Origin of the sequence: Pseudonocardia sp. DR1-2 (assembly GCF_023717215.1) — a bacterium.
Classification (GTDB): domain Bacteria; phylum Actinomycetota; class Actinomycetes; order Mycobacteriales; family Pseudonocardiaceae; genus Pseudonocardia; species Pseudonocardia alni.
This window is the reverse complement of the sequence record NZ_JAMQOF010000004.1, coordinates 115,344-171,863: the sequence shown is the minus strand read 5'-3', so window position 1 is coordinate 171,863 and position 56,520 is coordinate 115,344. Positions and strand designations below refer to the sequence as shown.

52 protein-coding genes (2 of these 52 running past the window's edge) are annotated in these 56,520 nt (G+C 77.1%); 30 read left to right on the top strand and 22 right to left on the bottom strand.

The features are described 5' to 3' along the window. Window positions 1–104, bottom strand: the 5' portion of a protein-coding gene (locus tag ND486_RS12995) for a hypothetical protein (RefSeq protein ID WP_251784566.1). The gene continues 85 nt to the left of window position 1, outside the view; 104 of the gene's 189 nt are visible here — the first part of the coding sequence; the start codon lies at window positions 102–104; its stop codon lies off the left edge, out of view. Between the two features lie 288 nt (window positions 105–392). Here ND486_RS12995 and ND486_RS12990 point away from each other — a divergent pair, with 288 nt between their 5' ends. Next, entirely contained in the window at window positions 393–1,283 is an 891-nt protein-coding gene (locus ND486_RS12990; RefSeq protein WP_251784565.1) for a universal stress protein, read from the top strand. Then, window positions 1,280–2,203 (top strand): universal stress protein, encoded by a 924-nt coding sequence (locus ND486_RS12985; protein ID WP_251784564.1) that lies wholly within the window; start codon window positions 1,280–1,282, stop codon window positions 2,201–2,203. The genes ND486_RS12990 and ND486_RS12985 overlap by 4 nt, the downstream gene beginning before the upstream one ends. Window positions 2,204–2,254: 51 nt before the next feature. On the opposite strand, the gene ND486_RS12980 is transcribed toward ND486_RS12985, so the two are convergent. Next, window positions 2,255–3,244, bottom strand: a complete 990-nt coding sequence (locus tag ND486_RS12980) for a nitroreductase family protein (protein WP_251784563.1) — start codon at window positions 3,242–3,244, stop codon at window positions 2,255–2,257. A gap of 191 nt (window positions 3,245–3,435) precedes the next feature. Here ND486_RS12980 and ND486_RS12975 point away from each other — a divergent pair, with 191 nt between their 5' ends. From ND486_RS12975 to ND486_RS12965, 3 genes are read left to right on the top strand one after another with little or no spacing between them, the layout of a single operon-like run. Further along, window positions 3,436–4,497, top strand: a complete 1,062-nt coding sequence (locus tag ND486_RS12975) for a DUF4389 domain-containing protein (protein ID WP_308215843.1) — start codon at window positions 3,436–3,438, stop codon at window positions 4,495–4,497. Beyond that, a complete protein-coding gene (locus ND486_RS12970; RefSeq protein WP_251784562.1) occupies window positions 4,494–5,423 on the top strand; it encodes a universal stress protein in 930 nt (309 codons plus the stop codon). The genes ND486_RS12975 and ND486_RS12970 overlap by 4 nt, the downstream gene beginning before the upstream one ends. A gap of 8 nt (window positions 5,424–5,431) precedes the next feature. After that, window positions 5,432–7,762 carry a phosphoketolase gene (locus ND486_RS12965; protein WP_251784561.1) on the top strand — a complete coding sequence of 777 codons (2,331 nt, stop codon included), beginning with the start codon at window positions 5,432–5,434 and terminating at the stop codon, window positions 7,760–7,762. Here ND486_RS12965 and ND486_RS12960 read toward each other — a convergent pair. From ND486_RS12960 to ND486_RS12935, 6 genes are all read right to left on the bottom strand, one after another. Beyond that, on the bottom strand, window positions 7,702–10,236 hold the full coding sequence (locus ND486_RS12960; RefSeq protein WP_251784560.1) for a cation-transporting P-type ATPase: 2,535 nt from the start codon (window positions 10,234–10,236) through the stop codon (window positions 7,702–7,704). The genes ND486_RS12965 and ND486_RS12960 overlap by 61 nt on opposite strands. After that, window positions 10,233–10,619 carry an STAS/SEC14 domain-containing protein gene (locus ND486_RS12955; protein ID WP_251784559.1) on the bottom strand — a complete coding sequence of 129 codons (387 nt, stop codon included), beginning with the start codon at window positions 10,617–10,619 and terminating at the stop codon, window positions 10,233–10,235. Before ND486_RS12955 ends, ND486_RS12960 begins: the two co-directional genes overlap by 4 nt. Window positions 10,620–10,716: 97 nt before the next feature. Further along, a complete protein-coding gene (locus tag ND486_RS12950) occupies window positions 10,717–12,222 on the bottom strand; it encodes a multicopper oxidase family protein (RefSeq protein ID WP_251784558.1) in 1,506 nt (501 codons plus the stop codon). Beyond that, the gene (locus ND486_RS12945; protein ID WP_251784557.1) at window positions 12,219–12,596 is read right to left on the bottom strand and encodes an STAS domain-containing protein; all 378 of its coding nucleotides are present in this window, start codon (window positions 12,594–12,596) and stop codon (window positions 12,219–12,221) included. Before ND486_RS12945 ends, ND486_RS12950 begins: the two co-directional genes overlap by 4 nt. Window positions 12,597–12,788: 192 nt before the next feature. Continuing rightward, window positions 12,789–13,106 (bottom strand): DUF3040 domain-containing protein, encoded by a 318-nt coding sequence (locus tag ND486_RS12940; protein ID WP_251784556.1) that lies wholly within the window; start codon window positions 13,104–13,106, stop codon window positions 12,789–12,791. A gap of 202 nt (window positions 13,107–13,308) precedes the next feature. Then, window positions 13,309–13,518, bottom strand: coding sequence for a hypothetical protein (locus tag ND486_RS12935; protein WP_251784555.1), 210 nt, complete (start codon window positions 13,516–13,518; stop codon window positions 13,309–13,311). A gap of 204 nt (window positions 13,519–13,722) precedes the next feature. On the opposite strand from ND486_RS12935, the gene ND486_RS12930 reads away from it, so the two are divergent. From ND486_RS12930 to ND486_RS12910, 5 genes are read left to right on the top strand one after another with little or no spacing between them, the layout of a single operon-like run. Then, the gene (locus tag ND486_RS12930) at window positions 13,723–14,172 is read left to right on the top strand and encodes an HPP family protein (protein ID WP_251784554.1); all 450 of its coding nucleotides are present in this window, start codon (window positions 13,723–13,725) and stop codon (window positions 14,170–14,172) included. Continuing rightward, window positions 14,159–16,528: a phosphoenolpyruvate synthase gene (ppsA, locus tag ND486_RS12925; protein WP_251784553.1), complete on the top strand. Its 2,370-nt coding sequence runs from the start codon at window positions 14,159–14,161 to the stop codon at window positions 16,526–16,528. Before ND486_RS12930 ends, ppsA begins: the two co-directional genes overlap by 14 nt. Window positions 16,529–16,535: 7 nt before the next feature. Next, window positions 16,536–19,106, top strand: coding sequence for a glycoside hydrolase family 65 protein (locus ND486_RS12920; RefSeq protein WP_251784552.1), 2,571 nt, complete (start codon window positions 16,536–16,538; stop codon window positions 19,104–19,106). Further along, on the top strand, window positions 19,103–19,372 hold the full coding sequence (locus ND486_RS12915) for a DUF1876 domain-containing protein (RefSeq protein WP_251784551.1): 270 nt from the start codon (window positions 19,103–19,105) through the stop codon (window positions 19,370–19,372). The genes ND486_RS12920 and ND486_RS12915 overlap by 4 nt, the downstream gene beginning before the upstream one ends. A gap of 10 nt (window positions 19,373–19,382) precedes the next feature. Continuing rightward, the gene (locus tag ND486_RS12910; RefSeq protein ID WP_251784550.1) at window positions 19,383–20,369 is read left to right on the top strand and encodes a nitroreductase family protein; all 987 of its coding nucleotides are present in this window, start codon (window positions 19,383–19,385) and stop codon (window positions 20,367–20,369) included. Here ND486_RS12910 and ND486_RS12905 read toward each other — a convergent pair. Together ND486_RS12905 and ND486_RS12900 are read right to left on the bottom strand one after the other, a co-directional pair. Continuing rightward, a complete protein-coding gene (locus ND486_RS12905) occupies window positions 20,300–21,175 on the bottom strand; it encodes a universal stress protein (protein ID WP_251784549.1) in 876 nt (291 codons plus the stop codon). The genes ND486_RS12910 and ND486_RS12905 overlap by 70 nt on opposite strands. Further along, a complete protein-coding gene (locus tag ND486_RS12900) occupies window positions 21,172–21,684 on the bottom strand; it encodes a flavodoxin (RefSeq protein ID WP_251784548.1) in 513 nt (170 codons plus the stop codon). The genes ND486_RS12905 and ND486_RS12900 overlap by 4 nt, the downstream gene beginning before the upstream one ends. Window positions 21,685–21,957: 273 nt before the next feature. Here ND486_RS12900 and ND486_RS12895 point away from each other — a divergent pair, with 273 nt between their 5' ends. The 3 genes from ND486_RS12895 (at window position 21,958) to ND486_RS12885 (ending at window position 25,750) form a co-directional block, all read left to right on the top strand. After that, entirely contained in the window at window positions 21,958–22,458 is a 501-nt protein-coding gene (locus ND486_RS12895; RefSeq protein WP_251784547.1) for a universal stress protein, read from the top strand. A 104-nt stretch (window positions 22,459–22,562) separates the two neighbouring features. Further along, window positions 22,563–25,184 (top strand): cation-transporting P-type ATPase, encoded by a 2,622-nt coding sequence (locus ND486_RS12890; RefSeq protein ID WP_251784900.1) that lies wholly within the window; start codon window positions 22,563–22,565, stop codon window positions 25,182–25,184. A gap of 80 nt (window positions 25,185–25,264) precedes the next feature. Next, a complete protein-coding gene (locus tag ND486_RS12885; RefSeq protein WP_251784546.1) occupies window positions 25,265–25,750 on the top strand; it encodes a hypothetical protein in 486 nt (161 codons plus the stop codon). Window positions 25,751–25,810: 60 nt separating this feature from the next. Here ND486_RS12885 and ND486_RS12880 read toward each other — a convergent pair whose 3' ends face one another. Continuing rightward, window positions 25,811–26,281, bottom strand: a complete 471-nt coding sequence (locus ND486_RS12880) for an Hsp20/alpha crystallin family protein (RefSeq protein ID WP_251784545.1) — start codon at window positions 26,279–26,281, stop codon at window positions 25,811–25,813. Between the two features lie 264 nt (window positions 26,282–26,545). Here ND486_RS12880 and ND486_RS12875 point away from each other — a divergent pair, with 264 nt between their 5' ends. Beyond that, complete coding sequence (locus ND486_RS12875; RefSeq protein WP_251784899.1) at window positions 26,546–27,556, top strand: zinc-dependent alcohol dehydrogenase; 1,011 nt, start codon at window positions 26,546–26,548, stop codon at window positions 27,554–27,556. Continuing rightward, window positions 27,556–30,171 (top strand): GNAT family N-acetyltransferase, encoded by a 2,616-nt coding sequence (locus ND486_RS12870; protein ID WP_251784544.1) that lies wholly within the window; start codon window positions 27,556–27,558, stop codon window positions 30,169–30,171. Before ND486_RS12875 ends, ND486_RS12870 begins: the two co-directional genes overlap by 1 nt. A 42-nt stretch (window positions 30,172–30,213) precedes the next feature. Here the strand turns inward: ND486_RS12870 and ND486_RS29735 are convergent, their stop codons facing one another. Beyond that, window positions 30,214–31,749, bottom strand: coding sequence for an AAA family ATPase (locus ND486_RS29735; protein WP_251784543.1), 1,536 nt, complete (start codon window positions 31,747–31,749; stop codon window positions 30,214–30,216). 6 nt (window positions 31,750–31,755) lie between these two features. Then, complete coding sequence (locus ND486_RS12860) at window positions 31,756–32,514, bottom strand: STAS/SEC14 domain-containing protein (RefSeq protein WP_251784542.1); 759 nt, start codon at window positions 32,512–32,514, stop codon at window positions 31,756–31,758. A gap of 190 nt (window positions 32,515–32,704) precedes the next feature. On the opposite strand from ND486_RS12860, the gene ND486_RS12855 reads away from it, so the two are divergent. The 5 genes from ND486_RS12855 (at window position 32,705) to ND486_RS12835 (ending at window position 35,329) form a co-directional block, all read left to right on the top strand. After that, window positions 32,705–33,277 carry a hypothetical protein gene (locus ND486_RS12855; protein ID WP_251784541.1) on the top strand — a complete coding sequence of 191 codons (573 nt, stop codon included), beginning with the start codon at window positions 32,705–32,707 and terminating at the stop codon, window positions 33,275–33,277. Window positions 33,278–33,338: 61 nt separating this feature from the next. Next, window positions 33,339–34,175 carry a universal stress protein gene (locus ND486_RS12850; RefSeq protein ID WP_251784540.1) on the top strand — a complete coding sequence of 279 codons (837 nt, stop codon included), beginning with the start codon at window positions 33,339–33,341 and terminating at the stop codon, window positions 34,173–34,175. After that, on the top strand, window positions 34,172–34,639 hold the full coding sequence (locus tag ND486_RS29730; RefSeq protein WP_251784539.1) for a cyclic nucleotide-binding/CBS domain-containing protein: 468 nt from the start codon (window positions 34,172–34,174) through the stop codon (window positions 34,637–34,639). Before ND486_RS12850 ends, ND486_RS29730 begins: the two co-directional genes overlap by 4 nt. 118 nt (window positions 34,640–34,757) lie before the next feature. After that, on the top strand, window positions 34,758–34,952 hold the full coding sequence (locus ND486_RS12840) for a hypothetical protein (protein WP_251784538.1): 195 nt from the start codon (window positions 34,758–34,760) through the stop codon (window positions 34,950–34,952). Next, complete coding sequence (locus tag ND486_RS12835; RefSeq protein WP_251784537.1) at window positions 34,949–35,329, top strand: DUF2795 domain-containing protein; 381 nt, start codon at window positions 34,949–34,951, stop codon at window positions 35,327–35,329. The genes ND486_RS12840 and ND486_RS12835 overlap by 4 nt, the downstream gene beginning before the upstream one ends. A gap of 35 nt (window positions 35,330–35,364) precedes the next feature. Here the strand turns inward: ND486_RS12835 and ND486_RS12830 are convergent, their stop codons facing one another. Continuing rightward, window positions 35,365–36,225: a MarR family transcriptional regulator gene (locus tag ND486_RS12830; RefSeq protein ID WP_251784536.1), complete on the bottom strand. Its 861-nt coding sequence runs from the start codon at window positions 36,223–36,225 to the stop codon at window positions 35,365–35,367. Beyond that, window positions 36,222–36,635: a hypothetical protein gene (locus tag ND486_RS12825; RefSeq protein WP_251784535.1), complete on the bottom strand. Its 414-nt coding sequence runs from the start codon at window positions 36,633–36,635 to the stop codon at window positions 36,222–36,224. Before ND486_RS12825 ends, ND486_RS12830 begins: the two co-directional genes overlap by 4 nt. 319 nt (window positions 36,636–36,954) lie before the next feature. On the opposite strand from ND486_RS12825, the gene ND486_RS12820 reads away from it, so the two are divergent. Further along, window positions 36,955–37,206: a hypothetical protein gene (locus ND486_RS12820; RefSeq protein WP_251784534.1), complete on the top strand. Its 252-nt coding sequence runs from the start codon at window positions 36,955–36,957 to the stop codon at window positions 37,204–37,206. Window positions 37,207–37,228: 22 nt separating this feature from the next. On the opposite strand, the gene ND486_RS12815 is transcribed toward ND486_RS12820, so the two are convergent. The 3 genes from ND486_RS12815 to ND486_RS12805 form a co-directional block, all read right to left on the bottom strand. Then, a complete protein-coding gene (locus tag ND486_RS12815) occupies window positions 37,229–37,726 on the bottom strand; it encodes a MarR family winged helix-turn-helix transcriptional regulator (protein WP_251784533.1) in 498 nt (165 codons plus the stop codon). A gap of 216 nt (window positions 37,727–37,942) precedes the next feature. Then, window positions 37,943–39,295 (bottom strand): MFS transporter, encoded by a 1,353-nt coding sequence (locus ND486_RS12810; RefSeq protein ID WP_251784532.1) that lies wholly within the window; start codon window positions 39,293–39,295, stop codon window positions 37,943–37,945. Between the two features lie 154 nt (window positions 39,296–39,449). Next, a complete protein-coding gene (locus ND486_RS12805; protein ID WP_208824877.1) occupies window positions 39,450–40,067 on the bottom strand; it encodes a TetR/AcrR family transcriptional regulator in 618 nt (205 codons plus the stop codon). Window positions 40,068–40,217: 150 nt separating this feature from the next. Between ND486_RS12805 and ND486_RS12800 the strand changes: the two genes are divergently transcribed. From ND486_RS12800 to ND486_RS12775, 6 genes are read left to right on the top strand one after another with little or no spacing between them, the layout of a single operon-like run. Then, entirely contained in the window at window positions 40,218–41,114 is an 897-nt protein-coding gene (locus tag ND486_RS12800) for a MaoC/PaaZ C-terminal domain-containing protein (RefSeq protein WP_251784531.1), read from the top strand. Continuing rightward, window positions 41,111–41,932, top strand: a complete 822-nt coding sequence (locus ND486_RS12795) for an alpha/beta fold hydrolase (protein ID WP_251784530.1) — start codon at window positions 41,111–41,113, stop codon at window positions 41,930–41,932. The genes ND486_RS12800 and ND486_RS12795 overlap by 4 nt, the downstream gene beginning before the upstream one ends. Continuing rightward, entirely contained in the window at window positions 41,929–43,572 is a 1,644-nt protein-coding gene (locus tag ND486_RS12790) for an AMP-binding protein (protein ID WP_251784529.1), read from the top strand. Before ND486_RS12795 ends, ND486_RS12790 begins: the two co-directional genes overlap by 4 nt. Beyond that, window positions 43,569–44,789: an acetyl-CoA C-acetyltransferase gene (locus tag ND486_RS12785; RefSeq protein ID WP_251784528.1), complete on the top strand. Its 1,221-nt coding sequence runs from the start codon at window positions 43,569–43,571 to the stop codon at window positions 44,787–44,789. Before ND486_RS12790 ends, ND486_RS12785 begins: the two co-directional genes overlap by 4 nt. Next, entirely contained in the window at window positions 44,786–45,580 is a 795-nt protein-coding gene (locus ND486_RS12780) for an NAD(P)H-dependent oxidoreductase (protein WP_251784527.1), read from the top strand. The genes ND486_RS12785 and ND486_RS12780 overlap by 4 nt, the downstream gene beginning before the upstream one ends. Next, window positions 45,577–46,734, top strand: coding sequence for an acyl-CoA dehydrogenase family protein (locus ND486_RS12775; protein WP_251784526.1), 1,158 nt, complete (start codon window positions 45,577–45,579; stop codon window positions 46,732–46,734). Before ND486_RS12780 ends, ND486_RS12775 begins: the two co-directional genes overlap by 4 nt. Before the next feature lie 423 nt (window positions 46,735–47,157). On the opposite strand, the gene ND486_RS12770 is transcribed toward ND486_RS12775, so the two are convergent. Both ND486_RS12770 and ND486_RS12765 read right to left on the bottom strand, forming a co-directional pair. After that, a complete protein-coding gene (locus ND486_RS12770; protein WP_251784525.1) occupies window positions 47,158–47,394 on the bottom strand; it encodes a hypothetical protein in 237 nt (78 codons plus the stop codon). Between the two features lie 70 nt (window positions 47,395–47,464). Further along, a complete protein-coding gene (locus ND486_RS12765; RefSeq protein ID WP_251784524.1) occupies window positions 47,465–47,947 on the bottom strand; it encodes a CBS domain-containing protein in 483 nt (160 codons plus the stop codon). A 150-nt stretch (window positions 47,948–48,097) separates the two neighbouring features. Here ND486_RS12765 and ND486_RS12760 point away from each other — a divergent pair, with 150 nt between their 5' ends. After that, entirely contained in the window at window positions 48,098–49,114 is a 1,017-nt protein-coding gene (locus ND486_RS12760; protein ID WP_251784523.1) for an LLM class flavin-dependent oxidoreductase, read from the top strand. Further along, window positions 49,111–50,049: an NAD(P)/FAD-dependent oxidoreductase gene (locus tag ND486_RS12755; RefSeq protein ID WP_208824926.1), complete on the top strand. Its 939-nt coding sequence runs from the start codon at window positions 49,111–49,113 to the stop codon at window positions 50,047–50,049. Before ND486_RS12760 ends, ND486_RS12755 begins: the two co-directional genes overlap by 4 nt. A 39-nt stretch (window positions 50,050–50,088) precedes the next feature. Here ND486_RS12755 and ND486_RS12750 read toward each other — a convergent pair whose 3' ends face one another. Then, window positions 50,089–51,117: a saccharopine dehydrogenase NADP-binding domain-containing protein gene (locus ND486_RS12750; protein ID WP_251784522.1), complete on the bottom strand. Its 1,029-nt coding sequence runs from the start codon at window positions 51,115–51,117 to the stop codon at window positions 50,089–50,091. Beyond that, window positions 51,117–53,069 carry a phosphopantetheine-binding protein gene (locus tag ND486_RS12745; RefSeq protein ID WP_251784521.1) on the bottom strand — a complete coding sequence of 651 codons (1,953 nt, stop codon included), beginning with the start codon at window positions 53,067–53,069 and terminating at the stop codon, window positions 51,117–51,119. Before ND486_RS12745 ends, ND486_RS12750 begins: the two co-directional genes overlap by 1 nt. 131 nt (window positions 53,070–53,200) lie before the next feature. On the opposite strand from ND486_RS12745, the gene ND486_RS12740 reads away from it, so the two are divergent. Next, a protein-coding gene (locus ND486_RS12740) for an amino acid adenylation domain-containing protein (RefSeq protein ID WP_251784520.1) crosses the window boundary here: on the top strand, window positions 53,201–56,520 show its 5' portion. The gene runs 712 nt beyond the window's last position; only the first 3,320 of its 4,032 coding nucleotides appear in the window; it begins with the start codon at window positions 53,201–53,203; its stop codon lies beyond the right edge, outside the window.

Genomic DNA, 56,520 nt, shown 5'->3' with positions numbered 1-56,520 from the left:
CGCACCCGGCCGATGCGGACGCCGGCGTCGTCCAGGACGGCCCCGTCGGCACGCGCACGGCCGAGCCGCACACCCCCGACATCGACCACGGTTCGACCCTCCACCGTCCGCTCCCTCCTTCCGTACCCCGGACCGGGGCACCGCGGTGGTTCCGCGTCCGTCGACGATGACACCGGTGCCGACCCGTGCGGCAGGGTCGTTGGGCCCGGCCGCCCGGGCCCGTGGTGACCGGTGCGGTGACGTCGGCGGCGCCCCGGACCGCAGGCGTCCCGACGGCTCGGCCCGGCGCGACCGTCCGTCGGGCGCGACCTCCGGCCCGGCCGCGGGGGCCCTTCGGCCGGGGCGCGGACGGCGGGCAGCGGTCCAGCGTGGGGGACGAGGGAGGGAGCCCGATGAACGATGCGAACGAGTCCCCCGAGGTGGTCGGTGTCGACGGGTCGGAGTCCGCGCTGAGGGCGGTGCGGTGGGCGGCCCGGGACGCGGCCGCGGCCGGACGCCCCCTGCGCCTGGTCGCGGTGAGTACGGACCCGCCGCCGCTCGCCGACGCCGGACCCGAGGTGTGGGCCGAGCTGAGGGCGGCCACCGTCGCGGCGGCCGAGGACCACCTCCGGGCGGCGGCCGCGGCGGTGGCGCCGCTCCTGCCCCCCGAGCGGGTCGGGACCGTCGTCCGGGACGGGAGACCCGCCGCGGTGCTCGCCGACGAGTCACGGCACGCCGCGGTCGTCGTGGTCGGCAACCGCGGACGAGGTGGCTTCCGCGGTCTGCTGCTGGGGTCGACGGGTGTCGCACTGACCGCGTCGGCGCACTGCCCGCTCGTCGTCGTACGGGGGAACGAGGCCGCCGACGGCCCTGTCGTCGTCGGGGTGGACGGGTCGGACGGCTCCGAGGCGGCACTCGCCTACGCCGTCGAGACGGCCGCGCAGCGGCGGACCGCACTGGTCGCCGTACGGGCCTGGGGCGAGCCGGCCATGGACCCGGCGGTCGCGGTGCTGCTCGACACGGTGGAGCTGCGCCGCGCGCAGGCCGAGGAGCTGGAGCAGGCGGTGGCGGCGCTGCGCGAGAAGTACCCGGACGTACCGGTCACGACGCACGTGACCCACGGGTCGGCCGCGGCGGCCCTGAAGGGGGCCTCGGCCGAGGCGGGGATGGTCGTCGTCGGTGCGCGTGGACGGGGAGGTCTCGCCGGTCTCGTCCTGGGCTCGGTCGCCCAGTCCCTGGTGCACCACGCCGCCTGCCCGGTGGCCGTCGTCCGTCCCGAGGTCTCCCGGCGGGTGGCGGGATGACGGGCCCGGCGACGGCCGGCCCCCGCGTCCTGGTCGGGTTCGACGGGTCGCCTGCCGCGATCGCCGCACTGGGGGTGGCCGCCGACCTGCTGCCCGGCGCCGACGCGACCGTGCTGCACCTGTGGACGCCCCCCTTCGCCGGGGACGTCCTGCGACGCCGGCTCGCCGACCGGGCCCGCACCGTCGACGAGCTGATGGAGCTCGTCGAGCAGGAGGGTGCCGCCGAGGCCGAACGGGTGGCACGGCTCGGCTGCGTCGTCGCCCGGGCGGAGGGGTGGACGGCCACGGCACGGGTGGCGCGCAGCTACGGCGGCGACGGCCTACGCTTCGCGGCCGTGGCCCAGGAGAGCGGTGCGGACCTGGTGCTCGTCGGGGCCCGTGGCCTGAGCGGCGTCTCCGCGGTACTGGACAGCACGACCGACCTCGTCGTCCAGCACAGCCCCGTGCCGGTGCTCGTCGTGCCGTTCCCGATGCTCGTCGACGAACGTGAGCGGGCCCGGACGGGGCCGGTGGTCGTCGGGTGGGACGGGTCGCCGGGGGCGGCACAGGCGTGGCACGAGGCCGATGCGCTGCTCCCCGGACGGTCCCGGGTCGCCGTCGTCGTCGGCGACGACGATCGGGGCGCGGTGCCGCTCGACGACGACGGCCGCGGGGTGGCCCTGCGGCGGGTGCCGGCCCCGCACCCGGTGCCCGGCCCGGCGCGGGCGACCGCGCGCGCCCTGGCCGAGGCGGCCCGCCGGGAGGCGGCGTCGGTCGTCGTGGTGGGGTCCCGGGGGCGGTCCACCTGGCGGACGGAGCTGCTCGGAAGCACGGCGCTGGCCGTGCTGCGGCGTACCCACGTCCCGGTGCTGGTGGTTCCGGCGGCGGCCCGGGTCACCCGCGGTGCCGAGCCGGTCGGGTCGGGCGCGGAGAGCGGCTGAGCCGCCCGGCCCGGCCCGGCCCCGCCGTGGCCGGGCCGGGCGGGCGCGGGGTCAGGGCCGGGGCGTCCCCCGCCGGTCGACCTGGTCGACGAGTGCCCGGCGGGGGGTCGCCGGCGGGGGAGCGGCGACGCTCGGCCAGCCCACGCGCAGGACGACCTGCGGCGACAGCGAGCCGCCGAGCACGCGCTCGGCCACCGCCTCGGTGGTCCGCGCGACCTCCAGCGGCTCCGTGAGCGGGCACGTGGCGAGTCCGAGCTCCGTCGCCTGGAGCAGGACCGCGCTGAGCGCCTCACCGGCCCGCAGCCGCGCGAGCCGGTCGTCGGAGGACGTGCCGAGCACGAGCAGCGTCGCGCCGTCCTCCCCGTGCGGCGCCGGGGGGAGCTCGGCCCCGGCGAACCGGCGGTGCGGCAGACCCGCACCGGGCCCCGACGGCACCGGTACGTTCGCGGCCGGGACGCCGTCGTCGGTGACACGGCGGCCGGACCACAGCCCGAGCTCGAGGTCGTAGCCGGGCGTGGCGTCGTGCGTGGTCGCGGCCTCCCGGAAGGCGTCGGCCAGCGCCCGCCGCGCGCCGGGATCGTCGACCGGGCGCAGCACGGCGCCGCAGCCGGACGCCCGCCGGCACAGGAGGTCGAGCTGGGCGTCGGTGAGCGGCCAGTCGGTGAAGCGCCGCCGGTCGGTGCGCCGGGCCGGGATCGCCGCCGCGGTGTCGACCGCGGCGGGATCGGGGCTGCGCGTCCCGCCGGTGACGTGCACGGCGGCCACGACCTCAGGGCGCCCGGCGTACGGGAGACGGGTGACGGTGCACCGCAGGCCCAGGCCGGCGAGCGCCACCGTGAGGTGGTGCAGCGCGGCGCCGCAGCTCAGCAGCATGTCCCGGCCGTCGGCGTCGGCCGAGCCCAGCCGGCGTGTCGCGTCGGCCTCGAGCTCGATCCCCGTGTCGTCCCACCGCCAGCGCCAGGGCTGGGTGTTGTGCACGGACGGGGCACGGGCGGCCAGCGTGAGGGCGGCGCGCAACGTTCCGGGGTCGATGGGGGACATGGCAGGCCTTCCGTCGGTGCTCCCCTCCGGGAGCCGTACCCGCCATCCCCCCACCGCCCGGGGCCCGGCGGCAGGGCCACCCCGACCCGGGGACCGCCGCCGTCGGTCACCACGATCGCGGGACCGAGGACCCACCCGCGGCGGGTCGCGCTGCCCTGACCGGCGACCGGGCGGGAGCGGACCCTCACGCCATGACGACTTCGACGCCCGTTCCCGCCCGCGGTGAGGACTCCCCGGTGCGGATCCAGGCCCGCACCGACGAGCACCTGTCCCGCGGCCTGTGGTTGGTCAAGTGGTTGCTGCTGGTCCCGCACCTGGTGGTGCTCGGCGTGCTCGGCGTCGCGTTCTGGGTGCTGACCGTGGTGGCCCTGTTCGCGGTCCTGGTCACCGGCCGGTACCCGCGGACGATGTTCGCCTACAACGTCGGCGTCCTGCGCTGGGGGTGGCGGGTCACCTGGTACGGCTACGGCGGGCTCGGCACCGACCGGTACCCGCGGTTCGCGCTCGACGACCGTCCGGACGACGCGGCGCGGTTGGACATCGCCTATCCGGGGCGGCTGTCCCGCGGGCTGGTCCTGGTGAAGTGGTGGCTGCTGGCGCTGCCGCACTACCTCGTGCTGGCGCTGCTCGTCGGCGCCGGCGGCACGATCGTGGGCCGTGTCGGCGGGGGCGGGGCCTTCGGCACCGAGGGCGGCGGGCTGCTGTCGCTGCTGGTGCTGTTCGTCGGGGTCCTGCTGCTGTTCACCGGGCGCTACCCGGCCGGTCTGCTGGACCTGGTGACCGGCATCGACCGCTGGGTGCTGCGGGTCGTCGCCTACGCGGCGCTGATGACCGACAGCTACCCGCCGATGCGGCTCGACCAGGGCCCGCAGGACCCGGCCGGACCGTTGCCCGGTGACGGGCCGGACCGGACCACGGCCGCCCCGGCCGCCGGGGCCGCGGAGGGCAGGGGCGGACAGGCCCTGCTCACCCGCCACGAGGCGCCCCCGGCGCGGGTCGCGGCGGCGCCGCTCGCGCCGCCGCCGGCCGGGCGTGCGGTGCTGCTGACCGCCGGGGCCTGGGCCCTGCTGCTCGGGCTCGCGGGGGGTGTCGCCGGTGTCGTCGACACCACGGGCACCGGATCCGTGACCGGCGCGACCGGTCCGGGCGCGACGGCCGTCGCGCTGGTCGCGGGAGGTGTCCTGGCCCTGGCCGGGGCGGTCCTCATCGCCGTCGGCGCCCGCCCGGTCGGCGGGGAGGGCGGGCGACGATGACCGGTGCGGAGCCGGCGGGGTCCGGCCCGCCCCCGGCCCCCGGTGCCGCGGCCGGAGGGCCCGTCGTCGCCGCCGTCGACGGCTCGGACTCCTCCTACGCCGCCGCGGGGTGGGCCACCGGGGAGGCCGCGTGCCGGCAGGTCCCGCTGCTGCTGGTGGCCGCCGTGCCCTGGACGACGTTCCTGCCGGTCGGGCTCCCGCATCTCGGCGAGGAGTACGGCCGCGACGCCATGGTCCGGCACGCCGAACGGTGCCTGGAGCAGGCGGCCGGACCGGCCCGCCGGGCCCTCGGCCCCGAACGGGTCGGCTCCGAGGTGCGGGGCGGCTCCGCGGCGGAGGTGCTGTGGGAGGTGTCCGGCACCGCGGGCCTGCTGGTGCTCGGCAGCCGTGGTCGCGGCGGGTTCGCCACCCTGCTCGCCGGGTCGGTCGCGGTCGCCGCGGCCGCGACCGCGCAGTGCCCCGTCGTGGTGCACCGGGCACCGGGCGACCCGGGCGGCCCGGTCGTCGTCGGGGTGCACGACGTCACCGGCCCCGCGCTCGGCTTCGCCGTGGAGCACGCGCTGGCGCACCGGGCGCCGCTGGTCGCGGTGCACGCCTGGTTCGACCACGACATGGACCCCTACACCGCGGAGCTGCTCGCCCGCGACGGCAGGCAGGCCGCCGCCCTGGACGCGGCGGCCGACCGGGTCCGCACCGCGCTCGCGCCGTGGCGGTCCCGGTACCCGGAGCTCGACGCCCGGGAACGGGTCCTGCTGGACAACCCGGCCGGGGCGCTGGTCGGGGAGTCCCCGCGGGCCCGGCTGGTCGTCGTCGGGACGCACGGGCGGGGCCCGCTGTCCGGCGCCCTCCTCGGGTCCACCGGTCAGGCGGTCCTGCGGCACGCCGGGTGCCCGGTGGCGGTCGTCGGAGCGCCGGGGACCCGATGACCGGGTCCGTGGACGACGACCTCACGGCGGTGGACCGGTGGTGGCGGACGGCCAACTACCTGGTGGTCGCGCAGATGCACCTGCTGGACAACCCGCTGCCGGCCGAGCCGCTGCTGCCCGGGCACGTCCGGCCGGAACCCCGGGGCCACTGGTCCACGGCCCCGGGCCTCACGTTCTGCTGGGCCCACGTCGCCCGAGCAGCCGCCCGGCACGGCACACCGGCGCTGGTCGTCGCCGGACCGGTGCACGCCGGAGCCGCGGTGCGGGCCGCCGCCTGGCTGGAGGGCACCCTCGGCGCCCGCGACCACGGGCTGCGCCGCGACGGCGACGGCCTTCGGGCCCTGGTCCGCGGGTACGGCAGCCCCACCGGCGTCCGGGTCACCACCTCCGCCGCGACGCCCGGGGTGCTGCACCCCACCGACACCCCGGGGCAGGCGCTCGCCCACGCCCAGGGCGCCGCGGACGACAACCCCGGGCTGGTCGTGGCGTGCGTCGTGGGCGACGGCGAGGCCGAGAGCGACCCGTCGGACGCCGCATGGCAGGCCGGGACGCTGTCCGACCCGGCCACCGACGGCGCCGTGCTGCCGCTGCTGCACCTCGACGGCAGCCGGATCGAGGGCGCGCCGCCGGGGCTGCTCGCCCGGCTCCCGGCCGAGGACCTGCGCAGCCTGCTGCGCGGCCGCGGGTACACGCCCCTCGAGGTGACTGTCGACCCCGACGGTGCCGCCGCGGACGCGCACGCACCGATGGCCGCCGCGCTCGACGAGGCGTGGGACCGGATCGCCGACGCCCGGGCCCGGGCCGCCCGCGGCGCCGCCGTCGTCCGCGACGGGCGGCCGGTCGTCGTGCTGCGCAGCCCGCCGGGCTGGACCGGGCCGCCGACCGGGGACCCGGCCCCGGCGGGCCGGGCACCGTCCGGGACGCCCCTGCCTCGGGCCCGCACCGACCCGGAGCAGCGGACCGCCCTGGAGGAGTGGCTGCGCAGCTACCGCCCCGAGGAGCTGTTCGACGACCGCGGCGCGCCGCGGGTCGCTCCGGTCCCGGCCGCCGAGGGCCGGTGCGTGCCGCCGCCGAGTGCGTGCCCGCAGGCCGACGGCGGCGCCCTCGTACGGCCGTTGGACCTGCCGACGATCCGGACCCACCAGCGCCCGGTCCCGGTCCCCGGCGTGACCGTCGCGGGCGCGACCCGGATGCTCGGCGGCTGGGTCCGCGAGGTGCTCGCGGCCAACCCGGACCGCTTCCGGGTGGTCGCCCCCGGCGGGGTCGCCGACGCCCGCCTCGGCGGGGCGCTGGACGACGACCGCCCCGACGGGGCCGGGCCGCCCGAGCGGCACCGGGTCCTGGGCGTCGCCTCGGCCCGGGTCTGCCAGGGGCGCCTGGAGGGCTACGTGCTGTCCGGCCGCCACGGCCTGGCGGTCCTGCCCGAGGAGCAGGTCCGTGAGGTCGACGCGATGCTCGACGGCTACGCGAGCGTGCTGGCCGAGATCGACACCGTGCCCTGGCGGCGGTCCCCGGCGGCGCTGACGGTGCTGGTGGCCGACCGCGGCGGGGAACACGGCCCGGACGGGCACGCCGGGCCGGTCCCGGGGCTCGCCGACCACGTGGTGGGGGACGGTCCGTGGGGCGCGCGGCTGTTCCTTCCCCCGGACGGGAACACCCTGCTGTGCGTGACCCGCCGGTGCCTGGGCCCGGGCAGCGGGCTCAACGTCGTCGTCGCGGGGACCGCACCCGGCCCGCAGTGGCTCGACCCCGACGCGGCCGCGGCGCACGTGCGCCGCGGCGGCGGGGTCTGGGAGTGGGCGGGGACCGTCGATCCCGGTGCCCTGCCCGACGTCGTCCTCGCCGGGTGCGGGGCCGCCACCACCGTCGAGGTCGTGGCGGCGGCGTCGCTGCTGCGCGAGCACCTGCCCGGGCTCGCGGTGCGGGTCGTCGACGTCGTCGAGCCGGGCCGCCTCGCGACGCCCGCGCAACGGCCCGAGGGGTGGCCCGCCTGCGACCACGACGCGCTGTTCCCGCCCGGGGTCCCGGTCGTCCTGGCCTTCCACGGCCGCCCCGCCCTGATCCACCACCTGCTGGCCCGGCGCCCCGGGCGCGAGCTCTGGCACGTGGCGGGCCGCGGACGGCGGGGCGGCCCGGCGACCCCGTTCGGGGTGCTCGCCCGCGACGGGCTGGACCGCTTCCGGCTGGCGGTCGACGCGCTCGACCGGGTCCCCGGGCTCGCCGTGCGCCGGACGGGCCTGCGGCAGCGACTGCTGGACCTGCGTGCGGTCTGCCTCGCTCACGCCGACGAGACGGGGGAGGACGCCCCGCTGGTGCGGGACTGGTCCTGGCCGGGGTGAGCCCGCCGGCGGGAACGCCGCAGCTCCTCGGCCTCGACCAGCACCGACGGCACCGCCGCCGCGCCGACCGCGATCGCGAGCTCCGCCGGGCCGAGCGCGACGGTGTGGAACAGCAGGCCCGCACCGGGCAGGTAGACCACGGCGAGCGTCGCCAGCACGCTCGTGGCGGCGGCCACGTACAGGAACGGGTTGCTGCGCACCGGGAGCCGCCACAGCGGCGTGCTGTCCGACCGGGTGGTCAGGGCGAGCCCCAGCTGGCTCAGCGCGAGCGTCACGAACAGCATGGTCTGCCAGGGCCGTCCGGTCGCGGCCGCCGTCGTCGCCACCACCAGCGAGCAGCCGGCGACGACGCCGCCGAGCACCGCGGTCTCGACGACCGTGCGCCGGGTGAGGATGCCCTGCCGCGGCGGCTGCGGCGGGCGGGACAGCACGTCGGCCTCGGCCGCCTCGGACCCCATCGCGACCCCCGGCAGCCCGTGGGTCACCAGGTTCACCCACAGGATCTGCGCGGGCAGCAGCGGGAGACCGAGCGCCAGGAAGGGCCCCGCGACCATCACGAGCAGCTCGGCCAGGCCGCCCGCCAGGCCGTAGCGGACGAAGCGGCGCACGTTGTCGGCGACCCGGCGGCCCTCGGCGACGGCGGCCACGATCCGGCCCAGCCCGTCGTCGCCCAGCACGACGTCGGCGGCCTCCTTGGCCACCTCCGTGCCGCGCCCGCCCATGGCGACGCCGACGTCGGCGACCCGCAGCGCCGGGGCGTCGTTGACGCCGTCGCCGGTCATGGCGACGATCTCGCCGGCCGCGCGCAGCGACTCGACGAGCGCCAGCTTCGTGCCGGGGTCCGCACGGGCGTGCACGGCGGGCAGGCCGTCGCGCTCCCCGGTGTCCAGACCGACGGCGGCGGCCACCGCGGCGGCCGTCGCCGGATGGTCACCGGTGATCATCATGGTGCGGACGCCCGCGGTGCGGGCCGCGCCGACCGCGGCCGCGGCGTCGTCGCGGACCGGATCGTCGAGGCGCAGCAGCCCGGTCTCCCGCCGCCCCGCGCGCACCGCCAGGACCCGCGCCCCGGCCCGCGCCCAGGCCTCGACGACGGCCGCGGCGTCGGCACGTCCGGGCAGCACGACCTCGGGGGCCCCGACGACGACCTCCAGCGGGCCGTCCGGGCCGTCGTGGCGGCTGACGGTGCACCGCCGGTGCGCGTCGAACGGGCGCACCGCCGTGCGCGGCCGGCGGGACCGCACCGCACGCAGGTCCAGCCCGGCGCCGACCGCGGCCCGGGCCACCGCGCCCTCGGTCCCCGGCGTGCCCTCCTCTGCGTCGCCACCCAGCACCGCGGCCTCGAGCACCGCCCGCGCCGGTCCCGCGGGCAGCGGACCGGTCAGCTCCGTCGTACCGGTGTCCGGATGCCACACCGCGGTGCAGGTGATCCGTCCGGTGGTCAGCGTCCCGGTCTTGTCGACGGCCAGCACGGTCACCGAGCCCAGTGCCTCCACCGCGGGCAGCGTGCGCACGATGACGCCCAGCCGCGCCATCCGGCGGGTCGCCCCGGCCAGCGCCAGTGCCACGACGGCGGGCAGCGACTCGGGGATCGCCGCGACGGCCAGGCTCAGCGCGGTCAGCACCACCAGCGGCCACGGCTCGCCCCGGGCCAGCCCCGCCACGCCGACCAGCACGCAGGCCACGACCACCCCGAGCGAGATCGCCCGGCCGAGCCGGGCGAGCCGGCGCTGCAGCGGTGTCGGCGGCGGCCGGCGGCGCTGCAGCAGCACGTCCACCGTGCCGAGCTCGGTCCGCAGCCCGACGGCGGTGACCACCGCCCGCCCGCGCCCGCGCACGACGAGCGTGCCGGCGTGCACCACGGTGCTCCGGTCGGCCACCGGTGTGTCCTCCGCGCAGGCCGGGGCGGCCCGGCGGTCCGAGGGCTGCGACTCGCCGGTCAGCGCGGACTCGTCGACCTGCAGCTCGTGGGCCGTCAGCAGCCGGGCGTCGGCGGCCACCACGTCGCCCCGGCCCACGACGAGCAGGTCACCGACGACGACCTCGGCCGCGGGCACCTCGTGACGGCGCCCGTCGCGGACCACCGTCGCCCGCGGTGCGGCCCGTGCCCGCAGCGCCGCCACGGCCCCGGTGGCCCGACGTTCCTGCGCGACGCCGACCGTCGTGTTCAGGACGACGACCAGCACGATGACGGCCGCGTCGCCGGCGTCGCCGACGGCCACGCTCAGCGCCGCCGCGCCCAGCAGCACCAGGATCATGGTCTCCCGCAGCTGGGCGAGGACCGAGGCGGCGAGGCTGCGGTCCAGCCCGGGGGAGGGCCGGTCGGCGTCCGCGACCGCACGGTCGGCGACCGCCGACCCGCCGAGCCCCTCGTCGGGGTCGGTCCCCAGCTGCTCCGCGAGCGCGACCGCGTCCTGCGCCCACGGGTGGGGCGGTGGCGCGACCGGGGACACGTCACCCGCCACGGGGCTCACGCGCGCAGCAGCGCGGTCTCGCGGACCGGTCCGGCCGATCCGCCGGTCAGCCAGGTCAGGGCGGCGGCGCGCTCCTCCGGTGCGAACACCCGCACCCGCACGGGCCGCAGCGACGACGCGATCCGGCGGGCGGTCGCGTGGGTGTCCGGCGCGGCCAGCACGGCGCAGGACCCGACGCGGGCCAGCCGCGGGACCCGCCGCGGCGCGGACGCCCCGGGCACCGCCGTGTCGGTGGTGTCGGCGACCTGCAGCAGCAGCGGCACCGGACCGGCGACGGCGGTCAGCACCGGGGCCAGGCCGTCCACCAGGTCGGCGACGGTCACCACCCCGCTCGCGGCCACCCCCACCGTCCCCTCGGGCAGGTCGTCGATGAGCCGCAGCATGGGTGGTCCTCCTCGGGGCGCCGTCCCGGCGACCGTCGCAGGGGCGCGCGTCCGCGGGCAGATCCGGAAGACCGTCGGCGCCCGGCCGAAGGTCCCGCTACGGGGTCCCGGCGCCCCCGACGCGGACCGTCGCCATCATCCCGGCGTCCTCGTGGTCGAGGACGTGGCAGTGCAGGACGGTCCGGCCGGTCGCGCCGGTGAACGCCACCCGCAGCACCACCCGGCCGCCGGCGGGCACCGTCACGACGTCCCGCACGGCGCCGTCCGAGCCCGCGGCGTCGAGCACCGTCATCGGCCAGGTGTGCAGGTGCAGCGGGTGCAGCATGGTCCCCGGGTTCTCGACCACCCACTCCTCCACGGTCCCGGGGACGACGACGAGGTCGTCACGGGCCGGGTCGAACCCGCGACCGTCGATCCCGAAGCCCGTGCCGCCGCCACCCATCGGGGCGGTCAGGGTCAGTACCCGTGTCCGGTCCGGGGGCCCCGGTGGCACGACCGGCGCGGGCAGCACCGCCGGGGGCGGCGGGGTCGGGGCCGCGGCCCCCGTGACGCGCAGCGTGGCGAGCACGACGGGCCCGGTGCCGGTCGTGCCACCCGTGCCGCCCATGCCTCCCGTGCCCATGCCACCCATCCCTCCCGTGCCCGTGCCGCCCATCCCTCCCATGCCGCCCCGGTCGACGTCCGCGGCGAGCAGATCGACGTCGCCGGGGACGTCCGGGGGGCGCACGACGACGTCGGCACGGTTGCCCGGCGCGAGCCGCACCCGGTCGCGGACGACCGGACGGGGCAGGAACACCCCGTCGGTCGCGACGTGGACGAGGTCCTGCCCGTCGAGCGACACGTCGAACACCCGCGAGCAGGTCGCGTTGACCAGCCGCCACCGCTGGGAGCGCTGCGGCGCCCCGGCCAGTACCGGCCGCCGCAGCCCGTTGACCAGCACGAGCTCGCCCTCCCGGCCGGCGACCCGGTCCATGGGACCGGCCGCGGCGACCCGGCCGTCGTCGCCCACCGTCGTGTCGGTCACGACGAGGACGTGGTCCTCCGCCGTGCCCAGGTCCGGTCCGCCCTCGACCACGATCGCCCCGACGAGACCGGCGAACACCTGGTCGGCCACCGTCCCGTGGTGGTGCGGGTGGTACCAGAACGTGCCGGCGGGATGGTCGCGCGGCACCCGGATCCGGTAGTCCGCGGTCCCGCCGGGGCCGACCATCCGGAACGGGTCGTCACCGCCCGGGTCGGGCGGCACCCGCAGCCCGTGCAGGTGCAGGTTGGTCGGGGTGTCGAGCCCGTTCTCCAGGCGCAGCGCGAGCTCGTCGCCGGGCCGCAGCCGCAGGGTCGGGCCCGGGGAGGTCCCGTCGTAGCCGAGACCGGCACCGGCGGCACCGGCGAGGTCCACCCCCGGGGTCGCCCTCAGCGCACCGGACAGGCCCCCGGCGCGCGCGACCCGCTCCGGGGGATCGGCGAAGGGGAGCCCGGCCACCGGCCCGGCCCGGCCCGGTCCGGGCGCCGGCAGGCCCGTGCACGCGGCCACCCCGCCGACCACCCCCGCGGCCGCCGCGACACCCAGCAGGCGCCGCCGGGTGAGCGGCGTTCGCCCGGTCACGGCGCGCTCCCGGCGCCGGACGTCACCGGCTCGGCGAGCCGGACGGCCTCGGACGGCCGGAGCAACGGGCGGGCGGCGGGGGGCACGCGACCGAGTAGGTGCTCGGCGCCGACCACGGTGAAGGCGCACCCGCGCCGGCTCACGGTGCGCACGGCGTGCGGAATCGCCTTCAGCCCGGCGGCGGAGACGGCCGTGACCCCGGTGAGGTCGGCGACGACGGTCCGGGTCGTCCCCCCGACGGTGTCCCTGTCGCGGGCCCACGCGTCGAGCTGACGCAGCAGGTGCGCCCCGGCCGCGGTGTCGAAGACCCCCGACACCCGCACCCGGTAGGTACCGGTCCGGGGCGTGTCGGCGGTGAGCAGATGGTCGTTCATCGCGGATCCTCCGTCGTCGTGGGCGTCCCGTGCCGGTGGCGCGGGTTGCGAGTGTCGTCCCGCCCCGCTCCGGTGCCCCAGGGGCGGAGGGCACGCGATCGGGTCGCCCGCGGCCCGGCCGGTTCGCCGACGCCCACCGCGCCGTCCACGGGGGCCCGCCGGCCGCCCGCGGCACCGGTGGCTGGCGGGTCGTCAGGTACTCCGCGACGTGCTGCCCCCGCCGCCCGAGCGGTCCCGGAACCGGGTCCGCAGCCGGTGCCACACCCGTCGGCGCTCCAGCAGGCGGTACACCGGCCAGCAGCCCAGGACCCCGAGCACGAGGGCGTCGCCGGGCCGGCCGAGCGCCAGCAGACCCACCGCCGCGGCCAGCCCGAGCGCTGCCGTCGCCGCCGGGAGCAGCCACACCCGCAGGCGCGACGGGTTCCGGAACCGGCGGGCGAGCCGGGGGGCCTCCGCCGTCAGCTCGTGTTCGATCCGGACCAGCCGCCGTCGTTCGCCCTCGCTCAACATCGTCGTCCCCTCCGCTCGGCCCGGGTCCCGGGAACTGTGCCTCCCCGCCGCCGCGACCGGCGACGGTGCGACCCTGCCCAGCGCCGGCCCGGCGCCACCAGGCCCGTAGGTCCCGCGGCCGGGGTACCGGACGGCACCCGCCCGGGAGCCGTCCGGCACGACGGCGGACGTCGCCGGCGGACCGGCCGGGGCGCCCGGAGGGTCAGCCCTCCCCGTCGAGCAGGCGCTGCCGCGCGAGCCGCTCCACGAGCTCGGGCAGCGCCGGGACGGGCGCCCCGGCGAGGTCGGCCAGCGACCGGCGGACGACGGCGACGACCCTCCGTCCCGGGAACTCGGGCCGGAGGCGGGCGACGGCCGCGGGAACGACCGCGGCGGGTGCGTGCGGGAACAGGGTCGGACAGCTCGGGGCCACGGAGCTCCTCCGGTCGGCTCGGCGGATCGGAGGGCCCACCGCACCCCCGCCCGCCGCGTCCGGCCAGGGCCGTTGGTCCCGGACGCCGGTCGGGACGGTGGTGCCGTGCCCCGAGCACTCCGGCCCTGGCCGGACCGGGTGCCGCCGGAGACGCTCGGTGGGCCGCGGGCCGGTGCCCGCGTGCACCGAGACGAGGAGGCAGCCATGCACGTCCGAGACGTCATGCGGACCGGCGTGACCACGGTCCGGGCGGACACCCCGATCGCGGTCGCGGCACGCGTGCTCGTGGGCCGGGGGCACGCCTCGTCCCCGGTGGTCGACGCCGAGGACCAGGTGGTCGGAGTGGTCAGCGAGTCGGACCTGCTGGCCGGCCGGGTGCCGGTCGGCGGCGACCCGGGGGAGATCGACCCGGAGGAGGTCGTCGCCGCCGTGATGACCCACCACCCGTTCACCGCCGGTCCCGACGACGACCTGGCCTTCACCGTGGCCCGGATGCTGGAGAACGGCCTGCGGGCGCTCCCGGTCGAGTCCGGTGGGCGCTGCGTGGGGCTGCTGTCGCGCCACGACGTGCTGCGCGAGGTCGCGCGCGGTTCCCTGCAGTCCGAGGAGCGCTGGCGTGAGCACGCCGGGATGGCGAGCCGTGACCGCGGCTGAGGGCACCCGGGTCGCGCCCGGCGCGACCGGCGGGCCGGGCGTCCGGCCGCTCGCCGGGCTCGGCCGGGCCGACGCGGCCACCGTCGGCGGCAAGGCCGCCGGTCTCGGCGACCTGCTCGCGGCCGGGTTCGCGGTCCCGCCCGGATTCGTGGTGACGGCCCCCGCCTACCGCGAGGCGATGCGGGCGGGCGGGGTGCTGGACGCCCTGGACGAGCGCTTCGACCGGCTGCTGGCGCGGGTGGGGGCCGGCGAGTCCCGGGACGACCCGGGGCCGGACTGCGCGCGCCTGCAGGAGCTCGTCCGCGCCGCCGGTCCGCCGCCCGAGCTGGCCGAGGAGATCCACCGCGCCTACGCCGCACTGGCGGACGGGTCCGGCCCGGTGGCGGTCGCGGTCCGGTCGTCGGCGATCGGTGAGGACAGCGGGGCGCACTCCTTCGCCGGGATCCACTCCAGCTTCACCCACGTCCGGGGCGAGGACGAGCTCGACCGTCGCGTCGCCGACTGCTGGGCCTCGGCGTTCGCCCCGCGCGCGCTCGCCTACCGCGCCGGTCGCGGCCTGGCGGGCCCACCGGCGGTCGCGGTCGTCGTGCAGCGGATGGTCGAGTCCGACTGCGCCGGGGTGGCGTTCACCGCCGACCCGGTGACCGGCCGTACCGACCGGGTCGTCGTCGAGGCCGCGCTGGGGCTGGGCGAGGTCGTGGTCGGGGGTCTCGTCGAGCCCGACACCTCCGTGTTCTCGCTGCCCGGCCTGGAGCCGGTGTTCGAGCACATCGGGGTGCAGTCCCACGCCGTCGTACCCGGCCCCGACGGCCACGACCGCTCCGTCGCCCTCGACCCGGACCGGGCGTCGGCCCGCGTCCTGACCCCGGAACAGGCGGTCGCGGTCGCCCGGCTCGCCCAGCGGGTGCAGGAGCACTTCGGCGTCCCGCAGGACGTCGAGTGGGCACTGGAGGGCGACACCCTCTACCTGGTGCAGGCCCGCCCGGTGACCACCACGGCCGGGACCGGCACGGCCGGGACCGGCACGGACGGCGCCGGGGGCCGGGCGGCCTCCGGCGCGGTCCTCGTCACCGGCGTCGCGGCGGCACCGGGTCGCCGCAGCGGTCCCGCGCGGATCCTGTCCTCACCGGCGGACGGGGCGCAGCTGACGACCGGCGAGGTCCTCGTCGCCCCGCGGACCGACCCGGACTGGCTTCCGACGCTGCGCCGCGCGGCCGCGGTGGTGACCGACCACGGCGGCGTCACCTGCCACGCCGCCATCGTCGCCCGCGAGCTGGGCATCCCCTGCGTGGTCGGCAGCCGGACGGCCACCGCCGACATCACCCCGGGCCGCCTGGTCACCGTCGACGGGGGCACCGGCACGGTGTCGGCCGGCACGGTGTCGGCCGGCACGGCCCGGCCGGCCACGACCGCCGTCGCCCGCCACGCCGCTGCGGCCCCGCCGGAGCCGCTCGCCACCGAGGTGCACGTGAACGTGGCGACCCCGCAGGCGGCACGGCGCGCCGCCGCCCTCCCCGTCGACGGCGTCGGGCTGCTGCGCGCCGAGATCGCGCTGACCGACGCGCTGCGCGGCCGCCACCCGCTCGCGATGATCGCCGCGGGCGACGCCGAGGAGTTCGTCACCGCGATGGCCGGGGCCGTCGGGGAGGTCGGCGAGGCGTTCCGGCCACGGCCGGTCCTCTACCGGGCGGCCGACCTGCGCAGCAACGAGTTCCGCCTGCTCACCGGCGGCGCCGACCACGAGCCGGTCGAACGGAACCCGATGATCGGCTTCCGCGGCGCCTACCGCTATCTGCGGGAGCCGGAGCTGTTCCGGCTCGAGCTGCGGATGCTCGCCCGGGTCAGGGAGCGCTGCCCGAACGTCCACCTCATGCTGCCGTTCGTGCGGACCCGCTGGGAGCTCGCCGCGGTGCTCGACCTCGTCGACGGCGCCGAGACGGGCCGCGACCGGCTCCTGCAGCGGTGGCTGACCGCCGAGGTGCCGTCGGTCGTGCACTGGCTGCCCGAGTACGTCGCGGCCGGGATCGACGGCGTGTCGATCGGCAGCAACGACCTCACCCAGCTGGTCCTCGGCGTCGACCGGGACTCCGAGCGGCTCGCCGAGCTCTACGACGAGTCGGACCCGGCGGTGCTGGCCGCGATCACGGCGATCGTGGAGCTCGCGGCCCTGTCGGGCGTGCCCAGCTCGCTGTGCGGCCAGGCACCCAGCCGCGACCCCGCGTTCGTCCGGCACCTCGTCGAGGCAGGGATCACGGCGGTCTCGGTCGACCCGGACGCCGTCGGCGCGGTGCGGCGGGCGCTCGGCGCGGCCGAACGACGGCTGCTCCTCGACGCCGCGCGCCGCGGTGCGCACTGAGTCGCCGGTGGCGACCGACTGCCCCGCCTGCGCGCCGACGGGCGACGGCTGGTCGGTCTGCTTCCACGGCTTCGACCCGGCCGACGAGGGCCGGCGGGAGGCGCTGTGCACGCTCGGCAACGGCTACCAGGCGGTCCGCGGGGCGGCCGCCGCGGCCTCCGCCGGCGGACCGCACTACCCGGGCACCTACGCCGCGGGCGTCTACAACCGGCTCGTCGACACCCTCGGCGACCGGGTCGTGGAGAACGAGAGCATGGTCGCCCTGCCGGACTGGACGTGGCTGCGGGCCGGACCGGACGGGACCGACGTCGACCCGTTCGGCCCCGCCGCGCTGCTGGAGAACCGGGCCCTGCTCGACCTGCGCCACGGCGTGCTGACCCGGCTCGTCCGCTACGTCGACGCCGAGGGCAGGCGCACCGCGCTGCACGAGCGGCGCCTGGTCCACCGCACCCGCAGACACGTCGCCGCGACCGAGACCACCGTCGTCGCGGAGAACTGGTCGGGGCGGCTGCGCGTCCGCTCCCGGATCGACGGGGCGGTCGGCAACACCGGCGTCGCCCGGTACCGCGGCCTGGCCGCGCACCACCTGCACACCGAGCGGGTCGACGCACCCCGGCCCGGGACCGTGCTGCTGACGACGCGCACCTCCCGGTCCGACGTCCGCATCGCGGTCGCGGCCCGGACCCGGGTCCGGCCGGACAGCGCCGCCGCGTCCGTGGTGCGCACCGGCGACGCCGTCGGGTACGACCACGTGCTCGACGTGCCCCGCGGGTCCGCCGTCCGGGTCGACACCGTCGTGACGCTGGTGACCTCCCGCGACGTCGCCATCGCCGACCCGGCGACCACCGCGCTCGACCTGCTCGCCGACGCCCCCGACGTCCCCGCGCTGCTCGAGGAGCAGGCCGTGAGCTGGCGGCACGTGTGGCGGCGGTTCCGCTTCGACCTGGCGGGCACCGGTGTGCCCGACGCCCCGGACACCGCGCGCGACCTGCGGCTGGGGCTGTTCCACGTGCTCCAGGCCGTGTCCCTGCACGCCCTCGACGTCGACGCCGGTGTGCCCGCACGGGGCCTGCACGGCGAGGCCTACCGCGGCCACGTGTTCTGGGACGAGCTGTTCGTGCTGCCGGTGCTGACGCTGCGGATGCCCGAGGTGACCCGGGCCCTGCTGCACTACCGGGTCCGTCGGCTCGACGCCGCCCGCCGGGCCGCCCGGGCGACCGGCCGGCGGGGCGCCATGTTCCCGTGGCAGTCCGGCAGCGACGGCCGCGAGGAGAGCCAGAGCCTGCACCTCAACCCGCTGTCGGGCCGCTGGCTGCCCGACGTCAGCGCCCTGCAGAAGCACGTCGGCCTGGCCGTGGCCTACAACGTGTGGCACTACGTGCAGGCGACCGGTGACCGCGACTTCCTGGCCGCGCACGGCGCGGAGGTGATGCTGGAGGTGGCGCGCTACCTCGCGGAGCTGTCGGAGCTCGACCCGGAGCGGGGCCGCTACCGCATCCGCGGGGTGATGGGGCCCGACGAGTTCTCCACCCGCTACCCGGGTGCCGACCGCCCCGGCGTCGACGACAACACCTACACCACGGTGATGGCGGTGTGGCTCTGGCGGCGGGCCCGCGAGTGCCTCGACCTGATCCCGGTCCGGCGCCGCGACGAGCTGCTCGAACAGCTCGGCCTCACCGACCGGGAGCTGCGGTCCTGGGCGGACCGCACCCGGCGGTCCTACGTCCCGATCCGCCCCGACGGCGTGCTGGAGCAGTTCGAGGGCGCGAGCGCGCTGCCCGAGCTGGACTGGGAGCACTACCGCCGCCGCTACGGCGACCTGCAGCGGCTGGACCGCATCCTGGAGGCCGAGGGCCGGTCGGTGGACGACTACCAGGTCACCAAGCAGGCCGACGTGCTCATGCTGTTCTACCTGCTGTCCACCGACGAGCTGCGCGAGCTCCTGCACGGCCTGGGCTACCGGCTCCCGGCCGACGCCGTCCGGCGCACGATCGACCACCACCTCGCCCGCACCGTGCACGGGTCCACGCTCAGCTCCCTGGTGCACGCCTGGGTGCTGGCCCGCGCGCACCGCGAGGACGCCCTCGACCACTTCCGGCGCGCCGTGCGCAGCGACCTCGCCGACGTCCAGGGCGGCACCACCGCCGAGGGCGTGCACCTCGGCGCGATGGCCGGGTCGGTCGACCTGCTCCAGCGCTGCTTCGCCGGGGTCGAGGTGCGCGACGGCGCCCTGTGGTTCAACCCGCACTGGCCGCGCGACTCCGGCCGGCTGTCCTTCGAGATCCGCTACCGCGACCTCGTGGTCGACGTCCGGGTGCGCGGCCGCGAGGTGCTGGTCCGTGCGGCGTGCGGCCCCGGCGACCCGATCACCGTGCGGTGCGGCGCGACGCGGCGGGTCCTGCGTCCCGGGGGGTCGGTGCGGCTGCGCGCCCGGCCCGGGGCACCGGAGGGGGAACCGGGCCGGGGCCTGTGGCCCTCCGTGGGCGGGGCGCACGGCCCTGGGCCCGGGGGCCGCGTCCCGACACCGTGGTGGAGGCCGGTCCTCGAGTTCCGGCCGTGGAGGAGGAGACCCCGATGAGCTACGCCGAGCAGTGGACGGTCACGATCGACATCAGCGAGGAGCCGGGCCGGACGCGGGCGACCGCCCGGCTGACCACGCGCGACGACACCCGGCTGGTGGGCGCCGGCGAGGCCCACCGGCACCCGCGGGACCGCGAGGTCCCGGAGATCGGGGCGGAGCTGGCCGTCGCCCGGGCACTGGCCGACCTGCAGCACCGGCTGTTCGAGTCCACGGTGTTCGACATCGAGCAGTCCACCGGCACGCGGGCGCACCTCACGCGCTGACCCCGGCCCGATGGACGTCCCGGACCGCCCGGACGGGCCCGGCCCGACGATGCTCGACGCCGTCGGCTGGGCCCTGCGGGCCCCCTCGCTGCACAACAGCCAGCCCTGGCGCTGGCGGGTGGACGCGGCGCGGGCCGCCCTGTACGCCGACCCCCTGCGGCGGCTGTACGAGACCGACCCGGACCGCCGCGACCTGCTCGTCAGCTGCGGGGCCTGCCTGCACCACCTGCACGTCGCACTCGCCGCGGCCGGGACGGCGGTGCGCACGGTGCGCCTGCCCGACCCGGAGGACACGGACCTGCTCGCCGTGGTCACGGCCGTCGACGGTCCCGCCGACGCCGCCGAGGCGGACCTGTGGCCCGCGCTGCCGCGCCGGCGCACCGACCGGCGGCGCTACGACGACCGCCCGGTGCCCGGGTCCGTGCTGGAGGCGGTGACGGCGGCCGCGCGACGCCACGGGGCGCTGCTGCTGCCCGTGTCCGGGCAGGCCCGGCGGGCCGGGCTCGACGCCGTCCTGGCGCGCGCGGCCGACGAGCAGCGCTGCCGCCCCGGTTACCTGGCCGAGCTGATGACCTGGACGCACCGCTACGCCGGCGCGCACGACGGGATCCCCGCGTCGGCACGGCCGACCCGGCCCGCCCCACGGGGGACCGGCCCGAACCGGGCCTTCCCGGCCGGTCGGCTGACCGGGACGGCGGCGGCACCGACCGGCGGGGGCGTGCTCGCCGTGCTCTGCACCCGGCGCGACGGACCCGAGGACCGGCTGCGGGCGGGCGAGGCGACCAGCGCCGTGCTGCTCACCGCGGTGCGCGCGGGCCTGGCGACCACGCCGCTGAGCCAGGCGCTCGAGCTGTCCGCGACGCGGTCGGTGCTCGCCCGCGACGTCCTGCACGTCGACGCCCACCCACAGCTGATCGTGCGGCTCGGCTACCCGGCCGACGACCGCGAGCTGCCCGCCACCCCCCGGCGCGCGCTGTCCGCGGTGCTGGCCCCCTGAGCGTCGCGACCGGGTGCCGGCCCGACGGGGCGCACCAGGACCGGGCACGCGGCCAGACACGCCAGCTCCTCCGGGGTGGAACGCCGGAGCGGCCCGCCCACGTGCGGCCGTGCCCCGACGACCAGCAGGCCGGCGTGCTCGGCGGCCCGGAGCAGCGCCGGCAGCGGACGGTCGTCGACGACCTCGAGCTCGACGTCCACCGCGTCCGAGCGCTCGTCCCAGTGCCGGGCGAGCTCGGCGAACACCGCGGTGACGGCCGGAGCGGAGCCGTGCCCCGGGCGCAGCGCGTGCACGATCCGCAGCACGCCGCCGCCGCGGCGGGCGCAGGCGTGGGCGTCGTGCAGCAGCTCCGCGTCGGTGCGCGGGTACTCCAGACCGACCACGACCGGGCCGGCGCCCTCGGCCGTCGAGGCGTGGACGACGGCGACCGGCACCCGCACCCGGTCGAGGACCCGGTGCAGGACCGGATCGGCCGGTCCGTCCGCCGGGTGCCCCGAGCCGACCGCCCCGAGCACCAGCAGCTCGGCGCCGAGAGCCTCGGCCTCCAGCGCAGCGACGGGCGGCTGCTCGACGAGCACGGTCTCCAGCACCACCCCGGGGGCGGCACCGCGGGCGGTCGCCGCCGCACGCGACAGCACCAGGCGGGCGTGCCGGTGCCAGGCGGGGACGTCGCCGGTGTCGTAGTCCGCGGCGTGCACGATCCGCAGCACCCGGTGACGCGCGAGTGCCTCGCGCGCCGCCCACCGGGCCACCGCCTGCGACGACGGCGCCCCGGTGACGCCGACGACCACCGGCCGCCCGCTCACCGGGCGCCGTCCGCACGGGTCGTCGCCGGCAGCAGTCCGGCGCCCCACTCGCGGGCGCGCTCCAGCTCGCCGGGCCGCAGCGGTCCGTTGCCGCGCACCAGGAACGACCGGGGGGCGCCTGCGGAACGGTAGCCGCGGCGACCCAGCACCCGCGCCGCGGCGTGGGCCGCCGACCCCGGCACCCACCGCGAGACCCGGGTGTCCGCGCAGACGGTCGCCGGTGCGTCCGGGCCGGCGTCGGGCAACCGGTCGAGCCACTCACGGATCCCGTCCGACGGGGGAGCGGTGGCGCCCTGCCGGACGGCGTCCTCGCGCGTCGCGGGCCGGGTCATGCCGAACGCGTGCGTCGGACCGAGCACCACGAGCAGCTCACCCGGCCGCAGCGGTGTCGAGGGGTCGGGCGGGTCGACGTCGACGTCGCACCCCCGGGCGAGCAGGCCGTCGGCGACGGCCTCGGCCACGGCGCGCGTGGTGCCGAACAGCGACTCCACCACGATCTGTACGTGCACGGCTTCTCCTCGGGTCGTCGGTCACGGCCGCCGGGAGCACGGACCCGGCGGGCGTCGCCGGCGTGCCGGGAGGCTGCGGAAGTCCTCGGCGACCCTGCCGGGGGACGGCGGCCGGGCCCACCCGCGAAGGCCCCGCGACCGGCGGGCCGTTGGTCCCGCGTGGCCACGCCGGGCGCGGCGGGACCGGACGGCCCCGCTTCCGCGGGACGTTCGCCCGGCGCGGCGCCCGGCCCGGGGCGCGGACGCTGGGCCCCTCGTCACGAGGAGGGCGTCATGGAGCAGGAGAGGACGGTGCGGGACGACGAGATCGTCGTCGGCACCGACGGGTCGCAGGGCGGCCGGGCGGCGCTCGCCTGGGCGGTCGCCGAGGCCGCCCGCAGCGGCCGGTGGGTACGGGCGGTGCGGGTGTGGGACCCGGCGCCGCTGTTCGCGCCGCCGGCGCCGGTGTTCGTGGTGCGGTCGGTCGTCCGTGACGACGAGGAACGTGCGCTGGAGAACGACCTGGCGGAGATCCCGGTCCCCGAGGGGGTGCGGGTGGAGGGCGAGCTCATCGAGGGCGTCGTCGTCGGTGAGCTCGTGGCGCAGTCGGCGGAGGCGGCGATGCTCGTCGTGGGCAGCCACGGGCACGGACCGCTGGGCCGTGCCGTGCTGGGCTCGGTCAGCGCCGCGTGCGTCCGCCGGGCCGGCTGCCCGGTCGTCGTGGTCACCCCGCGCCGGGCGGCGGTCCTGCTCGGCGCGACGGGAGCGGGGGCGGCCTCGGACGCTCCCCGGTGACCGACACCCGACACCGGCCGGCCGGCCCCGTCCCCGGGACCGGCGGACCCGCCGACGACCCGCCCGCAGGGGGTGTCCCGGACCCCCGGGAGCCCGCGGCCCGGCTGCTGCGGGACCTGCGCTCCGGACCGGCCGGGCTCTCCGGGCGCGACGCGGCGCGGCGGCTCGCCCGGTTCGGGCCGAACACACCGGCCCGGGCGGGGAGCCGGTCGACCTGGCGGGCGCTGCGACGGCAGCTGACCCACCCGCTGGCGGTGCTGCTGCTGGTGGCGGCGGCCCTCGCCGTCGCCGCCGGCACCGCCCAGCTGGGCACGGCGATCCTGGTGGTGGTCGTGCTCAACGCCGGGTTCGCGTTCCTCCAGGAGCGCCACGCCGGCCGGGCCGTCGAGGCACTGGGCCGCTACCTGCCCCCGCACGCCCGGGTCCGCCGCGACGGGACGGTGCGCAGCGTCCCCGCCGCCGAGCTCGTTCCCGGTGACGTGCTGCTGCTGGCCGAGGGCGACCGGGTGCCCGCCGACGCCCGGCTGCTGTCGGGCGGCCTGCAGGTCGACGCGTCGGCGCTGACCGGGGAGTCGGTCCCCGTCGTCCGCGACGCCTCGGCACCCGACACCGCGGCGAGTGCGCTGGACTCGCCGGTCCTGGTGTTCAGCGGGACCGGGTGCGTCGCCGGTGCGGCCGAGGCCGTCGTGCACGCCACCGGGGCGCACACCGAGATCGGCCGCATCGCGGCGCTCGCCGGAACCCGGCCGACCGACGAGAGCCCGCTCGAACGGCAGGTCCGCCGTGTCGCCCGGCTGATCGCGGCGGTCGCCGTCGGGGTCGGTGTCGCGTTCGTCCCGCTCGGCGTGGTGGCCGGGCTCTCGCTCACCGAGGCCCTGGTGCTGGCCGTCGGCCTGATCGTGGCGAACGTGCCCGAGGGGCTGCTGCCGACGATCACCCTGGCGCTGGCCGTGGGGGTCCGCGCCATGGCAGACCGCGGTGCGCTGGTGAAACGACTCTCCGCGGTGGAGACCCTCGGCTCGACCACGGTGATCTGCACGGACAAGACCGGCACGCTCACGACCGGCACCATGCGGGTGGTCGACGTCCGCGGCCCGGGCCCCACGTCCGCGCCGCCCGGGCCCGCGTTCTGGACGACGCTGGCGCGCTGCAGCACGGCCGACCCGCGGACCGGCGCGGGGGACCCGACCGAGCTCGCCCTGCTGGAGGGGGCCGCGGCCGCCGGTGCCGGCGTGGACGCCGGGGTGCGCGACGCCGAACGGCTGGTCCTCCACGCCTTCGACCCGCACCGGATGCTGATGTCCACCCTGGACCCCGGCCCGGACGGGCCGGTGCTGCACGTCAAGGGCGCCCCCGGTCCGGTGCTGGCGCGCTGCGTGCTGCCCGCCGACCGGCGGGCCGCGGTCGAGGAGGCGGTCGCCGCCATGGCCGGGCGGGGTCTGCGGGTCCTCGCCGTGGCCCGCCGCGACCCCGCCGCCGCCTACCCCGCCGCCGACCCGCCCGCGCGTGACGTCGCGGAGAGCGGCCTGACCCTGCTCGGGCTCGTCGGCCTGCTGGACCCGCCCCGCCCGGAGGCGCCCGCCGCCGTCGCGTCGTGCCACCACGCGGGCATCCGGGTGCACGTCGTCAGCGGCGACGACGGGCGCACGGCCGCCGAGATCGCCCGCCGGGTGGGCATCGGCGCCGACCGGGTCGTGGACGGCCCGGTCCTGGACGCCATGACCGAGCCCGAGCTGGAGCGGTTCTTCGCCGCCTCCGGCGAGGTGGTGGTGGCGCGTGCCGCGCCGGAGGCCAAGCTGCGCATCGCCGACGCGCTGCGTGCCCGCGGCGAGGTGGTGGCGATGACCGGGGACGGGGTGAACGACGCGCCCGCACTGCGGCACGCCGACATCGGCGTCGCCATGGGCCGGTCCGGGACCGAGGTGGCCCGCGAGGCCGCGACGCTGGTGCTGACCGACGACGACTTCGCGACCGTCGTCGCCGGGGTCGAGGAGGGCAGGCGGGTCTATGACAACGTGCGCAAGTTCGTCGTCTACATCTTCGGCCACCTGCTGCCCGAGCTCGTGCCGTTCCTGGCGTTCGCGCTCTCCGGTGGGCTGGTCCCGCTGCCGATCGGCGTGCTGCAGATCCTCGCGATCGACCTCGGCACGGACCTGCTGCCCGCGCTGGCCCTGAGCCGCGAGCCCGCCGAGCCCGGACTGATGGACCGGCCACCGCGCCCGCGGCGCGAGAACGTCATCACCGGCGAGATGCTCCTGCGGGCGTGGGGCCTGATGGGCCCGGTGGCGGCCGTCCTCGCGACCGGGCTGTTCCTGGCCGTCCTCGTGCGGGGCGGGTGGACGCCCGGTGCCGCGACCGGTCCCGGATCGCCGCTGCACACCACCTACCGGCAGGCCACGACCGCGACCTTCGCGGCGATCGTCGCCTGCCAGGTCGGCACGGCGTTCGCCGCCCGCACCCGGCGCGCCTCGCTGCGCTCGGTGGGCATCACGACGAACCGGCTGCTGCTCGGTGCCCTCGCCGCCGAGCTCGCCTTCGCGGCGGCCGCGATCTTCCTGCCGGTGGCGAACTCCCTGCTCGGGACCACGCCGCCCCCGGCGTGGGTGTTCGCCTGCCTCCTGCCGATGCCCCTGCTCGTCTGGGGGACCGACGAGGCGTACCGGGCCGTGCGGCGGGCGCGGGGGCCCGCCGCACGGCACCCCGCACCACCGGTGGCCGGGCCGTGACCCGGCGACGACCCGGCGTCCGGCAGGGGCACAGGGGAGGGGGTGCGGTCGGTGGACCGGTGCGCGGCCGGGAGGACGTGATGACGGCGGCGGCGGGTCCGCGGCGGGGACCGGTCGTGGTCGTCGGCCGCGACGAGCTGGACCCGGACGACGTCCGCTGGGCCGCCGACGTCGCCCGCCGGTCGGGGCGGGACCTGCGGCTGGTCGTCGTGGTCCCGCCGCCACGCCGGACGGTCGGCGGTCCGCCGACCGGGGCCGCCCGGACGGAGATGGCGCGGCGGCTGCTCGACGCGGTCACCGACGAGGTCGCCGTCGAGACCGGCGAGGTGGACCTCGAGGCCGAGCTGCGCAGGGACGGCTGGGACCGGGTGCTGCGGGACGAGGCGAGGACCGCCGGGCTCGTCGTGCTGGCCCGGTACGCGGCGTGGCCCGCGCGCCCGCCCGCCGGGTGCCCGGTCGTGCGGGCCGGGCGGGCGTCGCGACGACGGGACCCGGCGCCGGAGCCGGCGACGTTCCACCGGCTGACCGCCGGCGACGCCGCCCCCGGTCCCCTCCCGCAGGCGTGACGGCGGCCGGGACCGGGTCGTGGACCCGGCCCCGGCCGCCGTGCCGTGACCGCTCCGGGGTCAGCCGGTACTGATCGGGATCATCGTCGCCTCGGCCGGTGCGGGCGGTTCGGGCATCGGCACCCTGATCTCCAGGATGCCGTCGGTGTAGCTCGCCGCGATGTCGTCGGCGATGACACCCTCGGGCAGCTGGAGCACGCGCGACATGGTGCCGCGCCACAGCTCGCGCCTCCGGTAGCCGTCCTCGGACCGCTCCTCCTCGCCGCCCCGCTCCGCCCGTACGGTCAGCAGGCCGTCGGCCACGGTGACCGAGACGTCGGCGGCGGGGTCGACCCCGGGCAGCTCGGCCCGGATGACCAGCGACCCGTCCTCGACGAACTCGTCGACGCGGATCGCCGCCTCCTCGCGCAGCCGGCCGGCGTACACCGGGCGCCGCACGGGGAACGCGCGGAACCAGTCGTCGACCATCCGTTCCATCTCGGTGAGTGCGCCGGGCAGTGCCCCGGCCCGGCGCGTGATCGTGCTGCTCATCGGACGTCCTCCCTCGTGTGTCCAGGACGCCCCCCACCGTGGCCCGCGGGCGCGGACACGACCAGGGACGGTCGGCCCGGTGCCCGCGGCCCGAGGACCCGTACGTCGCGGCGGTCACCGCCGTCGCCGAAGGTCCCGGCCGCCGGGCGCCCTCCGGCCCTGCTCCGCGGCCGGCGCCGTACCTAGCGTCGGCCGCGACCTCAGTTCCCTCCGCCGCAGCCCCACCGGCCCGCCGCCGGTGACCGAGGAGCAGCCGTGAACACGATGCGTGCCGCCGTCGTCCCCGCACTGGGAGCGCCCCTGGAGATCCGGGAGATCCCGGTGCCGGTCCCCGGCCCCGGGCAGGTCCTGGTCCGGATGGAGGCCAGCGGCATCTGCCACACCGACGTCCACGCCGCGCGCGGGGACTGGCCGGTGAAGCCCCGCCCGCCGTTCGTCCCCGGGCACGAGGGGATCGGCACCGTCGTGGAGTCGGTGCACGGTCCCCACCACCGGGCGATCGGGCGACGGGTCGCGATCCCGTGGCTCGGGTCGGCCTGCGGCCGGTGCCGCTACTGCGTCAGCGGCCGGGAGACGCTGTGCGAGAGCCAGACCAACAGCGGCTACTCGGTGGACGGCGCGTGGGCCGAGTACGCGGTGGTCGACGAGCGCTTCGCCGTGCCGGTGCCCGACGACATCCCCCCGGTCGAAGCCGCTCCGCTGACCTGCGCCGGGGTCACCACCTACGCGGCGATCCGCAACGCGCGGGTCGCCCCCGACGAACGGGTCGGGGTGTTCGGCATCGGCGGCCTGGGCCACCTGGCCGTCCAGTACGCCCGGCTGGTCGGCGCCTCGGTCGTCGGCGTCGACGTCGAGGACGCCAAGCTCGCACTGGCGACCGGGCTGGGCGCCGACGCCGTGGTGGACGCCCGCACGACCGACCCCGTCGAGGCGATCCACGACCTGGGCGGGCTCGACGTCGCCGTCGCGCTGGCCCCCTCGCCGGACTCCTTCGGGCAGGCGCTGCGCTCGCTGCGGCGCGGCGGCAGGCTCGTGTGCGTCGCGCTGCCCGCCGACGGCACGCTGGCCGTGCCGATCTTCGACCTCGTGCTGGGCGGGCTGACCGTGCTCGGGTCGATCGTGGGCACCCGCGAGGAGCTGGCCGAGGTGTTCGACCTGCACGCCCGCGGCCGCACCCGGGTGGTCACCGAGACCCGCAAGCTCGACGACGTCAACGCCGCCGTCGACGACCTCCTCGCCGGGCGGGTCCCGGCCCGGCTCGTGATGGAGTTCTGATGGGCGTCCCCGCGTCGGCGACGACCCGGTCGGGGGATCCGTCGGAGCCCGTCGCCGGCCGCGGTCACGACGTCCTGCTGGGTGACGGCCGCCGGGCCGTCGTCCGGCCGCTGGACCGGTCCGACCTGCCTGCGGTGACCGCCCTGCACACCGGTCTCGACACGACCGACCGGCACTTCCGCTACCTGTCCGCCTCGGCCCCCGACCCGCGGCGGACCGCCCGCTCGGTGCTCGCCCCGACCGGTCACGCGGTGGGCGTGTTCGAGGCGGGGGAGCTGCTCGGCGTCGCGCACTACGTGCCCGTCCCGGACGGCTCCACCGCCGAGTTCGCCGTCCTGGTCGCCCCCGCGGCGCGCCACCGCGGTGCCGGAACCCTGCTGATGGAGGCACTCGCCGGGGCCGCGACCGCGGCCGGTCTCGCCACGCTGACCGGGGAGGTGGCCTCCGACAACGCCCCCATGATGCGGGTGCTGACCGACCTCGGGCGCCCGCTGCGGACCCGTCCGGACGGGCCCGTCACCCACGTCCGGCTGGAGACGGGCGACCCCACCCCGCTGTCGGACGACCCGCACTGGTCCCGGGTCTCCGCGGCGTCGGCGATCTCGCTGACCCCGGTGCTCGCCCCGGCCTCGGTCGCGGTCGTCGGGGCCTCGCGCCGGCCGGGCACGGTCGGCCGGGCCGTGCTGGACCGGATCCGGCGCGGCGGGTTCAGCGGGCCGCTCGCGGTGGTGAACCCGCGCGGGACGCCGGCCCCGGACCTGCCGTGGGCGGGCACCGTCGGCGAGCTCGGCACCGTGCCGGACCTGGCCGTCCTCTGCGTCCCGGCCGACGCCGTCGTGCCGGTCGCCGAGGACTGCGGCCGGGCCGGGGTCGGCGCGCTGCTCGTGCTCACCTCCGGCGTCACCGGCGCCGACGCCGGCCGGCTCGCCGCGGTCTGCGCACACCACCGGATGCGCCTCGTGGGCCCCAACTGCCTGGGCCTGGTCGACACCGCCCCCGGGGTCGCCCTCGACGCCACGTTCGCCACCACCGCCCCGGCGGGGGAGATCGGCGTGGCCGCCCAGTCCGGCGGGATCGCCGTCGCGCTGGGCCACGAGCTGGCCGCCGCGGGACTCGGGATCAGCTCGCTGGTCAGCACCGGCGACGCCCTGGACGTCGCGGCCGACGACCTGCTCGCCTGGTGGGCGCACGACGGCCGCACCCGGGGCGCCGTGCTCTACCTGGAGTCCGCCCGGCGTCCGCACGAGTTCGCCGCCGTCGCGCGGCGGGCCGCGCGCACGATGCCGGTCGTGGTGATCCCGTCGGGGAGCAGCGACGCCGGGCGGCGGGCCGCGGCGTCGCACACCGCGTCCACGGCGACCCCGCGCACCGCCCGCGACGCGCTGTACCGGCAGGCCGGGCTGCTGCTCGCCCGCGACCCGCGCGAGGCCGTCCAGATGCTCGCCACCCTGCAGAGCGCGCCGCTGCCCGCGGGGCCCCGGGTCGGGATCGTCAGCAACGCCGGCGGCCTGGGCGTGCTCGCCGCCGACGCGTGCACCGACGCCGGGCTGCAGGTGGCCCGGATGGAGGCCGGCACCCGGTTCGCGCTGGCCGGCATCCTGCCGGCGACCGCGGCCGTCGGCGGCCCGGTCGACACGACCGCCGTGGTCGGGGCCCGGGCCTTCGCCCGCGCCGTCACCGTCGTCGCGCACGACCCGGGGGTGGACGCCGTGGTCGTCACCGGGGTGCCCACGGACCTGGGGGACCCGCTCGCGGAGATCGGCGACGCCGCGGGGGAGCCCGTGCCGGTCGTGGTCGTGGCGCCGGGCGGCTCCCGCCCGCGTGACCGGGTCCCGGTGCACGACGACGTGACCTCCGCCGCCGCGGCGGTCGCTGCCGGGGTGCGCCGCGGACACTGGCTCCGGCACGCCGCGGACCCGGTCCCGGCCCTGCTCCGGACCGACACCACCCGGGCCCACGCCGCCGTCGCGGGGGCCGGCGAGGGCTGGCTCGACCCGCTCGGGGTCCTGGAGCTGCTCGGCGCCGCGGGGATCCCCGCGGCGCCGGTGGCGCGGGTGCGCACCGCGGACGGGGCGGTGCAGCGGTGGCGGGCCGCCGGGGGACCGGTCGCGCTCAAGGCCGAGGCCACCGGTCTGCTGCACAAGGCCGCGGCGGGCGGTGTCGTGCTGGACGTGGACTCCGAGGACGGGGTCCGCGCGGCGGTCGGGCGGTTCGCGGCCCGGTTCGGCGACACCCTGCGCGGTGTCCTGGTCCAGCCCATGGTGTCCGGCGGCGACGAGGTCCTGGTCGGGGCGACCGTCGACGCCGTCGTCGGACCGGTGCTCACGGTGGGCCCCGGGGGGAGCGCCACCGACGCGGTCGGCGGACGGAGCCACCTGCTCGCCGTCGCCTCCCCCGACGACGCCGACGGCGCCGTCGCCGACTCCGCGCTCGGGCCGCGGCTGGCCGTGCAGGGCCGCGCCGCGGTCCGCGACGTGCTGCTGCGGTGGGGCTGGCTGGTGCGGACCGTGCCGCGGATGGTGGAGGCGGAGATCAACCCGCTGGTCCTGCGACCCGACGGCCGGGGCGGGGTGGGGGCGACGGCGGTCGACGCCCGGATACGGCTGCGCGGCTGAGCGCCCCGGCCACCGGGCCGAGGTGTCCCGCCCCGCGGCCCCTCAGCACCCGACGCCCGCGGACCATGCCGACAGGGCTGCCGACAGGGCCGCTCCGGACGCGGCGCCGGGGCCGCCCGCGGTGTCGATCCGGACCGCCTCCGGCCACGGGGCGGCGGCGGCCCGCATCCGGGCGGCGACCGCGGCGTCGGCGTCCGACGGCGACGGCCCGCGGGCCGCGATCCGGGCGTCGGCGGTGCGGGGGTCCACCGCGCACCGCAGCTCCACGCACACGGCGTGGTGCCGCGCGGCGAGCGCCCGGGCGGCGAGCCGGCGCTCCGCGGTGGTCCACGACGCGTCGAGGACCACCGACTCGCCCCGCCCCAGCAGCGGACCGGCCGCGTCGAGCAGGGCGGTGTAGACCGCTGCGACCCGCTCGGGGGTGTACCGGCCGGTGCCGTAGCCCCCGGTGCCGCGGCGGACGGTGCCGCCCCCGGTGCCGTTGCCCCCGGTGCCGTTGCCGCCGGTGCCGCTGCCCGGGCGGGCACCGTCGCCGGGACGGCCGCGGTCGAGGTCGTCGCGGATCAGGTCGCTCGACAGCAGCCGGGCGCCGGTCGTCGCGGCCAGCGCCCCGGCGAGGGTGGTCTTGCCGCTGCCGGGCGGCCCACCGACCAGGGCCAGCCGCACCGCACCCGCCTGCAGCCCGCGCAGCCCGAGCGCCGACAGCGCGTCGACCTCGGCGGCCGCGCCGGCGGCGCCCTGGCGGCCCCGCAGCGCGGCGACCTTGGCGCGGACGACCGCCCGGTAGGCCACGAAGTGGTGGAGCAGCGAGTCCGGTGCGTCGTCGCCGGTGAACCGCCGGTACCCGTCGACGAGTGCCCGGGCCGCCCCGGGCATGCCGTGGTGGTCGAGGTCCATCGCCAGGGTCGCCACGTCGTCGAGCACGTCGACCTGGCGCAGGTCGTCGTCGAAGTCGAGGCAGTCCAGCAGCCGCGGGCCGTCGTCGAGGCAGTACACGTCGTCGGCGAGCAGGTCCCCGTGCCCGTCGACCACCCGGGTCTCGCGGAGCCCGAACAGCTCGGTGCGCCCGGCCAGGTAGTCCCGGGCCAGCGTCCGCATCGGGGCCAGCCGGTCCTGCACCGCCCGGTCGGCGGTGAGCTCGCCGAGCTCGGTGAGGTTGGCCGACCAGCGCGCCGCGAGCGCCGCCGGCCCGGCCCGGCCGGGATCGCCGCGCGGTGCGCGCCGGTGGGCGTCGGCCACCGCGCGGGCCACCGAGCGGACCAGCTCGTCGCGCTCGTCCGGGCCGGCGCACGACAGCGCCGCGGTCAGGCTCCGGTCCGCCGGCATCCGCCGCATGACCAGGACGGGCTCCGCGGTGGCGCCGTCCGGTGACCGGAAGCTCCCGAGACCCAGGTAGACGTCGGGTGCGAAGCGCCGGTTGAGCTCCAGCTCGCGGGCCAGCGCCCGCCGCCGGAGCGCGGCGCTGCCGAAGTCGCAGTACGGCGTCCGCACCGCCTTCTTGACCTTGTACGCCCGGTCCCCGGCGAGGACGACCAGACCGGTGTGGGTCTCCCGGATCCCGGCCGGCTCCGTGCTCACCGGGTGTCAGGACTCCACCGCGGCCGGCTTCCCGGCAGCCGCCCAGGCGATCGCGGCCTCGACGTCGCGGTGGGCGAAGTGCTTCACGGCCGGGTGCAGCACCGCTCCGGCCAGGGCCGGGGCCACGGTGGGGAGCAGTCCGTCGACGGCGAGCGCGATCCGGTGCACGCGCCGGTGCTCCTCGAGCAGGAACGTGACGTGCCGGACCATGCCCTCGACGTTCTCCCAGCCCGGGAACGACGGCGCCACCAGCACCAGCCCGCCGAGCTCGCCGTGGGCGGTGCTCCAGGACTCGATCTCCCGGGTCAGCCGGTCGAAGTCGGCGGCCCGCAGCGGGCGGTCGACGCGCACGACCGCGATGCCGTCGTCCGGGCGCAGGTCGATCGCGAACCCGGCGGCCGGCAGGCCCACCAGCCAGCTCACGGCGCTGTCCTGCTGCGCCTCGGGGAACACCGCCAGCGAGTACGGCGCCACGACGGCCGCGACGCGGCAGGCGATCCGGACGGACTCCCGGTCGCTGACGACCGCGCACCCGTCGAACAGCGGCAGCGCGCGCATGCCGAGCTCGAGGTCCTCCCACACCGCGTCGGGGGTGATGCCGGTGAAGGAGCTGTCGAGCACCGCGACCACCCGCAGCCGTCGACCGGTGGCCGCCGCCGCCGCGACCAGCGGTGCGACGACGTCGTCGTAGTCGGCACGGGTCACGGTGCCGGACACGCGGACGCCGTCGATGCCCGGCGGGAGCCCGTCGATGGTCGAGATCATGGGGTCCTCCTCGTGGTGCCGCCCCGCGGGGCCGTGCCACCACGGTGTCCGTCGCGCCCGGCACGGAGCAGTACCGAAGGTCCCGTACCGGCCATGACCGATGCCCCGCCGGGACGGGCGGCCCGGCCCTGCCCGGTGTGCTCCCCGCCGGACCACGCTGTTCGTGGGGACGACACGGGGAGGTGGCCCGATGGCGGAGGGCCTGCGCACGGTGTCCACAGCGGACCGGACACGCCGGCGCGCCCAGCGTCTGGAGGACGCCGGCACCGTACTGCTGGCCGTCCTGCTCGTGCTGTCGGCGGTCGGGTGCTGGGCGGTCGTCACGAGCGTGCACGGGGCGACGACCGACCGGGCGCGGGCCGAGGCCCGGCAGCGGACGGCGACCGACGCGGTCCTGGTGTACGACATCGCGGCGAGCGGGAGCCGCGTCTCCGGACAGCCCTACCCGGCCACGGTCCGGTGGACCGGTCACGACGGCCTCCCGCACACCGGCACCACCCGCACGGAGCTTCCCGGCGACGCGGGCGACCGGGTCCGGGTCTGGACGACGGCCGACGACCGGCTGGTGCCGGCACCGGTCACCGCGGCCGACGCGGTCGCTGCGGCGGTCATCGCCGGTGTCCTCGTCGCGATCACGGCCGGGGCGACGGTCCTGGGGCTCGGCGCCGGGCTCTACCGGTGGACCGGCCGGCGTTTCGCGCGGGCGTGGGAGGAGGACTGGGCGCGCGTGGAACCGGTCTGGACCGGGCGCGCGCGGCAGTGAACGCGGCGGCCGCATCCGGTGACCACACCACCGGACCACACCGGACCACACGGAGGAGACCATGAGTGCACCCCGATCCTTCCTCGCCGTCGGCGTCGACGGCTCACCGCGCGACCGCGCCGCGGTCACCTGGGCCGCGGGAGCCGCCGGGAGCCGGCACCTCCCGCTGCGCCTGCTGCACGCGCAGGGGCGGCGGTTCGACCGGGCCGGGGCGGACGCCGTGAGCGCGGCGGCCGAGCACGCCCGGCTCGTCGCGCCCGCGGTGGAGGTACAGAGCCGGGTACTGACCGGGGACCCGGTCGCGGTCCTGCGCGACCAGAGCCGCGACGCCGTGATGCTGGTACTGGCCCCGCACACCGGTGAGCCCCTGGAGGCGTTCGGGTGGAGCACGGCCGCGGCCCTGACGGTGTCGTCGCCCTGCCCGGTGGTGGCCGTCCCTCCTCGCCGCGGTCCCGCCCGGACCGCCGGTGCGGTGGTGGTCGGGGTGGACGGCTCCGAGCTCGGCGGGGCCGCCCTGGCCTTCGCCTTCGACCACGCCGCGGCCGCGGGGACCGCGCTCGTCGCCGTGCACGCCTGGCAGGACGCGGCCGGTGATCGGGTGGACGACCGCGCGGGCGGGTTCGACCGCGTCGAGGCGGAGCAGGCGCAGGAACGCGTACTGGCCGAGGCCCTCGCCGGCTGGGCCGAGAAGTACCCCGACGTCCCCGTCCGCCGGATCGTGGCGCACGGTCCCGCGCGGGCGGCGCTGCTGGCCCGGGCGGGCACCGCGCAGCTGCTGGTCGTCGGGTCGGCGGGGCGGGCCGGGCTGACCGGGCTGCTGCACGGTTCGACGAGCCAGGCGCTGCTCTACGAGCTGCCGTGCCCGCTGGCCGTCGTGCGCGCGGACGGTGCCCGGTGAGCGCCACGACGACGGGGCCGCCCCGTGGCCCGGTGCCGGTGCGCAGTGTCCTGCGGTCCCCGATCGGCGAGGTCGAGTGGGACCGGAGCCTGCGCGACGCCGCCCGTGACCTGGCCGCCGACGAGATCGGCGTCCTGCTCGTCGTGCGCCGGCGCTCGGCACTCGGCGTCGTCTCCGAACGCGACCTGGTGGCGGCGGTCGCCGCGGGTCTCGATCCCGACGACACGATCGTCGAGGACGCGATGACCACCGAGATCGTGTCGGTGGACGTCTCCGCCGCGGTCACGACGGCCGCCGGGGTGATGCTCGAGGCGGGCATCCGGCACCTGCTGGCCACCCGGGACGGGAACCCCGCGGGGATCGTGTCGATCCGCGACGTCCTGGCCGCCGTCCTGGAGGAACACGGGCCGGGGAACGACGGCAACGGTGATTCTCCGGTCCCGAGAGGCACCGGAGCCGCGTAGTCCGCGTCGCCGACATCTCCCGCGGAACTGCTCCACCCGGCCCACGAGGGCGGGCCCCGCCGACGGCCACTCTGGAACCGTCCTCCCGACCGGCGGGGGAGCGAGGCCGGAGGTGCCCGTGCGCAAGGAACTCGAGATCCGTCTGTGCGAGCGATGCTGGACCCCGATCCCCCCGGACCGGGCCTGCCTCGTCGCTGCGCATCCGGAGCCGGGGCGGCCGCTGCTGCGCCCCGGCCGTAGCTACCGGCATCTGCGCGACGACCCGACCTGTACCGGCGAGCAGTTCGGACCGGACGGCGGGGCGGCCGCATGACCGCGACCGACCTCCGGCCGGTCGCCCGGGGGACGGGGCGCGGGCTGCGCCTCGTCGTGCCCGGAGAGCTCCCGGACGGCGCGCCCGCTGTCCCGTGCCCCCCGGCTGCCCCGGCTGCCCTGGCGGCCCCGGCGCGGCCGTCGGGCCGCCGGGTGCCGCCGCAGCCGCCGGAGGTCCTGCTCCGCTCCGTGGGTCCCGTCCTGGCCGGGCTGGCGTTCCCCGCCCAGCGCTGGCAGGTGCTGGCCGAGGCCGACGCCTGGGGCGCGCCCGGTGTGCTGCGCCGGCTCCTGGCCGAGCTGCCCTCCGGCCGCTACGCCGACCTCGACTCGGTGGTCCGCGCCGTCCGTACCGTCCGCCCGCGCCGTCGGGTCCGGTGACGGCACCGGCATCGACCCACCCGGACGGAGGGCGGTCAGCCGTCCGTCGGCCGGACGGGGCGCGGCACCTGTCCGCCGCGCACGGCCGTGCGGCTGCGCAGCGCCGACGTGACGGCCTCCAGCGTCGCCGCGACGTCCTGGGCGTGGGCCGAGGCGCCCTCGGCCACCCGGTCGATGCCGCTGACGAGCAGGTCGAGCACCGGACGGATCCGGTCGGAGGCACCGGGGGCGAGGGTCACCAGCGTGCTGCGGCGGTCCGCCGGGTTGGCGACCCGCTCGACCAGTCCCGCCGACTCGAGCTGGTCGACCACGGCGGTGACGCTGGAGGAGGACAGCCCCACCCGGCGGGAGATCGCGCTCGGTGTGCGCGGGCCGCGCAGGACCAGCTCCTCCAGGACGCCCACCCCGCTGGGCGCGACGCCGAGGACCTCGGCCGCGGCGTCCCGGTAGGCCTCGGCGGCCGCGATGACGTCGCGCAGGCGGGCGGCCAGCTTCAGGGTGCGACGGGCGAGCCGCTGCTCGACCGTGACGTCGGCGGCGACCACCATGACGTGGTCGGGGGCGACGCGGACGAAGCGCAGCTCCACCTGCGGGCCCCCGTCCGGCGGGACGTTCACGACGACGCGGGTCCCGGGGTGCAGCGGCCCGAGCCGCTCGGGCCGGGTGGTCAGCATCGCCGACAGCCCGGGGGCGAGCCGGTCGAGCACGGGGTGGAGCCGGTCCAGGTCCTCGCCGGGCCGCAGTGCGGGGGCGAGCATCCGGACGGCGGCCGGGTTGACCCGGCGCACCCGTCCGTCGTCGTGGGCGTCGACCAGGCCGACGGGACACTGGTAGAAGAACTGCAGCAGGTCCTCGAGCTCGGTCGCCGCGTCGGGCGGCGGGCCGGACGCGGTCATCGCGGCCTGATCGCCAGGTAACGGCGGTGCCCGCCGGCGGCCGCGAGCAGCCGCAGGCGGACCGGGGTCGGGCGCATGCGGAAGGTGAAGACGTAGTCCAGCTCCTCGTCGAGGTCGCCGCCGGTCCGGTACCGCTCGGCGACCATGAAGTTGTTCAGGCACGGCGCGACGTCGACGAACAGGTCCCGGCCCAGGACCCGCTCCGCCCGGATACCGGCCCGACCGGACTCGTACCGGTTGTAGCCGATGACGCGGTCGTCGGACCGGATCGTGATCACACCGAAGTCGAGCAGGTCGGTGTCGCGGATCTCGTGACCGTCGAGCCATTGCAGCAATGCCGCATCGGAGAACGTCGGCCACTCGTGCGGATCAGTCGGCCGCGACGTTGTTGATTTCTCGTCACCTATCATGGTGTAACGGTAGCGGGACATGGATGTGTCGGAACTCGTGCGCGCGACCCGCTTTCCCGGAGGAGCGCCGAACAGTGGCGAAAGGCTCGGCAGGATCCCTTTTCATCAGGGTATTCCGTTCCTCGCCGGTAGGTCGAAGGTCCTGCCTCCGCTCGACGGGCGCAATTCGGACCATGTGTTCGTTCGGATGGTCGCAGCGGTCACGCCATGATTTCCGGCTGCCGAACAAATAGTCCTCGATCGGGCCCGGAATCGCGACCCCGCAGCTTACGCTGAGGAGGTCCGCAACATCGGTGGACCACGACGAGAGGGGGTTCCCATGTCCGAGGGAATGATCTGCAGAAGCCCGGGTGGCGCGCCGATGCGCGCGATGCTGGGCATGGCGGACGTGCTGCTGGCCTCACCCGACCGGCGGATCATCTGCGACCGTCTGGTGGAGGGGCACCGGTCCGACCCCGTGGGCCGGTGCGAGCACCCCGTGCACGCCGGCCGTCCCGAGCGGCACCCGTGCCCGCTGGTGCGCCTGGTGCAGCTGGTCGACGGCCTCGCTGGTGCGGGGGAGACCGTCTGACCTCGGGGTGGTGGGTCCGGGGTCAGACGGGTTCCGTGCTCGGGGTGCTCGAATCCGGCCCGCCCTCCGCCACCCGCCGGGTCAGGTCCCGGGCGACGGTCGCCGGGTCCGCGACCCGTTGGTGCAGCGCCGCCGCGATCCGCGCCAGGACGGCGGTGAACTCGCGGACGTGCTCCGGCTGCGCGGAGTGCACCGCGCGCAGGATGTCCTCGGTGAACATGGCGAACATCGCCGCGGTCGCCTGGCGGCCGCGCGGCGTCAGCACGACGAGGACGCTGCGCCGGTCGGTGGGGTGCGGCACGCGCTGCGCCAGCCCGGCCGCCGTCAGCCGGTCCAGCAGCGTGGTGACGCTCGCCGACGCCACGCCGAGCCGGGTCACCAGTGCCGAGGGCGGCAGCGGCCCGCGGTGGTAGAGCTCGCCGAGGGCCGCGGACTCGGTGAGGCCGACGCCGAGCGCGGCGGCCTCCGCACGCCGGTACTCGTCGCTGGCGACGATGACGTTCCGCAGCTGCACAGCCATCCGGTCCATTGCCGTCCTTCCGACCGGGGCGACGCTAGGCCACCGCGACGGACGGGCGTCAGGATCGGACGGCAGGGGAGATCGGGACCTTCGGCCCGTGGCGGCCGGCGCCCGCCGGGTGGTCGGGTCCGTGCGCGCCCGATGTCGCCGAGGCGGCACCGCGGGGCATCCGGTCGATCCCGGTGCGGCGGTGGGGCCGGGAGCCGGCCGGAGCGCTCAGCCCGGGGTGGCGACGGTCCCGGTCGCCTCGGCGTCGGAGGTCTCGTAGAGGTCGCGGCGGTAGCGCTCTTTCAGCGTCGCCACCGCGACGAAGGTGACCACGGACGTGGCGACGATGTAGAGCGCGACCGACCAGGAGGCACCCGTGCCCGCCAGCAACGCGGTCATGATGAACGGGGCGAGGCCGCCGGCGAACACCGAGGCGAACTGGTAGCCCAGCGAGGCACCCGAGTAGCGGACGTCCGCCGGGAACATCTCGGCGTACAGGGTGGCCTGGGGGCCGTACATCGTCGCGTGGATGGTGAACCCGACCAGCAGGGCGAGGAACACCAGTGGCAGCGAGCCGGTGTCGATCAGCAGGAACATCGGGAAGGCCCAGACCGCCATCAGCACCGTGCCGGTCAGGTAGAGCTTCTTCCGCGAGCCCATCCGGTCGGTCAGACCGCCGAAGAACGGCATCGAGACGACCTGTGTCAGGCCCGCGCCCATGACGCACCACAGGATCGCCGACCGGGACATGCCGACCTGTGTGGTGGCGTAGCTCAGCATCCCGCTGATCAGGATGTAGAAGGTGGCGTTGACGACGAAGAACGCGCCCGCGGCCTGCAGGATCTCGCGCCAGTAGTGCCGCACGGCCTGGACGAGCGGTGCCTTGCGCAGTCCGGCGTCGCGCCGGGACTCCGCCGACCGTTGCTGCAGGTCGTGGAACACCGGGGTGTCCTCGATCTTGAGCTGCACGTAGGCGCCGATCAGGACCAGGGCGAGGCCGGAGAGGAACGGGACGCGCCACCCCCAGGCGACGAACTGCTCCTCGGACAGGACGGTGGTCAGCAGGAGGAAGAAGAGGTTGCCCGCGACCGCTCCCGCGATGGCGCCGGTCTGCACGAGCGACCCGTAGAACCCGCGCCGCTCGACCGGGGCGTGCTCGGTGAGCAGCAGTGCGGCGCCGCCCCACTGGGCGCCGACGCCCAGGCCCTGGACCAGGCGGGCGACCACCAGCAGGACCGGTGCCCAGATCCCGATGGTCGCGTACCCGGGCAGGACGCCGATCGCGAACGTCGCCACGCCCATCAGCAGCATGGCGGCGACCAGCGGGGGCTTGCGGCCGAAGCGGTCGCCGACGTGCCCGGCGATGATGCCGCCGAGTGGTCGCGCGACGAAGCCGACGGCGAACGTCGCGAAGGAGGCCAGGGTGCCGGCCACCGGGCTGACCGAGGGGAAGAACAGGTGCCCGAACACGAGGGCGGCGGCCGTGGCGTAGATGAGGAAGTCGAACCATTCGAGCGCGGTGGCGAAGACCGCCGCGGCAGCGAGCCGGCCCATCTTCTTCGGGGGTGCGTGCTGGTCCATCCGGGTCCACCTCCAGGCCGCAACGGTGCGGCGGTGAGGGTGCCGGAGAACGAGGAGCTCCGACACAAGTACGAACGATCGTTCTTAGAACGCTAGCGACTCGGGTCACAACGGACAAGAGGCATCTCGCCGGGTCGCCCCCCGGCGGCGGGCGTCAGTGCGTGAGGGGGGCCTCGAGCAGGGCCAGGGCGTAGCGCGCGTACTGCTCGGCGAGCTGGCCGCGGCCCAGTGCGCCGTCCGGGCGGTACCAGCTCGCGATCGCCGCGACGGCACCGAGGATCGTGCGTGCCGCGTCGGTGGCGTAGGGCGTGCGGAAGGCTCCGTCGGCGACGCCCTGGGCGACGATGCGCTCGAAGGCGTCCTGGGTGGCGTCCCGGTCCTCCACCAGCGCGGCGCGGTCCCCGGGGTCGAGGTAGCGGAGCTCGTTGGTCGCCACCAGGGTCGCCGTCTGGTGTTCGACGACGAACCCGACGTGCGCGCGGACCGCCTCGCGCATGCGGGACGGGGCGTCGTCGCCGGCCAGCTCCACGGCCGACAGGACGCGGCTGCGCAGCTCGGCGTTGGCGTGTCGCAGCGCCGCGGCCAGCAGCTTGGACTTCGACGGGAAGTAGTTGTAGAGGTTGGACAGGCTGGTCTCGGCGCCGCGGGCCACGTCGCGCATCGAGGCGCCGTTGAACCCCTGGGTGCCGAAGGCGTGGATCGCGGCGTTGAGGATCGCGGCCTCGTTCCGCCGCCCCGTCTCGGCGACCAGGGTCGGGGAACGGTCGTTCATGTCGCTCACGGTAGCGCACCCGCCACGACGCCCCTGCTCTTGACGGGCCGGGAAGCTGCTGATTGCATGGAAGACGTAAGAACGTTCGTTCATGTCGTCGCGAGCCCGTCGGGGACGACGATCGCGACGGCCCGTCGGAGAGGACGGTCGATGAGCACCAGTGCCACCACCGGGTCCCCGGTGCACGCCGGTGGGCCCGGGGCAGGGACGGCCGCGCCCCATTTCGAGGACTTCGAGGTCGGGCAGGTCTACACCGGCCCGGCGCGGAGCTTCTCCGCGGCGGTGGTCGCGGCCTTCGCCGAGGTCAGCGGGGACCGGGCCGCGCTGCACACCGAGCACGGCCGGTCCGCCGACGGCCGCCCGCTGGTCCACGGTCCGCTGGGCCTGGCCGGCTTCTTCGGCTGGCACCACGAGCGCGGCCTGTCGGCGCACGTCGAGGCGGCGTTCGACACGCACTGGGACTTCGTGGCGCCGATCCACGTCGGCGACTCGGTCACCTACGAGATGACGGTGACCCGCACCCGTCGCACGTCGGCGCTGCGCAACGGTGTCGTCGGCAGGCACGTGGTGGTCCGCAACCAGCACGACGAGGTCGTGCAGGTGGGCCGGACCGCCGCGCTGGTCACGGCGCGCGAGGCGGTCGACGACCGCCGCGCCCGGCTCGGCCGGTCCTTCCCGTCCGTGGAGTGGGCGCGGGCGCTGGCCACCGCGCTCGGCGACTCGGCCGCGTTCACCCGGGCCACCGGGACCTGGGACGGCACCCTCGGCCTGCGCCTCGGCGGCGACCTGGTGGTGTTCCGCGTCTACAAGGGACAGGTGCTCGAGGCCGGGACCCGGACACCGGACGGGCCGACGTTCGTCGTCTCCGCGCCCGACGTCGTGTGGGCCGGGCTGCTGACCGGTCCGCGGAACGACTTCACCGAGCGGACCCTGCGCGACGAGTTCGAGGTCGAGGGCAGTGCCTACGAGTACCTGCGGCTGACCGCGGCGGTCGTCGCGCTGGTCGACGAGGCGCGGGCGTTGGCCCGCACGGAGGGGACACGATGAGGGCCGACTACGTCGAGGTGGGCGGGACCCGCGCCTTCGTGCTCGAGGAGGGCGAGGGGCAGCCGGTGCTGTGCCTGCACACGGCGGGCCAGAACGGTGTGCAGTGGCGGGAGGTCCAGCCGCGGCTCGCCGAGCTCGGCTACCGGGTGGTGGTCCCGGACCTGCCCGGGCACGGTCGCTCGGAGCCCGCCCCCGGCGGCCCGGTGCGGGACCTGGGCGTCTACGCGCAGTGGTGCGAGGAGCTCATGGACCGGCTCGGGATGGACCGGCCCTTCGTGGTCGGCTGTTCCATCGGGGGCGCCATCACCCTGCAGCTCGCGGTGCGTCGCGGCGAACGCCTGGCCGGCGCCGTCGCGTTGGCGGCGCACGGCGGCACCGACTCGACGATGCTGAGCGTGCGCGGGCTGGAGCGCGAGCTGGTCGACTCGGCCGCGCCCAGCCGCTCGGACCGGACCTACCTCGGCACGCTCGCCGTCGTCGGGCGGCGGGTGGCGGCCGAGCGGGCGGAGCTGATCGCGCGCATGCACCGCCGCGAGGACCCCGAGATCTCCACCAGCGACCTCATCGGCTGGGCCACCCACGACGTGCTGGCGAAGCTCGACGGCGTGGCCTGCCCGACCCACCTCGTCGTCGGGGACGACGACCTGTGGCTCGACCCCGCGGACGTCCGCCGGGCCGCCGAGCTCATCCCGGACTCCCGCTACACCCTGCTGGAGGGCATCGGGCACTACCCGATGGAGGAGGTCGAGGGCTTCGCCGACGTCCTGCACGGCTGGCTCGGCGAGCTGGGGGCCCGCGAGAGCCGGGGTGCCGCATGACCGGCCGCGTGACCACCCTCGCCGACCTGCTGGCCGACACCGCCGCGGCCGCGCCGGAGAGCACCGTGGTCATCGACGGCGGGCCCGCGCCGCGCCGGGTCACCCGGGCGGAGCTGGTGGCGCGCGTCCTCACGTTGCGCGAGGACCTGCGGGCCCACGGCGTCGGCGAGGGCGACTGCGTGGGCGTGTGGCTGCCGAACTGGTCCGAGTCGCTGGTGGCGCAGTTCGCCGCGGCCGCGCTCGGCGCCCACGTCATCGGCATCAACACCCGCTACGGCGTGGCGGACGTCGCGCACGTCCTGGACCGGGCCCGGCCGCGGGTGGTGCTGATCGCCCACGACTTCCTCGGCCTGGACCTGCGGGCGAGGCTGCGCGAGGCGGTCGCCGAGGCGGACGTGCCCGCCCCCGGCATCGCCGTCGTGACCGGACCCGGCCGTCCACCCGCGGACGAGGCCGTCGCCGCGACCTACGACGTCGGCGCGGGGGCCTGGGTGCCCGGCCCGCCGTCGGACGCGGCCGACCCGCAGGCGCTGCGCGGCACCCGGGACGCCCTGGCCGTGGCGTTCACGACCTCCGGCTCGACCGGCATGCCGAAGCTCGCCGCCCACCTCGGCAGCGGCGTGGCCACCCACGCCCGGAACGTCGCCGCCGCGGGCGGCTGGGACGCGGAGTCGGTCAGCCTGGTCGTGCTGCCGCTGTCCGGGGTCTTCGGCTACGTCCCGGCGCTCGCCGCGATCGCCGCCGGCGGGGCGGCGCTGCTGGAACCCACGTTCGACGACGACCTGGTCGTGGCCCACATGGGCGAGTTCGGGGTGACCCACCTGGCCAGCGCGGACGACGTGGCCGGGCGGCTGATGGAGAGCCACCGCGCCCACGGCGGCGACCTGTCCGCGTGGCGCCGCCTGCTCATCGGGGACTTCTACGGCAAGTCCATCCAGGTCGCGGAGTGGGCCGAGAAGGAGACCGGCACCCCGACCATGGGGATCTTCGGCTCCAGCGAGCTGTTCTCGCTGCTGTCGTTCTGGCTCGAGCACGACCCGGCGCCCGCGCGCTGGCGGGCGGGCGGTCGACCCGTGTCCCCGGACATCGAGGTGCGCGCCGTCGACCCGGTCACCGGCGGGCCGCCGCCCGAGGGCGAGCCCGGCGAGCTGCAGTTCCGCGGCTACGCCGTGGTCGACGGCTACCTCGGCGACACCGACGGTGCGATCCGCGCGCGCTCGTTCACCGCCGACGGCTGGTTCCGCTCCGGCGACCTGGGCACGGTCCACCCGGACGGCGCGTTCGACTACGCGGGCCGGATGGGCGACTCGTTCCGGCTGCGCGGCTTCCTCGTGGAGCCCGCCGAGATCGAGATCCGCCTGGCCGAGCACCCGGACGTGGCCCGGAGCAAGGTCGTCGGCGTCACGGTGGACGGGGACACCAGGGCCGTCGCGTTCGTCGAGGCCGTGCCCGGCACCACCCCGGACCCGGCCGCGCTGCGGGCCTGGTGTGCCCAGGCGCTCGCGACGTTCAAGGTGCCCGACTCCGTGCACCTCGTCGAGCAGATGCCGACCACCGTCGGCACCAACGGTTCCAAGATCAAGGCCGCCGCGCTGCGCGAGCTCGCGGCGCGGCTGTACAGCACGGAGGTCCCGACGTGAGCCCGTCCGACGTGGTCGTCTGCGACCCGGTGCGCACGCCGGTCGGCGTCGACGGCGGGGTGTTCGCCACCCTGACCGCCGCGGACCTGGCCACCCAGGCCCTGCAGGGGCTGATCGCCCGGACCGGGCTGGGGGAGGGCGACGTCGACGACGTCGTGCTCGGCTACTGCTACCCGACGAGCGAGGCGCCCGCCATCGGCCGGGTCGCCGCGCTGAACGCGGGGCTCGGCGTCGGCGTGGCCGGCATGCAGCTCGACCGCCGCTGCGGCTCCGGGCTGCAGGCCGTCCTGCAGGCGGCGCTCACCGTCGGGCAGGGCTGGGCGGACCTGGTCGTCGCCGGCGGCGTCGAGGCGATGAGCCAGGCCGAGTACTACGCGCTGGGCCTGCAGAAGGGCGTCCGCGGCGACGAGCTGCGGATGGTCAACCGGATCACCCGGGGCCGCACCACCGCGGGCGGGGCGCACTTCCCGGTCCCCGGCGGCATGCTCGAGACCGCCGAGAACCTGCGCGCCCAGTACGCGATCAGCCGCACCGAGCAGGACGAGTTCGCGCTCGCCTCGCAGGAGAAGGCCGTCGCGGCGACGAAGGAGGGCCGGTTCGCCGAGGAGATCGTGCCGGTCACGGTGCCCGGGACCCGCCGCACGCCGGAGACCGTGGTGACCCTCGACGAGCACCCGCGCGCCGGTCTCACCCTGGACGACCTGGCGCGGCTGCGGCCGGTCCGCCGCCACGAGGACCCGGACGCCACGGTGACCGCGGGCAACGCCTGCGGACAGAGCGACGGCGCGTCGGTCTGTGTGGTGACCACCGCCGCGCGGGCGGCCGAGCTGGGCCTCACCCCGTTCCTCCGCATCGTGACCTCCGCGCTGGCCGGGGTGCCACCGCGGACGATGGGGATCGGCCCGGTCCCCGCGGTCGCCACGGCGCTCCGGCGCGCCGAGCTGGGGTGGGCGGACATCGACCTGATCGAGGTCAACGAGGCGTTCGCGGCCCAGGTCATCGCCTGCCTGCGGGAGTGGGGCCTCCCCTCGGACGAGCCGCGGCTCAACGTGAACGGCTCGGGGATCTCGCTCGGCCACCCGGCCGGAGCGACCGGCTGCCGGATCCTCACCACGCTGGCGTACGAGATGCGCCGGAGGGGGAGCCGCTACGGCCTGGAGACGATGTGCATGGGTGGCGGCCAGGGGCTCGCCGCGATCGTCGAGCTCGTCGCGTGAGGGTCCTCTGGGTCCTCGCCCACCCCGAGCCCCGCTCGCTGAACGGTGCGCTGAAGGACGCGGGCGTCGCCGCGCTCGAGCGGGCCGGGCACGAGGTCGTCGTCTCCGACCTGCACGCCATGGCCTGGAACCCGGTGGTCACGGCGGCGGACTACGGCCACGACCCGGACGAGCGGTTCCGGGTCGGGCCGGTGTCGGCCCAGGCCTACGCCGCCGGTGCGTTGAGCGCGGACGTGCGCGCCGAGCAGGACAAGGTCGCGGCCGCCGACACGCTCGTCGTCCAGTTCCCGCTGTGGTGGTACGGCATGCCCGCGATCCTCAAGGGCTGGTTCGACCGCGTGTTCCTCAAGGGCTTCGCCTACGGCGTCACCGATCCCGACCACCCCGGCCGCACCCTGCGCTACGGCGAGGGTCCGCTCGCCGGCAAGCGGGCGCTGGTGGTGACCACGGTCGGCGGGCGCGGCCCGGACCTCGGACCCCGCGGCGTCCACGGGCACCTCGACGAGCTGCTCTTCCCCCTGCAGCACGGCACCCTGTTCTACGTGGGCTACCAGGTGCTTCCGCCCGTCGTCGTCACGGGCGCGAACCGGGTGTCGGACGAGGAGTTCGCCACGGCCGCGAAGGAGGTGTGCGAGCGAGTGCTCGCCGTCCCGCACACGACCCCGCTCCCGTTCCGCAGGCAGAACGGCGGGGACTACGACGACGATCTCGTCCTGCGCGACCACCTCGCCCCCGGCCGGGCCGGGCTCGGCATCCACCTACGCGATCGACCCACGGAGACGGAGAGATGACCGAACCGTTCCTCACCGAGGACCGCCTGGCGATCCAGGCGATGGCCCGCGACTTCGCGATGAAGGAGGTCCTGCCCGTCGCCAACGAGCTCGACCCCGAGCACGGCGAGATCCCGATGGCCCTGCGGGAGAAGATGGCCGAGCTGGGCTTCTTCGGCATCCTCATCCCGGAGGAGTACGGCGGACTCGGCCTGGGCCTGTCCGAGTACGCGATCATCGTCGAGGAGCTGGCCCGCGCCTGGATGAGCGTGGCCAGCCTGATCGCCCGCGGGCAGCAGTTCACCGCGGGTTTCGACGCCGACCAGCGCGCCCGCTACCTGCCCGCGATGGCGCGCGGGGAGTTCCTCAGCGCGTTCGCGCTGTCCGAGGCCGAGGCGGGGTCCGACGTCGCGAACCTGAGCTGTCGTGCCGTCCCGGACGGTGAGGGCTGGCGGATCACCGGCCAGAAGATGTGGTGCACCTTCGCCGACGGCTCGGACTACCTGCAGGTCTTCGCGCGGACCGAGCCCGCGGACCCGGCGCACCGCTCCCGCGGGGTGACCTGTTTCCTGATGCCGAAGCAGCGGGGCACCCTGCCCGAGGGCGTCACCGGCACCCCGGTCCGCAAGATCGGCTACCACGGCTGGAAGACCTGGGAGCTCGCCTTCGACGGCGCCTGGGCGAGCGAGATCGTCGGCGAACCGGGAAAGGGCTTCCGGATCGCCATGGGCGACCTGGACACCGCCCGCATCCACACCGCGGCCCGCGCGATCGGGCTGGCCCGCGGGGCGCTGGAGGACTCGATCGCCTACGTCGGCGAGCGCGTCCAGTTCGGCCGTCCGATCGGCGTCAACCAGGGGCTGCGGTTCAAGATCGCGGACATGGCGGCGCGGGTCGAGGCCGCGCGGGCCCTGATGTACCAGGTGTGCACCGCGGTCGACGCCGGTCAGCCCAGCCCGACGCAGGCCTCGATGGTCAAGCTCGTGGCCTCCGAGATGGCCGAGCGGGTGACCAGCGAGGGCCTGCAGATCCACGGCGGCGCCGGCTACACCACGGACTTCCCGGCCGAACGCTACTGGCGGGACGCGCGGCTCACCAAGATCTTCGAGGGGACGTCGGAGATCCAGCTGCGGATCATCTCCGACGCCCTGCTGGGGAGAACCGACCGGTCCTGAGGTCTCGTCGCTCCTGCCCGGCGGCTTCCCGGGCTCGATCCGGGACCGGAGCGCAGGTGGTCACGGGCCAGGATCAGATGGCGGTGCCGGCGACGAGTACCTCCCCTCGAGGCCGTCGGGGTCGCGGAAGAACGTGCTGCGGACCGGGCCGAAGCCGTCGACGGTGCCGGCGTCGACCAGCCGCTGCCGGATCGTGGCGAGGGCCCGGGGGGAGGCCGCCTGCAGACCGAGGTGATCGAGGCGGCCGCGGCCCCGCATCGGCGTCCGTCGGTCGGCCGGCGGACTCTCCCCGGGCGGCCCCGCCGCGCCGGGTGGCTGTCCGGTGGCTCGGGTCGCGCTTCGCGTCTCGGGAGTCCCCGGGAGCAACCGGTGCGGCACGCACCCGGCACCCGGCACCCGGCACCGCGGGGCCGCGGGGAGGGATCAGTAGACCCGCAGCTCCCAGCGGGTGGAGTCGGTGGTGGGGTTGCCGTTCCCGATGCAGGTGAAGGTGGTCGGGGCGCCCGGGGCCGCGTTGACGATCTTCGCGCCCTGCTGCTGGCAGACCGTCTTGTTGTTGTAGTAGCCGACCGTCTCCGCGAACGCGGGTGCGGCCACGGCGAGCGATGCACCCATGGCGATCGCCGCTCCACCGATGAGGATGCCCAGTCGCTTCGTCATCTGATCTCCTGCCTCGTCGCGGCGTCACCTCCGGGGTGCGCCGCCGGTCGTCGTTGCGGACGGACCGAAGCTAGATCGGTGGTCCCGGGACCCCTCCCGGGACGGGACCGGTCCGGCGCGCGACGACGCCGACGACGTCGGAGGCGGTGACGATGCCGTCGATCCGGTCGCCGTCCGCGACGAGGACGGCGTCCCGCCCGTCGGCCGCCATCGCCGCGGCGGCCGCCGACAGGGGCGCCGAGGACGGCAGTACCGCGACCGGGCCGTGGACCTCGGCGACGGTGAGGACGGCCTGGCCCAGCGGACCCCACTGGGCGGCGACGCCCCGGAGCAGGTCGGACTCGGTCACGAGGCCGATGCAGCGCGGACCTGCGAACACGGGAAGGTGGTGGACGTCGTGGGCCAGCATCAGGTCCAGCGCGGTCCGGACCGGGGTCTGCGGGGTGACCGCGACCAGGCGCGAGGCCACGACCGCGTGCAGCGGCGGGTCGTCGTCGACGGTCTCGGGCGGAGCGTCGAGCCGGAATCGTGTGCGGTCGTCCTGCTGGCCCATCGTGATCCCTCCGTCGGCCGACACGCGCAGCCTGCCCCGCCACGACCCCTGAGGGACGGGCCGGAGGTCCCGCTGCGCCCCTCGGTCCGGCCCCCTGCACCGGGCCACCGACCACCATCAGTCGATAACGACATCCGCTACTGTTAAGGCGTGTCCCCTCCGTCGTTCGGCGTCATGCTGTTCACCCACCGCTTCCCCGGGCAGAGCGCGACCGAGGTGTTCGCGCTGGCCGCGGACGTCGCGCAGGCGGCCGAGGCGCACGGGTTCGCGTCGGTGTGGACCACCGAGCACCACTTCCTGACCGGTTACGGCGTCAACCCCTCCGCGACGACGCTGGCCGCGTTCCTGCTCGGCCGCACCCGGCGGGTGCGGGTCGGCACGGCGGTGACGATCCTGCCGACGCACCCGCCGGTGCACGTCGCGGAGCAGGCGGCGCTGCTCGACCAGCTCTCCGGCGGCCGGTTCGACCTCGGCGTCGGCCGGGCCGGGCCGGTGGTGGACCACGAGGTCCTCGGCACCGGTATCGAGCGGTGGCGCACCGGGCTGCCCGAGGCGCTCGGCCTGGTCCTCGACTCCTTCACCGGGCGGGTGTCCGCCGACTCCGAGCACTACCGGTTCCGCGAGGTCGCACCCGGCCCGGAGCCGTACACGCGTCCGCACCCGCCGGTGCACGTGGCCGCGACCTCGGCCACCGGGGTGGAGCTGGCCGCCCGGCACGGCCTGCCGATGCTGTTCTTCTTCTCCCAGACCGCCGACGAGCAGGCACGGCTGGTCGCCGACTACGAGCAGCTCACCGCGGCGCGGCCGGTGCACGGCACCGCGGCCCTGGCTCATGTCACCGACTCGGTCGCCGAGGCCGAACGGGTCGTCCACGAGCGGCTGGCGCCGGTGTTCGCCTCCGGCTACGCCGAGTACGTGATGGTCGAGGAGTACCGCGGCCCGCGGCCCACCCCCGACGAGCTGGCCGCGGGCATCCTCGCCCGTCAGCCGATCGGGCCGCCCGAGCTCTGTGTCCGCCGGCTCGTCGACCTGGTCCGGGGAGGCGGGGCCGGCCGGGTGCTGCTGCACGTCGAGTCCTCCGGCGAGCGCGACGCGGTGCTCGCCAACGTCGAACGCCTCGCGACCGAGGTCCTGCCCGCCGTCCGCACGGAACTGGAGAACGCGTGAACGACACCTACGACGTGGTGGTCGTCGGCGGTGGGCCCGCGGGCCTGTCGGCGACCCTCGTGCTCGGCCGCCAGCGGCGTCGCGTCCTACTCGTCGACGCCGGCGAGCCGCGCAACGCCCCGGCCGCCGAGATGCACATGTACCTCGGCCGCGACGGCGGGGACCCGGCGCAGCTGCTCGCCGACGGCCGCGCGGAGGTCGACGCCTACCCGACGGTGACCCGCCGGGCGGGCCGGGTCACCGGCGTGCGCGGCGCCCTCGACGACTTCGCCCTCGACCTCGACGACGGCACCGTCGTGCGGGCGCGCCGGCTGCTGCTGGCCGGCGGCCAGGTCGACGAGCCGCTCGACGTGCCCGGGCTGGCGCAGCGGTGGGGCGGCTCGGTGTTCCACTGCCCGTTCTGCCACGGCTACGAGACCACCGGCATGGCGCTCGTGGTGATCGGCAACGGCCTGGCCGGGATGCTCGCCGCCTACGTGCGGGACCGGTTCAGCGACGACGTCGTCCTCGCCACCCACGGCCCCGCCGAGCTGCCCGGCTGGGTCGCGGCGAACCTGGAGGCGGGCGGCGTGCGGGTCGTGGAGTCCCCGATCACGGCGATCGACGGCGACCTGGGCGCACTCGAGCTGCGCTTCGCCGACGGCACCACCCTCGCCCGCGACGGCATCTACCACCGCGCCCCGACCCGCCCCGGCACCGCGCTGGCCGGGAGCCTCGGCGCGACCGTGCTCGACGACGGCACGATCGCCGTCGACGAGTGCGGCCGGACCTCGGTCCCGGGGGTCTCCGCCGCCGGCGACGCGGCCCGGCAGCCCGGGCTGCCCGACGGCGTGACGCTGGTGAGCGTGGGCGCCGGGAGCGGCGTCGCCGCGGCGGTGTGGCTGGAGCAGGAGCTGTTCCGGACCGGTCTGCCGGTCGCCCCCGGCCAGGGGTGAGCCCGGCGGGCGCCCCGGACGCGGTCCGGGGCGCCCGGGTCAGTACCGCAGCTCGTCCACCGAGGGGTCGGCGGCCAGCCGGGCGGCCGTCGTCACCGGGTCGAGCACCTCGGCGGCCCGGCCGACCCCGTGCGGAACCCGGCCCGCCAGCACGTCGGTGACGGCGAGCGCGGTGAACGCGCCGGTCAGGGCGAGCGAGTCGGTGGACCGCAGCAGCGTGCGGCGGGCCCCGTCGGCGTAGCGCGCCGACGCGAGCAGGGTGATGGCGACGCCGTGCGCGGCCACGTCGGCGTCGGCGGCGGCGATGACGGCGTCGACGTGCGCCAGCGGGTCGCCCGACGCCCAGGCGGACGCGAGGGTGTCCGGCAGCCCCGGCCCCGGGAACACCGAGTAGGCCCGCAGCTGCGCCGCACCGGTGTCCGCGGCCAGGCGCTGCGCCTCGGCGGTGAGCAGCGGCACGGCGTGCACCGGACCGTCGAAGCCCGGCAGCGACACCGCGGGCTGCACCGCCAGCGCGGCCTCGACGGGTCCGCCGTCGCGCCACAGCGCCCGGGGCAGCCCGTAGCGGGGCGGGACCGACAGCAGCACGTCCGCCGCCGCGGCCGGGGTCAGCCGGTCGGCGCCACCGGCGTAGAGGTCCAGCCGCCGGGCCCCCGGCGGGAGCAGGCGCGGCAGGAGCCCCGACAGCCCGGGGACCACCCCCGTGCCCAGGACGACGCAGCGGTCGCCGGTCGGGAACGGGTCCAGGTCGCCGGCCGGATCGACGAGGTGGGCCCCCGCGGCGAGCGCCGCGGCCAGCACGGCCGGGGTGAGCCGCAGCGACGGTCCCGCGCACTGCACGACGACGGCCGCGCCGGCGCAGAACCCGGCCAGGGCGTCGGCGTCGCCCGCGTCGACCCCCACGGCCTCGGCCCCGAGCGCGGCCGCCGGTGCGGCGAGCGCGCCCGCGTCGCGGGCCCCGAGCCGCAGCCGCACCCGGCCCGTCGCGGCCAGTCGCCCGGCCGCGGCCCGCCCGGTCGCCCCCGACGCGCCCAGCACGGCGACCAGCGGACGCGGGGCTCCGGCCATCAGGAGGCCCGTCCGGCCGCCGCGACCCCGGCGACCGTCGGGTCGGCGAGGAAGGCCCGTACCGGCACCGGGTGGTCCAGCTCGGCGGCGAGGCGGGCCAGCACCCGGATCGCGAGCAGCGAGTCGCCGCCCGCGGTGAAGAAGTGCACGGTGCGGTCCAGCACGGGGACCTCCAGGAAGTCCTCGAACACCTCGGCCACCGTCTGCTCCGCGCCGTCCGCGGGCGGGCCGGGAGCGTGCGTGCGACCGGTCCCGGGCAGCGCGCCGATGCGCAGCCCCTCCCCGGGGACCGGGTCGAGGGCCTCGGGCAGCTCCGGCACGGCGTCCCAGCCGGGTCCGTCGGCCAGCGCCGTCGCGAGCTCGACCAGCTCGGCGAACGCGGCCGTCACCTCGTCGTCGACGAACAGCTCCGCGACCAGGGAGAACACCAGGACGAGCTGCTCGTCGATCTCGAAGCAGCGGGTCTCCAGCGCCACCTGCGGTGTGCGCAGGTGGTGGGTGTAGTCCCCGGCGCGCACCCGGCCCAGGGGGCCGGCCTCGCTCGGCAGCGGGCTGCCCATCGCGGCGTCCATCCCGATCGTGGACTGGAACACCACCGGTGCCACCGGGCGGTGGGTCCCGCGCCGCCGCCCGACCTCCCGGGCCACCTCGACGCCCGGGACGAGCATGTGCGCGGCGTGCTCGGCGAAGGTCCCCTGCACGGACCGGGCCAGCTCGGCGAACGGCACCCCGGCCTCCGGGACCACCGGCAGCAGCATGGTGGTGGCGAAGCCACCGATCATGCGGTGCACGTCGGGGTGCAGCGGCAGGCGTCCGGTCTGCAGCGAGTTGAGCAGCATCCGCCGGTGCCCCGACCAGCGGGCCAGCACGACGGAGAACGCCGTGAGCAGCGCCGTTGCCGGGGTGACCCGCTGGTCGCGGCAGGCCGTGCGCAGCGCCGCCCAGCGGGCCGGGTCGAGCCGGAACTCGCGGTGCTGCATGACCGTGGGCCTCACCTCCTGCGGGTCGACGACCAGCGGCAGGGCGGGCGGGGCGGGCAGCGCGTCGATCCGCTCCCACCACCAGTCGCGGTCGGCGGTCCGGCCGCGCGTGCCGCGCAGCGCCCCGACCGCCTCGACGTAGTCGCCGGGGTCGATCTCCAGGGGGTCGAGCACCGCGTTCCAGTCCTGGGCGAGTGCCAGCAGCTCCCGGGTGAGCACGCCGGCCGACCAACCGTCGAAGAGCAGCAGGCTGAACGCGCCGTGCAGCAGGCCGGCGTCGCCGGGCAGCAGCGTCAGCCGGATGTCCAGGCCGGGGCCGGACATCGGGTCGGGCCCGCTGACGTTCATCAGGTCCCGCAGCGCGGCGAGCCGGGCGTCGATCTCCTCCGGTGCGGCGTCGCGCAGGTCCAGCACGGTCGGGACCGGCAGCGCCCCCGGCGCCCCGGTGGGCAGCACGTACTGGCGGCCGTCGGCGTCGACCCGGGCGCGCAGGCCGGGCTGACGCCGGGCCAGCCGCTCCAGGGCGTCGGTGAGGGCCTCCGCCGCCTCGTCGCCGTCGATGCCGTCGAGCGGGTAGTCGACGTAGTAGTGCGCCGAGGCGTAGGACAGCTCCCAGCCGTCCTGCTGGCCGACGAAGTAGCCCTGCTGCAGCGGCAGCAGGGCGAACGGGGCGTGCGGGTCGGCGCGACGGCGGGTGATCGCGGGGAGTGACCCGGTCGACGGATCGCTCACCCGATCGGCTACCAGTGCGGCGATCTCGCCGACGGTGGTGTCGACCCGGACCTCGGCCAGGCCGAGCGCGACGCCGAGGCGCTGCCGGATCAGCGCCGACATGCGCACCGCCAGTACCGAGTCACCGCCGAGGACGAGGAAGCCCACGTCGTCGGGGATCTCGGCGGGGGGCAGGTCGAGCAGTTCGGACCAGACGGTCGTGATCTCGGCGGTGTGGTCGGCGGTCGGTGGGGCGGTCATGCCCGAGACGTTAGACGATATTGACAATCAGACTCAATAAGGTCAGAGTCGCTCCGGCGCCGAGCTCGTCACCCACCCGTGTGACGCGTGCGCCACCGCCCCGAACTCCCGCACCCCGAAGGGACAACCGCATGACGGTCCGGCTCGACGACGTCCTCGCCTGCCTCGCGGAGGTGCTCGACCGGCCCGACCAGCTCCCACCGGACGTGCCGCTGACCGAGCTCGGCCTCGACTCCTTCACCGCCGTGCGGCTGCGCCGGCGGCTGCGCGAGGAGACCGGGCTCAGCCTGCCGCTGCCGGACTTCCTCGGCGGCGCGACCGCACGCACGGTGGCCGGGACGGCCGCCGGGGAGCCCGCTCCCACGGCGGACCCGCCGACCGCAGGCACCGCCGCACCGGCGTCGCCGCCGGACGGCACCCCGTTCCCGCTGACCGCCGTGCAGAGCGCCTACCTGGTCGGCCGGGACCCGGCGTTCCCGCTCGGCGGGGTCGCGACGTTCTGGTACCAGGAGTTCGACCGGGTTCCCGACGGCGACCCGCTCGCCGACCTCGACCGCCTCGCGACCGCCTGGGACGTCCTCGTGCGCCGGCACCCGATGCTGCGGATGGTCGTCGGCGACGACGGCCGCCAGCGCGTACTCCCGGAGGTCCCCGCGACGCGGATCGCCACGGCCGACCTGCGCACCGACCCCGACCCCGACGTGCGGCTGGGCGCGCTGCGCGAGGAGTGCTCGCACCAGGTGCGCGAGCCGGGGACGTGGCCGCTGCACGACCTGCGGGCCGCGCTGCTCCCGGACGGGCGCACCCGCCTGCACATCGGCATCGACGTGCTCGCGCTCGACCTCACGAGCTGGATGGTGCTGATGCGGGAGTGGGGCGAGGTCGTCGCCGACCCGGACGTCGCGCTGCCGTCGCTGCCGACGACCTTCGCGGCCCTCACCGCGCGGACGACCACCGATCCCGCCGAGCGGGCGCGCCGCGACCGCGACCGCGCCTACTGGGCGGACCGCGCGCCGCTGCCCGCCGGACCCGCCCTGCCGTGGACGGGGCTGCCGTGGACCGACCCGCCCGGCGACCCGGCACCCCGCATGACCCGGCACACCGCCGTCCTCGACGCCGACGCGTGGAGCCGGCTGCGCGCCGCCGCGGCCCGGCACGGGCTCAGCCCGACCGGCGCGCTGCTCGCCGCGTTCGCGTTCGTGCTCCACCGCTTCGGCGCCGAGGAGCCCTTCGCCCTCAACACCACCCTGTTCGACCGCGACGACGTCGCCGCCGGTGACGACACCCCGGGACTGGACCGGGTGGTCGGCGACTTCACCAGCACCGTGCTGGTCGCCGTCGAGCCGCCGGACCTGCGCACCTGGGACGGCTTCGCCGGGTTCGCCGAGCGCGTCAACCGGCGGTTCTGGGCCGACCTGGAGCACCGGTCGGTGCCCGGGGTCGAGGTCACCGCGGGCACCGCCGGGCCGCGCGACCCGCGCACCGGGCTGCCCGCCCCCGCGCACCCGGTGGTGTTCACCAGCGGACTGGGGCTCACCGGGGACGGTCCGGCGGCCACGGACTGGCTGGGGGAGGAGGTCTTCGGGATCTCCCAGACCCCGCAGGTGCTGCTCGACCACATCGTCCACGACGCGGGCGGCGTGCTCCGGGTGCACTGGGACCTGCGGGCGGACACCCTGCCCGCCGGGTTCGTGCCCGGACTCCGCGACGCCCACCACACGCTGCTGCGCCGGCTCGCCGACGAGCCCGCCGCCTGGACCGACCCCACCCTGGGACACGACCCGTCGACGGCCGCGGCCGGGCCGGTCGGCCCGAACCCGTTCACCGCGTACGGCCCGCTCCTCGACGACCCCTGGCGCGCCGCCGTCCGGCCGGGCCGCCCCGCGCTGCTCGACGCCCGCGGCTGCGTCGCCGCCGACGTGCTCGCCGCCCGCGCGGACCGCACCGGCGCCGCGCTCGCCGGTCTCGGAGCCGGGCCGGGCGAGCTGGTCGCGGTCTGCGTGGAGAAGGGGACCGCGCAGGTCACCGCCCTGCTCGGGGTCCTCGCGAGCGGCGCGGGCTACGTCCCGGTCGAACCGTCGTGGCCCGCCGCACGGATCGCCTCGGTCTGCGCCCGCTCCGGCCTGCGGCACGCGCTCGTCGCGCCGGGGGACACGACCGCGTGGCCCGACGGGGTGCGCACCCACGTCCTCGACGCCGACGGGGTCCTCGACGGCGAGGCCGCGACCCCGCGCCGCCCTGACCCGGGAGACCTCGCCTACGCGATCTTCACCTCGGGGTCGACCGGCACCCCGAAGGGCGTCGGGATCGCCCACCGCGCCGCCCGCACCACCCTCGACGACCTCGAGGCCCGCTACCCGCTGCGTGCGGACGACCGGGTGCTCGCGCTGTCGGCGTACAGCTTCGACCTGTCGGTCTACGACGTGTTCTCGGTGCTCGGCGCCGGCGGCGGGGTCGTGCTGCCCGACGCCGACCGGCAGCGCGACCCCGGCCACTGGCTGGACCTCATGGCGGCCCACCGCGTGACCGTGTGGAACACCGCGCCCGCGCTGCTGGAGATGCTCGTCGAGTACGCCGAGATCGAGCCCGACGCGACGCGGCGTGCGCTGGCCTCGCTGCGCCAGGTCTTCCTGTCCGCCGACTGGATCCCGGTGACCCTGCCCGACCGGTTGCGCGCGCTCGCCCCGCAGGCACGGGTGATCGGTCTCGGCGGTGCCACCGAGGCGTCGATCTGGTCGATCTCCTACCCGGTCGACGCGGTCGACCCGGCCTGGCCGAGCATCCCCTACGGCCGCGCACTGGGCGGCCAGAGCTTCCACGTCCTCGACCCCGACGACGGCAGGCCCTGCCCGGTGGGCCGGCCCGGGGAGCTGTTCATCGGCGGCGACGGGCTCGCCGAGGGCTACGTCGGCGACCCCGACCAGACCGCGGCCCGCTTCGCCGTGCACCCGACCACCGGCACCCGCGTCTACCGGACCGGTGACCTCGGACGGTGGCGCCCGGACGGCACCATCGAGTTCCTCGGCCGTACCGACCGGCAGGTGAAGATCCGCGGCCACCGGATCGAGCTGGGGGAGCTGGAGGCGACCCTGGACCGGCTGCCCGCGGTCCGCCACGCCGTCGCCCAGGCGGTCCGCGGCCCGGACGACCGGCCCCGGCTGGTCGCGTTCGTGGTGCCCGCGGACCCGGCGACCCCGCCCGGCGACGGCGAGCTGGCCGCCGCGCTGCGCGCGGCGCTACCGCCGTACATGGTGCCCAACCGCTTCGTCGTGCTGGGGGAGCTGCCGATCACCGCCAACGGCAAGGTCGACCACACCGCCCTGCCGAACCCGTTCGCCGCCCGGTCCACACCGTCCTCCGCGGTGCCCCCGACCGCGGCTCCGGTCGTGTCCCCGGCAGCGGCCTCCGAGACCGCCACCCCCGCCGACCCGGCACCGGCCCCCGCTCCCAC

Bases quoted from the DNA above. Each gene is read 5' to 3' on its own strand.
- ND486_RS12830 (WP_251784536.1), bottom strand. From the start codon at position 36,225: ATGACCGCGTCCGGCCCGCCGCCCGACGCGGCGACCGAGCTCGAGGAC.
- ND486_RS12775 (WP_251784526.1), top strand. From the start codon at position 45,577: ATGACCGAACCGTTCCTCACCGAGGACCGCCTGGCGATCCAGGCGATG.
- ND486_RS12835 (WP_251784537.1), top strand. From the start codon at position 34,949: ATGACCGCGACCGACCTCCGGCCGGTCGCCCGGGGGACGGGGCGCGGG.
- ND486_RS12750 (WP_251784522.1), bottom strand. From the start codon at position 51,117: ATGGCCGGAGCCCCGCGTCCGCTGGTCGCCGTGCTGGGCGCGTCGGGG.
- ND486_RS12810 (WP_251784532.1), bottom strand. From the start codon at position 39,295: ATGGACCAGCACGCACCCCCGAAGAAGATGGGCCGGCTCGCTGCCGCG.
- ND486_RS12825 (WP_251784535.1), bottom strand. From the start codon at position 36,635: ATGATAGGTGACGAGAAATCAACAACGTCGCGGCCGACTGATCCGCAC.
- ND486_RS12930 (WP_251784554.1), top strand. From the start codon at position 13,723: ATGCACGTCCGAGACGTCATGCGGACCGGCGTGACCACGGTCCGGGCG.
- ND486_RS12870 (WP_251784544.1), top strand. From the start codon at position 27,556: ATGGGCGTCCCCGCGTCGGCGACGACCCGGTCGGGGGATCCGTCGGAG.
- ND486_RS12795 (WP_251784530.1), top strand. From the start codon at position 41,111: ATGAGGGCCGACTACGTCGAGGTGGGCGGGACCCGCGCCTTCGTGCTC.
- ND486_RS12800 (WP_251784531.1), top strand. From the start codon at position 40,218: ATGAGCACCAGTGCCACCACCGGGTCCCCGGTGCACGCCGGTGGGCCC.
- ND486_RS12805 (WP_208824877.1), bottom strand. From the start codon at position 40,067: ATGAACGACCGTTCCCCGACCCTGGTCGCCGAGACGGGGCGGCGGAAC.
- ND486_RS12895 (WP_251784547.1), top strand. From the start codon at position 21,958: ATGGAGCAGGAGAGGACGGTGCGGGACGACGAGATCGTCGTCGGCACC.
- ND486_RS12815 (WP_251784533.1), bottom strand. From the start codon at position 37,726: ATGGCTGTGCAGCTGCGGAACGTCATCGTCGCCAGCGACGAGTACCGG.
- ND486_RS12850 (WP_251784540.1), top strand. From the start codon at position 33,339: ATGAGTGCACCCCGATCCTTCCTCGCCGTCGGCGTCGACGGCTCACCG.
- ND486_RS12990 (WP_251784565.1), top strand. From the start codon at position 393: ATGAACGATGCGAACGAGTCCCCCGAGGTGGTCGGTGTCGACGGGTCG.
- ND486_RS12975 (WP_308215843.1), top strand. From the start codon at position 3,436: ATGACGACTTCGACGCCCGTTCCCGCCCGCGGTGAGGACTCCCCGGTG.
- ND486_RS12985 (WP_251784564.1), top strand. From the start codon at position 1,280: ATGACGGGCCCGGCGACGGCCGGCCCCCGCGTCCTGGTCGGGTTCGAC.
- ND486_RS12945 (WP_251784557.1), bottom strand. From the start codon at position 12,596: ATGAACGACCATCTGCTCACCGCCGACACGCCCCGGACCGGTACCTAC.
- ND486_RS12915 (WP_251784551.1), top strand. From the start codon at position 19,103: ATGAGCTACGCCGAGCAGTGGACGGTCACGATCGACATCAGCGAGGAG.
- ND486_RS12980 (WP_251784563.1), bottom strand. From the start codon at position 3,244: ATGTCCCCCATCGACCCCGGAACGTTGCGCGCCGCCCTCACGCTGGCC.
- ND486_RS12790 (WP_251784529.1), top strand. From the start codon at position 41,929: ATGACCGGCCGCGTGACCACCCTCGCCGACCTGCTGGCCGACACCGCC.
- ND486_RS12860 (WP_251784542.1), bottom strand. From the start codon at position 32,514: ATGATCTCGACCATCGACGGGCTCCCGCCGGGCATCGACGGCGTCCGC.
- ND486_RS12770 (WP_251784525.1), bottom strand. From the start codon at position 47,394: ATGACGAAGCGACTGGGCATCCTCATCGGTGGAGCGGCGATCGCCATG.
- ND486_RS12970 (WP_251784562.1), top strand. From the start codon at position 4,494: ATGACCGGTGCGGAGCCGGCGGGGTCCGGCCCGCCCCCGGCCCCCGGT.
- ND486_RS12880 (WP_251784545.1), bottom strand. From the start codon at position 26,281: ATGAGCAGCACGATCACGCGCCGGGCCGGGGCACTGCCCGGCGCACTC.
- ND486_RS12875 (WP_251784899.1), top strand. From the start codon at position 26,546: ATGCGTGCCGCCGTCGTCCCCGCACTGGGAGCGCCCCTGGAGATCCGG.
- ND486_RS12955 (WP_251784559.1), bottom strand. From the start codon at position 10,619: ATGCTGCGGCTCATCGACGACCTGCCCGAGGGGACGGTGGGGGTGGCC.
- ND486_RS12765 (WP_251784524.1), bottom strand. From the start codon at position 47,947: ATGGGCCAGCAGGACGACCGCACACGATTCCGGCTCGACGCTCCGCCC.
- ND486_RS12910 (WP_251784550.1), top strand. From the start codon at position 19,383: ATGGACGTCCCGGACCGCCCGGACGGGCCCGGCCCGACGATGCTCGAC.
- ND486_RS12940 (WP_251784556.1), bottom strand. From the start codon at position 13,106: ATGTTGAGCGAGGGCGAACGACGGCGGCTGGTCCGGATCGAACACGAG.
- ND486_RS12885 (WP_251784546.1), top strand. From the start codon at position 25,265: ATGACGGCGGCGGCGGGTCCGCGGCGGGGACCGGTCGTGGTCGTCGGC.
- ND486_RS12745 (WP_251784521.1), bottom strand. From the start codon at position 53,069: ATGACCGCCCCACCGACCGCCGACCACACCGCCGAGATCACGACCGTC.
- ND486_RS12855 (WP_251784541.1), top strand. From the start codon at position 32,705: ATGGCGGAGGGCCTGCGCACGGTGTCCACAGCGGACCGGACACGCCGG.
- ND486_RS12820 (WP_251784534.1), top strand. From the start codon at position 36,955: ATGTCCGAGGGAATGATCTGCAGAAGCCCGGGTGGCGCGCCGATGCGC.